Source organism: Nocardioides albidus (assembly GCF_006335005.1).
GTDB classification, from domain to species: Bacteria; Actinomycetota; Actinomycetes; order Propionibacteriales; family Nocardioidaceae; genus Nocardioides; species Nocardioides albidus.
Genome location: NZ_VDMP01000022.1, coordinates 171,773 through 226,450, shown reverse-complemented (window position 1 = coordinate 226,450; position 54,678 = coordinate 171,773). Strand labels below are relative to the sequence as shown.

The window sequence follows — 54,678 nt, the reverse complement described above, 5'->3', positions numbered from 1 at the left end:
TCTATGCATGACACACTGTTGAGTTCTCAAACATCACACGCTTCGAGGTTCCCCGTTGCCGGATCTTCCTCGTGCTGATGCAGTCCGCGACTCTAGATCCTGACCCCGGTCTGTACCAAACCCACAAGGCTTGCTTTTCTGACCGGCGTCCGAACCAGAGGTTCGAGACTGGGTGGTCGCGGGGCCGGAAGCCCTCCGGCTGACCGCCGTCTTGCTTCCCGCCGCACCCGGCGACAGAGAGAACATTACGCATCCCCCGCGAGAAGCACAAATCGAAACGGCGTGACCCGGGCCACAGCCTCTCGACGGGCCCGTCTCAGCGCACCCGCACGCCCGCGAACCGCTTCTTTCCGCGCCGCAGGACCAGCCACGACGAGGCGATGAGGTCGCCCGCGGAGGGCACCTGGTCGGGGTCGTCGACGCGGACGTTGTTGAGGTACGCGCCGCCCTCGGCGACGGTCCGCCGCGCCTCCCCCTTGGACTTCGCGAGCCCGGAGAGGGTCAGCAGGTCGACGATGCTCGGGATCCCGGACGCACCGTCGACGTCGACCGTGCCGGCCTCGCCGAGCGCCGCCTCGAGCGTGGCGCCCGAGAGGGAGGTGACGTCGCCGCCGCCGAAGAGGGCGGCGGCCGCCGCCTTCGCGTTGGCGGTCTCCGCCTCGCCGTGGACGAGGGTCGTGACCTCGTCGGCCAGGACCTTCTGCGCCTCGCGCAGGAACGGCTTCTCCGCATGGCGGGCCTCGAGCTCCTCGATCTGCTCGCGCGGCAGGAAGGTGAAGACCCGGAGCAGCTCTCCGACCTTCTCGTCCTCGACATTGAGCCAGAACTGGTGGAAGGCGTACGGCGGCATCATCTCGGGGTCGAGCCAGAGCGCGCCGCCCTCGGTCTTGCCGTACTTCGTGCCGTCCGCCTTGGTGATCAGGGGCGTGGCGAACGCGTGCGCGGTCGCCCCCTCGGCCCGGCGGATCAGCTCGACACCGCCGGTGAGGTTGCCCCACTGGTCGGAGCCCCCGAACTGGAGGGTGACGCCGCGCTCACGGAAGAGCGTCAGGAAGTCCATCGACTGCAGCAGCACGTACGAGAACTCGGTGTAGCTGATGCCGGACTCGAGGCGCCGGCGTACGGTCTCGCGGGCCAGCATGCGGTTGACCGGGAAGTGCTTGCCGATGTCGCGCAGGAAGTCGATGACCGACAGGCCGGCGGTCCAGTCGTGGTTGTTGACCATGGTCGCGGCGTTCTCGCCCTCGAAGGAGAGGAACGGCTCGATCTGGCCGCGCACACGGGCCGTCCACTCCTGGACGGTGTCGAGGGAGTTGAGGGTGCGCTCCCCCGAGTCGCGGGGGTCGCCGATCATTCCGGTGGCGCCGCCGACGAGGGCGAACGGCGTGTGGCCGGCGCGCTGCAGACGCATGGCCGTGACGATCTGGACCAGGTTGCCCATGTGGAGGCTCGGCGCCGTCGGATCGAAGCCCACGTAGAACCGGACGCTCCCGTCGCTCAGCGCTGTGCGCAGCGCGTCGCGATCGGTGGACTCGGCCAGCAGGCCGCGCCACTCGAGGTCGTCCAGAAGCGTGGTGTCGACGGACACGTCGGTGCTCTCCTTCGGGGTTGCTGAGCGGGACCGGTTCCCGCTCCAAGGGTGCCCCATCCCCACCTCGGCGGCCCACTGGGCTCGGCTCGGTGGACACGGGTACGTTGCGAGGACGATGACCAGCCAACGGGTAGCGGGGCGCTACACCCTCCAACACGAGATCGGGCACGGCGCGCACGGCGCCGTGTGGGCCGCTCACGACGAGATCCTCGGCCGGACGGTCGCGCTCAAGCGCCTCGGGGCCACGGCGGGGCGAGGGGACGACGCCATCCGCGCGGAGCGGGAGGCACGCCTCGCGGCCCAGCTCGGCCATGCCCACGTGGTGGCGGTCTACGACCTGGTGACCGAGGCGAGCGGGGCCTGGCTGGTGATGGAGCGGGTCGAGGGACCCGCCCTGTCGGACGTCGTACGCGACGCTCCGCTGACGCCGGACGAGGCCGCACGCCTGCTGGCGCCGGTGGCCGACGCGCTCGCCCAGGCCCACGCCCTCGGCATCGTGCACCGGGACGTGAAGCCCTCCAACATCCTGGCCGGCCCGGAGGGCGCGAAGCTCACCGACTTCGGCATCGCGCGCGGCTCCGACGACGCGACGCTCACCCGGACGGGTCTGGTCACCGGCTCCCCCGCCTACCTGGCACCCGAGATCGCCACCGGTGGACAGGCGACGCCGGCCAGCGACGTGTGGTCGCTGGGAGCCACCCTGGTGCACCTGCTGACGGGGCGGCCGCCGTACCACCGCGACGACCTCGACAACGGCCCGCTGGCCGTGGTCTACCGGATCGCGCACGAGGACCCGCCGGTCGTGCCCGACGCGGGCTGGCTGGCGCCGCTGCTCGCGCGCACGATGGCCAAGGACCCGAAGGCCCGCCCGACGATGGCGGAGGTGCGCGGCCACCTCGCCAGGACCGTGGTCGCCGCGGAGCAGACGATGGCGATGCCCGCCGTGCGCGCCTCGCGACGCACGACCCGCGTCATCGCAGCGATCGCGGCTGCGGTGGTGCTGCTCGTGCTCGTCACTGCCCTGGTCCTGCGCCCCGACGGCGACGAGGGGACGTCCGGGGCGGGGAAGGACTCCGGCTCCCCCGGCACGACGACGACCGCTCCCACGACGCCCGCCGCCGCTCCGACGGCGGAGGAGATGGAGACCTTCGCGCGCAACTACGTCGCGACCGCCAGCGCCGACCCCTCGCGGGGCTTCGCCATGCTGACGCCCGGATACCAGGCGGCGAGTCCCGAGTACGCCGACTTCTGGGGGCGGGTGCGCAGGCCGCAGATCCTCACCGTGACGGCGGATCCGGCGGCGATGACGGTGACCTACCGCTACAAGTACGTGCTCGCCGGGGCCGGTCGTCGCAGCGAGCTGGTCACGCTCGATCTGGTCGACCAGGGCGGGAGCCTGCTGATCGACAACGCCACATCTCGGTAGCCTGCGAGCCGTGAGCGGGTACGGCGTGCTGTCACCGGACGACGCGGCCCGGCTGCTGCTGCCGGTCGCCGAGTCGCTCGCCGCCTCGCACGCCTCCGGCAGCCGCCACGGAGCCGTCTCGCCGGCCGCCGTCGAGGTCGCCCACGCCGGGCGAGCGATCCTGCTCGACCGCACCCGCGTCTCCCCGGATCCCGTGTTCACCGCTCCCGGAGCGGCCGACGACGCGTGGTCGCTTGCGGGCGTCCTCCTCCACGCCGTCACGGGCGAGCCGCCGGCCCCCCACAGCGGCCCCGTCGTCCCCCGCTCGGCCGGATGGCTGGCGCCCATCATCGAGCTCGGCCTGCGTCCCGATCCGCGCGACCGGCCCTCGGTCGCCGAGATCGCGGACTACCTGCGCGCCCGGGTCGCGCCCGCGCCCGAGCGCCGGCGCCCGTCGACGAGCCTCCTCGTGCTCGCGGGCGCCGCGGTCATCACGGTCCTCGGCGTCGTCGGCGCGGGTCTGCTGTTCGCGGGCGGGGACGGCGAGCGGCCGCGGTCGAGCCCCCGGACCTCCGAGGCGGCGAGCACCGAGCCGGCCGAGGAGCCTCCGACGGCCGTGCCCTCGGACGGACCGGCCCCGCCGACCGCGGCGCAACTGGAGAGGTTCGCCCGCGACTACGTCGCGACCGCGAGCGGCGACCCGGCGGTCGGGTTCACCTGGCTGACCCCGGCCTACCAGCAGCGGAGCCCGCGCTATCGCGAGGTGTGGGCGTCGATCCGCGAGCCCCGCATCCTGTCCGTGACACCGCACCCGGCCACGATGAGGGTGGACTACACCTACCGCTACCGGCTCGCCGGAGTCGGCACGCGGACCGAGGACATCACGCTCTTCCTCGTGCAGAGCGGCCGGCGGTTGCTGATCGCCGACGCCACCGCGCGGTAGTCCCCTCTACGACGCCCGGGCCCCGACGGCCGCCTCGACCCGGTCGCGGGGGCCCGCGACGAAGACGTACTCGACGTTGCGCAGGCGGCCGACCTGACCGACCCGCTCGCCGGACGGGCTGTGGATGCCGATCTGCGCGCCGACGTACCGCTTCCGGTCGAAGGCGAGGATCTCGACGCGCTGGTGGCCGGCGTCGTGCAGCCATCGGGACATCTCGTCGGGGGTCACCCAGGACTCGTCGTTGTAGGAGACGAGGACGACCTCGGCGCGCAGTCGCCCGAGCAGGTCGGCGAGGGCGGTCGGCATGGTGCGCCGGTTGTTGAACACGCTGCGGCGCTCCCGGACGTCGACGCGCTTGCACGCGATGCCGTAGTGCTCGGGGGCGTCCCAGCGGACCAGCGTCTCCCAGATGTGGTAGTTCGCGAAGTAGCGGTGCTGGTTGTAGGGCGGGTCGACGTAGGCGAGATCGACGGGCGCGAGGTCGTCGACGACGGTCATGGCGTCGCCGTGGACCGTGCGTCCGGCGCCGGACAGCAGCGCGGGGCGGCGCAGGTCGAGGTCGGCGTTGGAGCGCGGCGCCCACTGCTTGAGGTAGGCCATCTGCACGCCCGTGGTCGAGTCGACGCGGTCGGCGGCCAGCAACAGGCTGGTCAGCAACAGCGGCCGCAGCGGGCTCCCGACGGGGTGGTCGCGCTCGATGGCGTCGCGGACGGCGTCGATGCGCCTGCCGTTGCGGGGTTGGAAGAAGCGCGCCTGCCGGCAGAAGGTGTCGGTGACATAGCCGTCCACGCCCGGCAGCGCGGCGAGCCGGGCGATCTCGGCGTCGAGCGCCGCGAGGTCAACGGCATCGGCGTCGGTCGCGACGAAGCAGTCGCTGAGCACCGCGGAGTACGACGCGAGGTCGGCCGCCGTCACGTGCAGACCCCGGCGCTTGAGCTCCTGGGCGACGCGCGTCGTACCGGTGAACAGGTCGAGCGCCGTCCTTGCGCCGGCGGCGACGGCGAGCTCCCCCAGCACGGGCACGAGCGTGCGCTTCGAGCCGAGGTACTTGATCACGACGGCAGAGTAGTGCGGCACTGCGCCGGACGGGCGCCGCACGACGCGGTGACGGCTGTGCAAGCGACTGGGCGAGTGCCTGAGCGAGTGACATGCTCGGTCCATGGCCGAGACACCCACCCCGCTGGAGCCGCTGGACGAGACCTGGGAGCGGGCGCTGTGCGTCGTCGCGCATCCCGACGACATGGAGTTCGGCGCCGCCGCGGCCGTCGCGCGGTGGACCGGCCAGGGCAAGAGCGTCGTCTACTGCATGGTCACCAGCGGCGAGGCCGGCATCGACGGCCTCGACCCCGACTCCTGCCGTGGGGTGCGCGAGGCCGAGCAGGTCCGCTCCGCCGAGATCGTCGGGGTCGAGGTCGTCGACTTCCTGCGCCAGCCCGACGGCATCTTGGAGTACGGCGTCGCGCTGCGTGAGGTGATCGCCGCCGAGGTGCGCCGGCACCGGCCGGACATCGTGATCACCGGCAACTTCCGCGACACCTGGGGCGGCCGGAACCTCAACCAGGCAGACCACATCGCGGTGGGCCGCGCGGTGCTGGACGCCGTACGGGACGCCGGCAACCGGTGGGTCTTCGCCGACCAGCTCGGCGGGTCCGAGGGGCTCGAGCCCTGGGGCGGGGTCCGCGAGGTGTGGGCGTTCGGCTCCCCGCAGTCGGGCCACGCCGTCGACACCACCGCCACGTTCGACATCGGCGTCGAGTCGCTCAAGGCGCACGCGGCCTACATCGACGGTCTGGGCTGGGAGAACTGGGATCCTCGGGAGTTCCTCGAGGGGATGTCCCGAGCCGCCGGATCGCGGCTCGGCGTGGCGTTCGCGGCGCCGTTCGAGGTGTTCCCGATGGGCTGGGGCGAGTGAGGCGCCACTAGGGTTGGAGGCCTCGGGGCGGTAGCTCAGTCGGTCAGAGCAGAGGACTCATAATCCTTGGGTCGTGGGTTCGAGCCCCACCCGCCCTACGCAGCGCCGCCCAGTGGCGGTGGGTCGAGCAGCGAAGCCAGGTGAGCCGCGGGCGCCGATCCGAAATCGACCCGCTCGGCTCGCGTCATCGTGGCCACGCACCGACGCCACGACTCGACCCGCGCCACGCGCCCGAGCTGCAGCGCTGCCGGCAGCGCTGCGCGAAGCGCGGCGGGAGTGGCGAGATCGGACCACACCTCGAGGGCGGCGTCGGCGACCCGCCACAGCGTGGGGTGGTCGGCGGGCAGGTCGAGGCACTCCTGCGCCATGGCGAGCGGGACGTAGAGGCCGGCGAGAGGATCGCCGACGACGGCGTCGCCGAAGTCGAAGAACCGCAGGCCGCCGTCGGGGGCGAGGACGACGTTCTCGGCGTGCAGGTCGTTGTGCAGCAGCGTCAGCGGTAGGTCGAGGTCCTCGACCTGGTCGGACCACCGCTCCACCGTCGGGAGCAGCGCCTCCAGCAGGATCGCGACCTCGGACGCGAGGCGGCGGGGGTCGTCGGCGGCGAGGGCGGCGAGGCGGCCGACCGCGTCGGCGACGTACGTCGTCGCGTCGGCGGGAGCCAGGACGGTGAGGTGGAGGTCGTCGACCGCGCCGACCAGGCGCCGCTGCAGGTCGGCGGCGTCGGCGGCGATCCGGGCCCAGGTCGCCGGATCGTCGGCTCCCCCGCGCGCGTGGACGGTCGGGCCGAGGTCCGCGGTGAGCAGCAGATCGCGGTCGGGATCGGCCGCGAGGACCGGCACGACGTGGTCCGGGGCGACCTGCGCGAGCCGCGTGATCAGCCGGGCCTCGTGCGCCTGGCCCGGACAGTTCTGCTTCGCGTACGACGATCGACCGCCCGCCGTGGCCCGCCACACCGCCGACCACGGCCGCAGCGCGACCAACTCGAGCCGATCGGGGATCCCCACCGCGGCGGTCACGAACGAGCACAGCTCGGCGCGGAAGTCCTCCGTCGCCCACAGCGCGCTCGTCCAGGTGCTCGTGCTCACCCCTGCAGCGTCGCCCCGCGAGGGCCGGCGGCGCCACCCGTTTCCGCGATCGGTGCCGTCATCGCACGATCATCGGCGGATCGTGACGCCTCCTCCGGGCGGTCCCATCCGGACCATCTCGCCGTCGAGCCCGCCGAGCCCGGCTCCTGGCCCCCGCTGGTCGGAGTCGCCGGTGGGCAATGCGGCGTCGAGGTCGGCGAGCACGACCCGGTCCCCCACGTGGAGGCCGTCGGCGATCTCGACCTCGGTGGCACCGACCACGCCGGTGGTCACCGGGGTCCGCCGGGCCGTGCCGCTGTCGTCGACGACGGTGACCGTGCCGTCGCTGACCGCCGACGCCGGCACCACCACGACGTCGTCGGCCGAGCCGACCTCGATCACGACGGTGGCGGGCAGGCCGTCGGCGAGTGCGAGGTCGCGGCCGTCGAGCACGATCTCGACGGCGTACGTCGGGTCGCCGCTCGAGCCGTCCTCGGAGGAGTCGTCGGTCGCGGTGTGCTCGATGCGCCCGACGGTGCCGGGGAGGGCGTCGGTCGCGCCCGCGGGGGTGACCTCGGCCGGCGCACCGGTCGTCAACCGCGCGGCCTCGGTCGCGCTGACCTCGACGGTCGCCGTCGTCAGGCCAGGAGCGACGAGGGTGGCGACGGTGTCGCCGGCCGAGACCCGGTCGTCGGCGCCGACCGTGAGGGAGACGACGGTGCCGTCGGCGGGAGCCCGGACGACCGCGCCACGCAGGTCCGCGCGGGCCGACGCGAGCGAGGCGTCGGCCCGGTCGATGGCAGCCTGGTCCTCGGCGAGCGTGGCCGCGGTGACGGTGCGGGTGGAGCCGGTCGGGGCGGACGGGACGCTGCTCGGAGGGGTGGGCGTGGTCGGTGTCGTCGCCGACGCGGCGTCCAGCGCCGCGGCCAGGGTGGTGCCGAGGGTCTCGAGAGCGGTCTGCAGCGTCGTCTGGGCACGGGAGGCGGCGGACTGGGCGCTCTGCACGGCGGCCAGGGCGCTGGCGCAGGCCTCGCTGAGCACGGCGCTGGCGGCGACGTCGCTCGTGGTGGCCTCGGTGGCGGCCTCGGTGGTCGCCTCGGTGGTGGCGTCGTCGCTCGGCTCGGGCTCGGTGGCCACCGGTTCGGCGCAGGCCCGCTGCTGCTCGGCCAGGCGGTCGGCCGCGGCCGCCAGGGCGGTGCTCGCGGCGGACTGGGCGGCGGTGACCGCGTCCTGCTGGGCGCTCAACTGGGCCTGCACCGCGGAGCTCGCACCCTTGCTGCCGGAGCTCTCGTCCGCGGCTCCCCCGCTGCTCTTCCCCGGCGCACTGGTCGCGTCGTCGACGGCGGTCGCCTGGACGTCCCGGTCGGCGGCCAGCCGGGCCCGCGCGTCGGCGAGGTCGGACTTCGCCCGGTCGACGGCTGCCCGCAGCGAGGAGCGGTCGAGGACCGCGACGACCTGTCCCTGCTCGACCTCGTCGCCCTGGTCCACCCGCACCCGGGCGACCGTTCCGCCGGTGCCGAAGGCGAGCTCGGAGCTGCCGGTGGGCGCGATCGTGCCGGAGAGGGTGAGCTCGGCGGCGACGTCGCCGAGGGCGGCGGCAACGGTGCGGTAGTGGACGTCGTCGTCGGCGGTGGCGCCGTACGCCGCCACTCCGGTCCCGGCGAGGGCCAGGGCCGCGAGGGGACGGAGGAGGGCGAGGGGCATGGGGGCTCCTGATTCGTGGTCCGGGTGGTCATTCGCTGCGGAGGGCGTCGATCGGGGTGAGGCGGGCCGCGCGGCCCGCCGGGTAGACCCCGAACCCGACGCCGAGGGCGAGGGAGGTGACGAGGGCGGCGACCGTGGCCAGCGCGGAGACCGCGACCGCCTGGTCGATGAGGTGCGGCAGGACCTGGGCGCCGACGATGCCGACGGCGACGCCGACCAGTCCGCCGGTCAGGCCGAGCAGTGCGGCCTCGACGAGGAACTGGCGGCGGATCACGTTCGGCGCGGCGCCGAGCGCCTTGCGCAGGCCGATCTCGCGGACCCGCTCGGTGACCGAGACCAGCATGATGTTCATGACGCCGATGCCACCCACGAGCAACGAGATCGCGGCGACGCCGCCGAGCAGAACGGTGAACGTCCGGTTGGTCTCGTTGGCCGTCTCCACCAGTGAGTCCTGGGTCGAGATCGAGAAGTCGGCGTCGGCGGTCGTGACGCCGTGCCGGGTGGCGAGCAGGGCCTGCACCTCCTGGTACGCCGCCGAGAGCCGCTCCGCGCTGGCTGCCTCGACGTAGATCGTGGAGACCGTGTCGCCGGTGCTGCCCGTCAGCCGGCTCGCCGTGCCGGCGGGGACCACCGCCAGGTCGTCCTCGGTGCTGCCCGACGACGAGGCGCCGGAGGCGGTGAGGACGCCGACGACGGTGACCCGGGTCCCGTTGACGCTCATCTGCTGACCGACCGGGCTCTGCGGGCCGAACAGCTCGAAGGCCGTGTCGGCGCCGATCACCGCGACGGTCGCGCCCTGCACCGCCTCTGCGGAGGTGAAGAACCGGCCTGCCGAGAGCTCGCGGCTGCGGACGTCGAGCCAGTCGGTCGTCGTACCGACGAGGGAGGTGGTCCAGTTCGTGTCCCCGTTGACGAGCGACACCGAGCTGGTGATGGCCGGTGCGACCCCGGCGGCGTCGGGCACGGCGTCGCGGTCGGCGATGGCCGTCGCGTCGGCGCGGGTCAGCGTGGACGCGGAGCCGAACCCGCCGCGGACGCCGGAGCTGTCGGTGCTGCTCCCCGGGGACACGATGAGGAGGTTGGAGCCGAGGGCGTCGATCCGGTCCCTGACCTCCTGCTGGGCGCCCTGACCGAGGCCGACGGTGAGGATGACCGAGGAGATGCCGATGACGATGCCGAGGACCGTCAGCGACGAGCGCAGGCGGTGCGCCTCGATCGCGGCCAGGCCGGACCGGACGGTCTCCCACCAGCTCATGTCCTCGCTCCCGTGGTCGTCGTCCGGTCGATGGTGATCAGGCCGTCGTCGATGACCAGGTTGCGCCCGGCCCGCGTCGCGACGTCGGGCTCGTGGGTGATCAGCACGATCGTGCGGCCGCTGGCGTGCAGCTCGTCGAACAGCTCGAGCATGTCTCCGGTCGAACGGGAGTCGAGGTTGCCCGTCGGCTCGTCGGCGAGGAGCAGGGCCGGCTCGGTGACCAGCGCACGAGCCACCGCGACTCGCTGCTGCTGGCCGCCGGAGAGCTCGCCGGGCCGGTGGTCGACCCGATCGCCGAGGCCCACCTTGTCGAGCGCCGCGATCGCGCGTTCCCTGCGCTCGGGGCGCGGCAGGCCGGCGTACGCCAGCGGGAGCTCGACGTTGCGCCAGGCGGTCATCGACGGCAGTAGGTGGAACTGCTGGAAGACGAAGCCGATCCGGCGGTTGCGGATCGCGGCCAGAGCGGCCTCGTCGAGACTGGAGGTGTCCTCGCCCTCCAGCACGTAGCGGCCCTCGGTCGGGAGATCGAGGCAGCCGAGGAGGTTCATCAGCGTCGACTTGCCGGATCCGGACGGACCGATCACGGCGACGTACTCCCCCTCGTCGATGCGGATGTCGATCCCGCGCAGCGCCTCGAACTCGAGGCTGCCCGAGCGGTAGGTCTTGCGCACGCCGGTCAGCTCGATGAGGGTGCTCACCGCGGCGCTCCGCCCGGGAAGCCGCCCTGCGGCGGGGTGAAGCCCTCGGGGAAGCCGCCGCCCTGCTCGAACCGGCCACCCGGATCCTGCAGCTGCCGGTCGCCGCCGGACCCGCCGGGCGGGGAGAAGCCGGGGATCTCGACGACGTCGCCCTCGGCGAGCCCGGTGAGGACCTCGGTCACCATGCCGGACGTCTCGCCGGTGGTGACGATGACCCGCTCGGTGGCGCCGGTCGCGGCGTCGGTGACCTTGTCGACGTACGTCGTGTCGCCGTCGGCGTGCAGCGCCCGGCTGTCGACGGTGAGCACGTCGGTGCGCTGGCTGACGACGATCGCCACCTCCGCCGACGTGCCGGCATACAGGTCGTCGCGCCGCCCGGTGACCGCGATGGTGACGGGGAAGACCGCGGCGCCCGACGAGTCGGCCTCGGCGACCAGGCCGACCTCGGAGACGGTTGCGTCGACGGTCTCGGCGATCCCGCTCACGGTCAGCCTCGCCTTGAGACCCTCGGTCACCTGGGCGACGTCGGCGCTGGCAACGGTCGCGTCGACGACGTACGTGCCGGTCGACACGACGGTGATCGTGCCGTCCGTGCCGTCTGCGGAGGTCGAGGGGCTGCTGGAGCCGACGGTGTCGCCGACCTCGATGCCGACGGCGGTCACCGTGCCGGCCGTGGTCGAGCGGAGCACGGCGTCCTCCACGGCGTCCCGAGCCTGCGTGAGGCTCGACTCGGCGGCGAGGACCGCAGCCTCGTCGGCGCTGGTCTGCTCGTCGGAGGCGCCGTCCGCGAGGTGCTCGGAGCGGGCCGCCTTCGCGGCGTCGAGGGCACTGTCCGCGGCGTCGAGCTCGGCTCGGAGGACGTCGTCGTCGATCGCGGCGAGCCGCTGCCCCTTCTTGACCCGGTCGCCGGGCTCGACGTACACGTCCAGGACGGTGCCGCTGACGTCGAAGGCCAGGTCGGCGGTGGTGGCGGCCGCGACCGTGCCGCTGGCGGTGACGGTCCGCTCGAGGGTCCGGGTCGTCACCGTGGCTGTCATCGTCGCCGCGGCGGCGGGCTCGCCGTCGCGGAGGAGCAGCCAGCCGCCGGTCGCGCCGGCCACCACGACGAGGACGACCAGGGAGACGACGAGGCGCCGGGAGCGTCTGATGCGGACGCGGCGCAGGAGCTTGCGTTTCACGGGACCGACCCTGTTCGGTCGGTCTGTGGGATCCCTCGGCCGAGGCTATGGGTGGGCTGTGAGGGTGACGCTGATCCGGGTGTCGCCCGGGACGCTGCGCAGCGCGACCGATCCGCCGTGCGCACTGATGATCGCCTGCACCAGCGCGAGGCCGAGCCCGACCCCGTCGGAGCGGTGCCGGGACGCGTCGCCGCGGGTGAACCGCTCGAAGGCGGTGTCGACGAGATCCGGCGGGAAGCCGGGACCGTCGTCGTGGACGTCGAAGCCGTCGGGCCGCACCGCCACGGTGACGGTGGTGCCGGCGGGCGTGTGCTTGCGGGCGTTGGTCAGCAGGTTGGTCACGACCTGGTGCAGCCGCTGCTCGTCGCCCGTGGTCTCGACAGGCTCGCCGTCGTCGGGGAGCACGAGCCGCCAACGGTGCTCCGGGGCGACGACGCGGGCGTCGTCGACCGCCTCCAGCAGCAGCCTGGTCAGGTCGACGGGCTCGGCGGCGAGCGGGCGGCCGGCGTCGATGCGGGCGAGGAGGAGCAGGTCCTCGACGAGGGCGGTCATCCGTCCGGCCTCCTCCTCGACCTTCGCCAGCGCGACGGCCGAGGTGTCGGGGTCGCCGCGGCGCCGGGCGAGCTCGGTGTAGCCGGCGATCGTCGTCAGTGGGGTGCGGAGCTCGTGGGAGGCGTCCGCGACGAACTGGCGGACCTGCTGCTCGCTGCGGTGCCGGGCCGAGAGCGACGACTCGACGTGCTCGAGGAGCTGGTTGAGGGCCAGGCCGACCTGGCCGGCCTCGGTCCGCGGGTCGGTCAGATGGTCGGGGACGCGCTCGGTCACGCCGATGTCACCCTCGTCGAGAGGAAGCTCGGCGACCGCATGGGCGGTGGCTGCGACCTCGGTGAGGGGGCGGAGCTGGCGGCGTACGACGGCGGTGCCGGCGAACGCCGCGACGACGATGCCGAGCAGGGTCAGCACGATCTCCAGCCGGATGAGGGACATCGTCGCCTCGTCGACATCGTCGGTCGGCAGCCCGGCGACCATCGTCAGGCCGTCGCGCGGCTCGCGCCCGCGGGCGACGCGGTAGTCGCCCAGACCGGGCAGCTCCAGGGTGATCGGCTCGTCGCCGGCCTCGGCCAGGGCGGCGAGCACGTCGGCGTCCAGCCGGGTCTGCTGGAAGCCCGTGCTCGTCGAGGTGACGACGTCTCCCTGGCCCACCTCACCCGCGAAGACCGCCCGGACCCTGCCGTCGGCACCGAACGCGTCGCCGGGCGGTCCGCCGCCACCGGGGCCACCCCGGGTCAGCGCGACGACGTCGGAGTCGAGACGGTGGGTCAGCCAGGCACGCATGCCGAGGGTGGTGACCGTCCCGACCAGCAGCGAGACCACCGCGACCAGCGCGACCGCCGTGACCACCAACCGCGACGTGAGCGAGCGCGGAACGGGGAGCCCCATCAGCCGGCCGGCTTCAGCACGTAGCCCGCGCCCCGCATCGTGTGGATCATCGGCGCCCGGCCGGCGTCGATCTTCTTGCGCAGGTAGGAGATGTAGAGCTCGACGACGTTGGCCTGGCCGCCGAAGTCGTAGTTCCAGACCCGGTCGAGGATCTGCGCCTTGCTCAGGACCCGACGCGGGTTGCGCATCAGGAAGCGCAGCAGCTCGAACTCGGTCGCCGTCAGTGGGATCTCCTCGCCGGCACGGGTGACCTCGTGGCTGTCCTCGTCGAGGACCAGGTCACCGACGACGAGGGTGGAGCGGCTCTGCTCGACGGCCGTCCCGGCCCGGCGCACCAGCGCCCGGAGCCGAGCCACCAGCTCCTCGAGCGAGAACGGCTTGGTGACGTAGTCGTCGCCCCCGGCGGTGAGCCCGGCGACCCGGTCCTCCACGGCGTCGCGGGCGGTCAGGAAGAGGACCGGAACCGTCGGGTCGTCGGCCCGGATCCGCCGCAGCACCTCCATGCCGTCGTGGTCGGGCAGCATCATGTCGAGCACCACCACGTCGGGACCGTGGCTGCGCACCGCCGCGACCGCGTCCGTCCCGGTGTGCGCCGTCGCGACCGACCAGCCCTCGTAGCGCAGCGCCATCGCGACCAGCTCGGCGATGTTGACCTCGTCGTCGACGACGACGGCGCGCAGCGGCGTGCCGTCCGGGCGGGTCGCGGTCTCGGTCATGGCACCAGACTGTGCCAGCAGTCTGTGCGGATCCTGTGGATCCGTTGTGCGGATCCTGCGTCTCCTCACGGGTGGGTCACAGGCTCAGCACAGGGGCCGGGATCACGGTGGGCTCATGAACGAGAACGACTCCGACCCCACTCCCACCGCCGAATCGACACCGCTCGAGCAGCCCGCGCCGCCCGCGCCACCCGCGCCGCCTGCCGCACCGCAGGTCGCCGCAGCGCCGGGTCCGCCGTACGCCGCGGCACCGCCCGCGAAGGCCCGCTGGCGCGACCGGGTGTTCGGCTTCCGCGCGATGGTCGCCGTGGCGGTGGCCGGTGTGGTGCTCGGCGCCGGGGCCGGCGCGGTGGCGGCCGTGGTGGCCGACCACGACGAGCGGCCCGGACTCCGGCGCGAGCTGATGCGCGGGCCCGGCTGGGACGGCCGGGACGGTCGGGACGGCCCACCGCCCGGGTTCCCGCAGCAGGTCCCGCCCGGGACGGCGCCCCAACAGGAGGAGAGCACATCTCCCGAGGACGGCTCGTCCCCCAGCACCTCCGGCAGCTGACGGGACCGGCGGCGACGACCGCCGGACTCGACGACCGCCGGACACGACGACCGCCGGACACGACGAAGCCCCGCCGGGCTGACCTGGCGGGGCTTCGTGACTGGCTCCCCCGATTGGACTCGAACCAATAACCCTGCGATTAACAGTCGCATGCTCTGCCAGTTGAGCTACGGGGGAATGCTGGCGTCCACCGGCGGGGTGGAGCGGAGAAACCCTAGCAAGGACGGGGCCCGCGCCCGAAATCGAGGTGCCGGTCCGGTCACTCCCCGACGTCGGCGCGGGCAGTGGCCAGGGCCTCCTGCACCACCGCGTCCACGCGCGGGTTGGCCGGGTCGAGCCCGTCGTCGTACTCGACGAACCAGGCGAGCTCGCCGTGGGTGCCCGGAGCGCGGCGGGCCAGCACGCGCACCGAGCGGCGTCCGGAGACGGCGACGTGCCGCTGGACGGCGATGCTGGCCGTGACGCGCTCACGGATCAGCTGGAGCAGGCGCGCGGCGTCGTCGAGGAGCAGGACGTGGACCGGGCTGGGCTCACCGAAGCGGGCGACCTCGACCACCCGAAGCACGGACTCCTCCTGGTCCCAGTCGGCGCCCGCGACCTGCTCCCACGGGATCCGGCGGGGCACGTAGAGCGCATCGCGGGTGCCGCCCACGACGGCCGGGCCGTCGCCGGGATGCCGGAGCTCTGCCCAGGCCAACAACCGCTCCCCCGGTCCGACCGGGAGCGACGGACGACGTGCGGGGATCGGCGGCCACCTCACGACGGGCTCCTCATGGGGCGCCGACGATCTTCTCGCGCAAGGCCCGGCGGTGCTGCTCGAGAGCGGCGAGCTCACCGAACATCTTGTTGTAGTCGGCCGGGTTGTCGAGCGGGTTGGTGCGCTGCAGGCGCGAGCGGACCTCCTCGATCCGGCGCAGCGCGGTCAGCTCCTGGAGCCGGTGGACGTGGGTGGCGACGTACGCGGCGTCGATCTCGCGGTGGGCGGGGATCGGCTCGACGGCGAGCGCGCTGATCAGGGACGAGACCGCCGGGTCGGTCGCTGCGTCGCGCAGGCGCGTCACCCAGGCCGGGTCGTTCTGCCCGGCGACCGTGCCCCCGGCGGCGGCGACGAGGTCCCACACGGCGCGGTAGGTGGGATGGGTGAAGTCGTTGCTGCCGATGTCGGCGGTGGTCCGCCCGATCGCCAGCGGCGCCTGCAGGACCAGCTTGAGGGTCTCGCGCTCGATGCCGAAGCGCGGATCGCGGAGATCGGGTACGGCGGAGCGCGGGGGCGGCGCCGCAACCGGCTCCTGCTGCGCGCGCCCGCGCTCGGGCCGGGAGGGAGGCTCGGGCCCGCGGGCGACGGCGCGGCGTACCTCGGTGCGGGCCTGCTCGATGTCGACGCCGACCATGCCGGAGAGCTCACGGACGAAGGCGTCGACCTTCGAGCGGTCACGCACGCTGGCGACGAGCCGGGCGCCGGCGCGCAAGGCATCGACGCGGCTGTCGGCGCGGTCGAGGTCGTAGCGGCCGACGACGTTCTCGAGGACGAACCGGTAGAGCGGGCGGCGGCTGGCGATGAGCTCGCGGACGGCCGCGTCGCCCTCCTTGATCCGCAGCTCGCACGGATCCATGCCCTCGGGGGCGACCGCGACATAGGTCTGGGAGACGAAGCGCTGGTCGCCCTCGAAGGTGCGCAGCGCCGCCTTCTGCCCGGCCTCGTCGCCGTCGAAGGTGAAGACGACCTCGCTGCGCAGCTCGGTGTGGTCGTCGAGGAAGCGCCGCAGCACCCGCACGTGCTCGTCGCCGAAGGCGGTGCCGCAGGTGGCGACCGCGGTCGGGACGCCCGCGAGATGACAGGCCATGACGTCGGTGTAGCCCTCGACGATGACGGCCTGGGAGCTGAGCGCGATCGGCTTGCGCGCCAGGTCGATGCCGTAGAGCACCTGGCTCTTCTTGTAGATCGGGGTCTCGGGAGTGTTGAGGTACTTCGCCTCGTTGTGGTCGTCGTCGAACAGCCGCCGGGCGCCGAAGCCGATCGTGTCGCCGTTGGTCTCCCGGATCGGCCACAGCAGACGACCCCGGAAGGAGTCGTAGTGCGAGCGGCCCATCCGCACCAGTCCCGCGACGACCAGCTCCTCCGCGGTGAACCTCCGACCGCTCAGGTGCCGCCAGAGCGCCTCGCCGCCGCGCGGCGCGAACCCGAGGCCGAAGGTCAGCGCGGCCTGCTGGTCGAACCCGCGCTCGGCGAGGAACTGCCGCGCGGCCAGGGCCTCGGGCGTGCCGAGCTGCTCGGCGTAGAACTCCTGCGCGGCCGCGTGCGCCTCGATCAGGCGACGGCGCTGCGGGCCCTTGGGCCGGTCGTCCTCGCCGCTCTCGTCGCGGCGCAGCTGGACGCCGTACTTGTCGGCCATCCGCTCGACGGCCTCGCCGAAGCTGAGGCCGTCGATCTTCATCAAGAAGGTGAAGACGTCGCCGCCCTCCTGGCAGCCGAAGCAATTGCCGGTGAGGATGTTGTCCTCGAGCGTGAACGCGTGGCCGTCCTCGACCTCCGCGCAATAGACCTCCTCGACGCGGTCGGTCTCCTCCACGCTCTCGACGACCCAGCCGCGACGAGCGAGGGCCTTGCTCGCCGCCGCGAACCGCCGACGGTGCGAGTCGATGAGGAAGAAGGCCTCCTCGAGGTCCTCGTTCGCAAGCTGGATGCGGTACGACGCCGACGGCTCCGTGCCGAGACCGATCCGGACCTGCGACGTGATGCCGTAGGTCGCGATCCCGAGCCGCGTGCACACGGTCCGGACGAACTCGAGGTCTTCTCGGTCGGCGGAGTTGATGATCACGGTCCCGTCAGCTGCGACGCACCCGCCCGCGGCGAAGTAGCCCGCAAGCCAGCCATAGAGGAACGGCACCGACTCGTCGAGCGGCGGACGCTCCTTGACGGACTTCGGCAGGTGGTGGACCAGGAGATTCCCGTCGGCACGCTCGGACGTGTGACCGTTGGGGAACCACTCGAGCATTCCCTCGTCCTTGGGCTCACAGATCAGCGCCATCGCGCCCGTTCCGTCGAGGGTGCCGTCGCCGTAGGTGAATCCGTGGGCGATGCCGAACGGCGACGGGGTGTTGCGCCGAATCCGTGAGCGCGGGAACTTCGACACCAGTCGATCACCGGCCTCGAGGTCGGCGGTGAGCACTTCGCGCGCGTTCGTCTGCGCCTTGCCGGACCGGACGAACCAGCGGTGACCGTCGGTGGCGTAGAGCTCTTTGCGCTGCCGATCGCGGGTCACGGTGATCCGTTGGAGCCGCTGCACGCCGTACGACCTGAAGGGGGCCTCGATCCAGTCACCTCGCAGACCCAGGATGCGGTGGACGCCACCCGCGAGGTCACGAATCTCGCGCGGACCCTCCCAGGTGAGCACCCGGGTCTCGCCTGCCAGACAGTGGAAGAAGCCGCGGCTGGGCGTGACGTGGAAGGACGGGGACTTCTCGTCGTGGAAGGGGCACAGTCCCTTCATCGAGCCGCCGCCCGCGTTGCGGAGCGTCACGTACGACGACACGACCTCGTCGATCTTCGCCCGCTCACGGACCGTGGCGATGTCCTCGTCACGAATCCGGCCGGCCATGGCGCGATCCTACTGACGCACACCCCGTGCGATGCGGGCAGTGGACCCGCGCTGTGGATGGACCACGGAGCGTGACCTTCGTCCCTTGCGTCTCGTTGGACGGGCGGGAGGACCGCGCGAAGGGGTCATCGGATGAGCAGTCGGGGAGGGACCGGGCATGGAGCAGGCGCGCCGCAGCACCAGCTGGCCGGTGACCCTCATCGTGGCGCTGTTCGCGACCTCGGCGCTCGTCATGGTGCTCAAGGACGGCGGGGACACGACGGGCCCGGACCGACAGCCGGCCTCGTCGGTCGAGCTGGACCTGAAGAGTCTGCCGGTGAGCTCGACGCGGACCACGATCGAGGCGGCCCCGCGCGACACCCGACCTACGAAGGTGCCGAAGGGCACGGTGGTGCACCCCAAGCGCGTGACGGCGCTGTACGACGAGCCCGACGGCACCCCGTTCGGGAAGGTGCGGCCCAAGGAGTTCGGCGACACCTGGCTGCCGGTCATCACGCGCAACCACGACTGGGTGCAGGTGCTGCTGCCCTCCAAGCCGAACGGCTCCACCGGTTGGATCCGGGGCTCGGAGCTGGCCGAGGCCCACAGCCGCTTCCTCGTCAGGGTGCACCTCGACGATCGCACCCTCGAGCTCTTCGAGGACGGGGCCAGGGTCGGGACCTGGCCCGTGGCGATCGGCGCGAGCGGCACCCCGACACCGGTCGGCCGGACCTTCGTGCTCGGTCAGATCATCGACGACCAGCAGCCGTTCTCGCCGGTGATCATGCCGCTGGGCAGCCACAGCGAGACGCTCGACTCGTACGGCGGCGGCCCCGGCACCGTGGCGCTCCACGGCTGGACGGACCCCTCCGTCTTCGGCAAGGCCGTGAGCCACGGCTGCGTCCGGGTGCCGGACGCCGCCCTCGACCTGCTGCGCACCGTCCCCATCGGGACCCCGGTCATGGTCGATGAGGCCTGACCACCACGAACTGCACCCTCTCGGGGACAAGTGACGACGACGAAGGGAACACCATGAAGAACAAGCGGCACCTGGCCCCGGTGGCCGGCGCGCTCCTCCTGATGGCAGGAGCGGCGACATCGGCGGCCCTGCTCACGGGCGGCTCGGCGACCGCAGCGGGCGTCCCGTCGTCCGCCTTCGGCATCGAGCTCTCGATCGCCGGCAACGGCGTGATCCCGCGGACGCCGGCGGTCAGCTCCACCGACGGCTCGCTCAAGTCCGACTCGCTCATCGGGCTGCCCGCCAACCCCGTCGCCAGCGGCGGCATCGTCAACGCTGCCGCCCAGAACGGCGCGGCCACCGCGAGCGTCACGGACCTCACGGTGGGCGAGGGCCTGCTCGCGCAGCTGCCCGCCGAGCTGCGCAAGCCGCTCACCGACGGCTGCACGCAGGTGACCGCCGCCCTCGCCGGCCCGGCCGACCAGCTCAACACCGCCCTGAGCGGCGCCCTGTCCGGCGTGCAGGGCGCGCTCGACACGATCGGGAGCAGCACCGCCAAGACGCCGCTCAACCTCAGCGCACTCGGCGCCCTCGACGTCACCAAGCTCACCGACCCGACCCAGATCAAGGCGCTGTGCGACGTCCTCGCCGGCAACCTCAAGGTCGTCGGCGCGGGCACGGTCGAGGCGAAGTGCACCGGCACCACCGGCACCACCACGATCGCGAACCTCAAGGCCCTGGGTCTGCCGGTCAACGTCGATACCAAGCAGGCCAACCAGAAGGTCAAGGTCTTCGACGTGGCGGGCGTCCCGCCGGTCGTCGAGCTGGTCGTGAACCGCCAGACCGCCAACGCCGACGGCACCTTCACGGTCGACGCGCTCTACGTCAACATCCTCGACCAGATCAAGCTGACCGTCGCCTCGGCCACCTGCGGCAACGTCACCAGCGACCGGGCGCGGGTCCCCGGCGACGCCCCCGCACCGAAGCCGGTCAAGCAGCACGTCCCCGTCACCGGCTGACCTCTCCTCGAACCACGTTCGGCCCGTCGCCTCTCGAGGCGGCGGGCCGGCGTCGTTCCGCGCTCGTGGTGGGCGGGACAGGGCGGCGCGGAGGCGGGGCGGATTCAGCCGGAGGCGGGGCGGAGGCGGCGCGGATTCACCCGGAGGCGGCGCGGATTCACCACGGGATGTAGCCGAACCGTCGCTCCTGTAGCGGAGTTCCACTACAGGAGCGACGGTTGACCTACATCCCGTGGTGAAGCCGCCCCCCGCGAGCGACACCAGAACCCGCCACGAGGCGGAGAGCCACTGCCGGGGTCCGCACTCGGCTCGAGCTCAGCCCAGCAGGCGGTCGTGCCAGGCCACCGCACTCGCGTCGGTCAGCGAGGCGACCTGGTCGATGACGACGCGGGTCCGGGCGGCGTCGTCGCGTGCCGCGCACCAGTCCGCGGCGTACATCTCGTCGAGCGCGTCGGGCCCACGGTCCAGCAGCATCTCGACCAGCTCGGCGAGCAGCTCGCGCTGGCGGATCTGCAGGGCGACGCGGTCGGCGGCCTCCATGACGTAGTGCGCCGCGATGCCCTTGAGGACCGTGATCTCCGCCCAGGTGTCCGCCGGGATGACCAGGTCGCCGGCGTAGCGGACGAAGGGCCCCTCGGTCGCGGCGAAGGTGGCCTGCTGCACCGCACCGCAGAAGCGGCCGATCAGGTCGCTGGTCAGGTTCTTCAGCGCGGCCAGGCCGACCCGCCCGCCGTCGTACGTCGTCCGCGGCCAGCTCCCGACGGAGCGCAGCCGGTCGAGCACGTCGTCGAGCTCGGCATCGGTGGCGTCGGGGCGGTACCACACGCGCACCGTGTCCCAGACCGCCGCGGTGTCGAGCCGGGTCAGGTCGACCTTGCCGGCGACGGTGCCGTCCTCGACGTCGTGCACGGAGTAGGCGACGTCGTCGGCGAGGTCCATGACCTGCGCCTCGAGGCACCGCCGGGCGCCGGGCGCGCCGGAACGCAGCCAGGTGAAGGCGGGGAGGTCCTCGTCGTACACCCCGAACTTGCCGTCGTGGGCGGGCGCCTCGGCGCGCGCCCACGGATACTTCGTGCACGCGTCGAGCGTGGCCCGGGTCAGGTTGAGCCCGGCGCCGGGCGTCTTGGCCTCGAGCCGGGTCAGCAGGCGCAGGGTCTGGGCGTTGCCCTCGAATCCGCCGCACCCCGACGCCATCTCGGCCAGGGCCCGCTCACCGTTGTGCCCGAACGGCGGATGGCCGAGATCGTGCGCCAGCGCGGCGGTCTCGGTGATGTCCGGGTGCGTTCCGAGCGCGCGCGAGAGGTCCCGCGCGATCTGCGCGACCTCGAGACTGTGCGTGAGCCGGTTGCGCACGAAGTCGTCGCTCTGCGGGCCCACCACCTGGGTCTTGGCCGCGAGCCGCCGGAAGGACGCGGCGTGCACCACCCGGGCCCGATCCCGCTCGAAGGCCAGCCGCTCCGGCGCCTCCACCCGCTTCGGCGGCTCCGGCACGATCCGCTCACGCGCGTGCGCGTCGTACCGCTGCTCGACCGGGTCCACGCAGCGACCCTAGATGACCGCGCTCGGCGGGCGGTCAGAAGACCGAGACGTGCACGTGGTCGAAGTGGTTGGCGGTGGCGGAGCCGCGGTTCGGCATGCCCCGCCAGCCCTCGCCGGAGCGCTCGACCGACCAGATCTTCTGCGCGTAGATGACGTAGGAGACGCCGAGGGCCGAGTAGTTGGCGCGCACGAACTCGGCGATCTTCCAGCCCACCGCGCCCGAGATCATGATGTCGACGGCCTTGCCGCGCGGGTGGTCGCCGCCACCGCCGCGCAGGGTGCCGTAGACGCTGACCTCGGGGAAGTTGGCGCAGACGGCCTCGTGGACCTTCTTGATGCTCTCGCTCACGCTGGACGGCACCGAGGTGCCGTTCGTGCAGGCACCGCCCAGGGTCGGGGGCTTCTCGTCGGTGAAGTGGCCCGCCGTCACCCAGCGGGACTTGCCGTCGAGCACGATCTCGACGCGATCGGCGAACGTGCGCCCGGTGACGAGGACCTTCTCGCCCTCCTCCAGCTCGCCGACCTGCTTGGCGCGCTTGTCGGGACGGGTCCAGAGGTTGAGCGTCGCGTCGGTCCACTGCCGCTGCTGCGCGCCCGCGATCGCCTGGGCGGTCGCCTCGTCGGAGAGGACGGCGTCGAGCTTGGAGCCGATGGCGTCGGCGGAGCGGTCCGTGCTGCGCGAGAGCAGCGGAAGTCGGGTGCCGGCCTGCTCGGCGGCGCCGACGGAGCCGGCGGCGGCCTTCGAGCGGTCGACCGCGATGAGGTCGGACTCGGGAGCCGAGGAGTTGAGGACGCCTCCCGTGACGACCGCCGTGGTCGCGAGGGCGGCGAGGGAGCCGGCCAGGACGGCGGCCCGGGGCGTACGTCGCGCGGTTTCCCGCTTGTGGCTGGTGGCCACGCGCTGATTCCTTTGCTGTCGCTTACAGATGGATCCCGAGAGCCCTGACCTGCGCCAGAGCATCGTGCGAGTAGAGCACAGCGATCAAGTGTTCAACCAATTGGTGAGACCGCTCAGTGGGGTGAGCCCGCTCACCCGGCGCTCCTCCACCGCTCAACCGCCGGTGGTCTCGTCGACGTCCTCCAGGACGCCGACACCGCAGCCCGAGAGCCCGTCGGTGTCGTCCAGCCAGCCCTCGGGGAGCACCACCCGCGAGCGCGGGGCCCCCTGCCGGCCGCGCGGGGCGCCCAGCTCGGAGGCGGGGAACGGCTCGGCGGGGTCGAGCTCGGCGAGCAGCCGGTCGAGGGCGGCCAGCGAGTCGACGAGTCCGAGGGAGCGACGCAGCTCGCCGCCGGCGCGGAAGCCCTTGAGATACCAAGTGACGTGCTTGCGGAACTCCTTGCACCCCCGCTCCTCCCCCATGTGCTCGGAGAGCAGCTCCGCGTGACGGCGCATCATCGCGGCCACCTCGCCGAGGGTGGGGAGGGTGGTGGTTTCGAGGCTCGTCGCTGGCGCTCCCCGCACCCCAGCCACCGGGCTCGGAGCGAAGGCGGCGGCCAGGTCGCGGAAGAGCCAGGGCCGGCCCAGGCAGCCGCGACCGACGACGACGCCGTCCACACCGGTCTCCTCGACCATGCGGAGCGCGTCGGCGGCCTCCCAGATGTCCCCGTTGCCGAGCACCGGGATCTCGGTCACCGTCTGCTTGAGCTCGGCGATGGCGTTCCAGTCGGCCTCGCCGGAGTAGGCCTGCGCGACGGTGCGCCCGTGCAGCGCGATCGCCGCGCAGCCGGCGTCCTGCGCGATGCGGCCCGCGTCGAGGTAGGTCAGGTGGTCGTCATCGAGGCCCTTGCGGGTCTTGATCGTCACCGGGACGTCGTACGGCGCCGCGGCGGCCACCGCCTCCTCCAGGATGCGCCCCAGCAGGTTGCGCTTCCACGGCAGTGCTCCGCCGCCGCCCTTGCGGGTGACCTTGGGGACCGGGCAGCCGAAGTTGAGGTCGACGTGCGCGACGCCGTACTCCTCGCACAGGATCCGGGTCGCCTCGCCGACGTAGCGCGGGTCGGTGCCGTAGAGCTGGACCGAGCGGACCTTCTCCGCCTCGTCGAACACCAGCATCCGCTTCGTGGTCTCGTCGCCCTCGACCAGGCCGCGACTGGTGATCATCTCGCAGACGTAGAGTCCCGCGCCGTGCTCGGCACACAGCCGGCGATAGGCGGCGTTGGTGATGCCGGCCATCGGCGCCAGGACCACCGGCGTCGGCACCTCCAGCGAGCCGAGGGTCAGTCCGGTCACGACGCCCCGTCGGTCGCGCCGGACGGCGTGGCCGTCGCGGACTCCGACGTCCCCTGCTGCGCCGACTTCCCCTTCTTGCCCTGCTTGCCTGGCTTGCCGGGCTTCTTGACCGGGCTCAGCTCACCGCTCCACGTGATCGCGTCGAGGCCGCCGTACGGCGGGAAGGACACCTGCTCCAGCGTCCGGGTCGGGGCGATGAAGTAGACCTGGCACAGCTCGGCCGTCGCGTCGGCGGCGAACGGCGCCGGCAGGGGGTCGCCGGAGCACAACGGCAGCTGGTCGGACTTGTAGTAGTTGGGGGCCTCGAGCGTCGTCCCGTCGTCGGCCCACAGCACGTTGTCGAGCCGCATCCCGCCGAGGTCGACGTCCCCGACGTTGGTGACCTTCACCCGCACGAAGTACGGCGTGCGGGCCGCGGTCGCGGCGTCGACGTTCCAGCCCGGGAAGGACTCCTGGAACGACGTGCGCTCGACCCGCTCGACGGTCACGGCGAGCACGCCGACCTCGTCCTGGCGCCGCTGGAAGGCGACGACGGCCTCCTCGCCGAGGCCGAGCTCGCTGCCTGGCTCGGTGAGGGTGACGTCGTCGGGCACCGGCAGGTAGTCCGTGGCGGCGCTGGAGCTCGCCTCGGTCGGCTCGGCCCTCTTCACCGGCTTGTCGTCCGATCCGCAGCCCGAGAGGCCGGTGACTGCCACGAGGGCGGCCACCGGCACGGCGACGGACCGGAACGTCAGCATCCGACGAGCCGCTCGGCGAAGTAGGCGGTGAGCTTGTCGAGCGCCACCCGCTCCTGGGACATGGTGTCGCGGTCGCGGACGGTGACGGCCTGGTCGTCGAGGGTGTCGAAGTCGACGGTGACGCAGTACGGCGTGCCGATCTCGTCCTGGCGGCGGTAGCGCTTGCCGATCGCGCCGGCGTCGTCGAAGTCGACGTTCCACAGCCCGCGCAGCTCGGTGGCGACGGCCTTCGCGCGGGGCGTGAGGTCCTCGTTGCGGCTCAGCGGCAGGACGGCGACCTTGACCGGCGACAGGCGCGGGTCGAGGCGCAGCACGGTCCGCTTGTCGACGCCGCCCTTGGTGTTGGGGGCCTCGTCCTCGGCGTACGCGTCGACCAGGAAGGTCATCAGGCTGCGCGAGAGGCCGGCTGCCGGCTCGATGACGTAGGGGACGTAGCGGGTGTTGGCGGCCTGGTCGAAGTACGACAGGTCCTTGCCCGACGCCGCGGCGTGGGTCGACAGGTCGAAGTCGGTGCGGTTGGCGATGCCCTCGAGCTCACCCCACTCGGAGCCGGCGAAGTTGAAGCGGTACTCGATGTCGACGGTCCGCTTGGAGTAGTGGGAGAGCTTCTCCTGGGCGTGCTCGTAGTGGCGCAGGTTGTCGGGGTCGATGCCGAGGTCGGTGTACCAGGCGGTGCGGGTGTCGATCCAGTACTGGTGCCACTCCTCGTCCTCCCCCGGCTTGACGAAGAACTCCATCTCCATCTGCTCGAACTCGCGGGTGCGGAAGATGAAGTTGCCCGGCGTGATCTCGTTGCGGAAGCTCTTGCCGATCTGGGCGATGCCGAACGGGGGCTTCATCCGCTGCGAGGTCACGACGTTGGCGAAGTTGAGGAAGATGCCCTGCGCGGTCTCGGGGCGCAGGTAGTGCAGGCCCGACTCGTCCTCGATGACGCCGAGGTAGGTCTTGAGCAGGCCCGAGAACTGGCGCGGCTCGGTCCAGGCGCCGCGGCTGCCGCAGTTGGGGCAGGCGATGTCGGACATCGGCACGTCGTCGGGGTCGGCGATCCCCTTCTTCTCGGCGTACGCCTCCTGCAGGTGGTCGGCGCGGAACCGCTTGTGGCACGACTGGCACTCGGTCAGCGGGTCGGTGAACGTCGCCACGTGGCCGGACGCCTCCCACGTCTGCCGCGGCAGGATCACACTGGAGTCGAGGCCGACGACGTCGTCGCGGCTCTGCACCATCGAGCGCCACCACTGGCGCTTGATGTTCTCCTTCAGCTCCACCCCGAGCGGACCGTAGTCCCAGGCCGAGCGGGTGCCGCCGTAGATCTCGCCACAGGGGTAGACGAACCCTCGACGCTTCGCCAGTCCGACGACCTGGTCGACGGTGCTGTGCTTGCTCTTGGGGGAAGGCGGCTTGGCCACGGGGGAATCCTTCTGGGGACGAGCGCGGCTGGCTGCCGGCATGGGTGTCAGGGAGCTCGCGGGAGCAAGGGCCTAGGTTACGCGAGGCTCCACCACGTTGAGCACTCCGCCGGGCTCGACCACCTCGTAGGCGCCGGGCTCGTCGACCGCCCGGCTCAGCACGGGCACGCCGTGCAGCTTGAGGTCGTACGTCGACAGGGCGCGCCGGTAGGCGCCGACGTTGGCCCAGCGCGTGGTGAGCGTCCACAGGTCGGGATCGTCGACGTTGCGCCCGACCCACCCGTCGACGTACCCGGCCTGGGCCGCGAGAAGCCCGTGCACGAGCTCGAGATCGGCCCGCAGGGAGGCGGGGTCCTGGCCTGCGCGGAACCGGTTCACGACGAGCACGGCCGCACTCTACGCACGCCGACCCGCCCTTGACGGGTGGCGGCTGTCACGACGACTATGACGATCGTCATAACCGCCCGACAGGAGCTCCGATGACGACCGAGACGACCGAGACGACCGAGACGACCGCGACCAGCTGGCGGAAGTCCGCCTGCATCCTGTGCGAGTGCAACTGCGGGATCGAGGTGCAGGTCGAGGACCGGCAGCTGGTCCGGATCCGCGGTGACAAGGCGCACCCGAGCTCTGCGGGCTACACCTGCGAGAAGGCACTGCGCCTGGACCGCTACCAGAACGGCACCCCCCGGCTGACCAGCCCGCTCCGCCGCCGCCCCGACGGCACCTACGAGGAGATCGACTGGGACACCGCGATCAGCGAGATCGCGGCGAGACTGGCGGGGATCCGCGACGAGCACGGCGGCGACCGGATCTTCTTCTACGGCGGCGGAGGCCAGGGCAACCACCTCGGCGCCAGCTACGGGCAGGCCCTCCAGGCCGCGCTCGGCGTGCGCTACCGCTCCAACGCGCTGGCCCAGGAGAAGACCGGCGAGATGTTCGTCGACGGGCGGCTCTACGGCGGTCACACCAAGGGCGACTTCGAGCATGCCGAGGTCGTCGTGTTCGTCGGCAAGAACCCGTGGCAGTCGCACTCGTTCCCCCGCGCTCGGCCGGTGCTCAAGGAGATGGCGGCCGACCCCGCGCGGACCATGGTCGTCATCGACCCGCGCCGCAGCGAGACGGCGGCCATGGCCGACATCCACCTGCAGGTCCGGCCCGGCACCGACGCGTGGTGCCTGGCCGCCCTCGGCGCCGTGCTGGTGCAGGAGGACCTCGTCGACCACGCGTTCCTGCGCGACCACACCACGGGCGCGGAGCCCGTCCTGGCGGCGTACGCCGAGATCGACGTGACCGACTTCGCCGCCCGCTGCGGCGTCGAGGAGGAGCTGATCCGCACCACCGCCCGGCGGATCGCGGCCGCGGAGAGCGCCTGCACCTACGAGGACCTCGGCATCCAGCAGGCGCCGCACAGCACGCTGTCGTCGTACCTCAACAAGATGCTGTGGATCCTGACCGGCAACTTCGCCAAGCAGGGCGCGATGTTCCTGCACTCGGTCTTCGTGGCGCTCGCCGGCGGCGGCAGTGGCGGGGGCGGCGGCGGGAGCAGGACCACGCCGGTCACCGGTGCGCGGATCATCTCCGGCCTGGTGCCGTGCAACTCGATCGCGGAGGAGATCGACACCCACCACCCCGACCGGTTCCGGGCGATGTGGATCGACAGCGTCAACCCGGTGCACTCGCTGGCCGACTCGGCAGCCTTCCGGCGGGCGATGCGCACGCTCGAGCTGAGCGTCGTCGTCGACATCGCGATGACCGAGACCGCGCGCGAGGCCGACTACGTGCTGCCGGCGGCGAGCCAGTTCGAGAAGTGGGAGTGCACCTTCTTCAACGTCGACTTCCCCGAGAACGTCTTCCACCTGCGCGCTCCGCTGATGGAGCCGCTGGCCGGCACCCTGCCGGAGCCGGAGATCTACGCGCGGGTGATCCGAGCGCTCGGCGTCGTGGACGACGCCTCGCTCGAGCCGCTCCGGGCCGCGGCGGCGACCGGCCTGGCGTCGTACGCCGAGGCGTTCTTCGCCGCCGTGTCCGCGGACCCGCGACTGATGGGCCTGGCCGGCTTCGTCCTGCACGAGACGCTCGGGCCGTCGCTGGGCGCCGCGCGCGGGACCGCCGCCCTGTGGGGCGTGTCCCAGCTGTGCGCGATGAACCAGCCCGACGCCGTGGCGCGCGCCGGGTTCGCCGGCAGCGGGTTCGAGCCCGGCAACCGGCTCTTCGAGCGGATCCTCGAGGGCGAGGGCGTGGTGTTCACCCGCGACGACTACGACAACGCCTGGGACTACGTACGCCGGCCCGACCGGCGCTTCACCCTGGAGATCCCCGAGCTCCTCGACCGGCTGCGGTCCCTTGCCGGCGAGCCGAGCTCGTGGACGACCGAGGAGTTCCCGTTCGTGCTGTCCGCGGGCGAGCGGCGGGCGTTCACCGCGAACACGATCATCCGCGACCCGTCGTGGCGCCGGCGCGACGCGAACGGTGCGCTGCGGATCAGCCCGACCGACGCCTCGTCGTTGAGCCTGCGGACCGGCGACGGGGTGCGCGTCGTGACCGAGGCGGGCGCCGCGGTGGCGACGATCGAGGTCACCGACACCCTCCAGCCCGGGCACGTGTCGCTGCCCAACGGGCTCGGCGTGCAGCACCCGGACGGGACGCCCGGCGTCGCCCCCAACGAGCTGACGTCGCTGCACCATCGCGACTGGCTGGCGGGCACGCCGTGGCACAAGTACGTGCCGGCCCGGCTGGAACCGCTGTGAGCTCGGCCCCCCGGCCACGCTCACCGCGGGACGCCATGCTCGACAGCGCGATCGTGCTGTTCCGGGAGCGGGGCGTGGCGGCGACGTCCCTGCGGGACGTGGTGGCCCACAGCGGCGCACCTCGCGGCTCGATCTACCACCACTTCCCCGGCGGCAAGCAGGAGCTGGCCAGCGAGGCGACCCGGCGGGCGGGCGACTCCATCGCGAGGCTGTTCACCCGACTGGTCGCATCGGCCGACCCTGCCGCCGCGGTCGACCGGCTCGTCGACCACTGGTCCGGCGTGCTGCTCGACAGCGACTTCGCGTCCACCTGCCCGGTCGCGGCGGCCGCCCTGGCCCCCGACGACACCGACGGCGCCCGGGTGGCCGCCGGCGTCGCCTTCGAGCAGTGGGAAGACCTGCTCGCCGGCGCCCTGCGCGAGCGCGGCGCGACCCCCGGCGAGGCGGCCGACCGGGCCGCGCTCGTGGTCTCCGCGATCGAGGGGGCGCTGCTGGTGAGCCGCGCGCGTCGTACCGATGCCCCGCTGCGGGCCGTGGGACGGGAGCTGGTCCGGCAGCTGGCCTGACCTCGGAGCCGAGCCCGCCGATTTGACCCCACCCGACGGCCGATTGAGAATGATTCTCATGCGCTCGTCTATCGGTCTCCGCACCCTCGCCGTCCTCGCGCTCGCCGCGCCCCTCGCCACCGGCTGCTCGGCCTTCAGCGGCGACAGCGGAGCCGGCGACGACGACAAGGTCACCGTCGCGGCGGCCTTCTATCCGCTGGCCTGGGCCGCCGAGCAGGTCGCCGAAGGGACCGGCACCGATGTCACGCTGCTCACGCAACCCGGCACCGAGCCGCACGACCTCGAGCTCACCGTCAAGGAGACCGCACTGCTCGCCGACGCCGACCTGGTGCTCTACGAGTCGGGCTTCCAGCCGGCCGTGGACGACGCCGTCGAGCAGAACGCCAGCGGGGCCACCCTCGACGCCGCCGAGTCCGTCGACCCGATCCCGTTCGAGGAGTCGGCCGCCGAGCACGAGGANGGAGGACGGGCACGCCGAGGAGGACGGGCACGCCGAGGAGGGCGAGGAGCACGACCACGACCACGGCGACCTCGACCCGCACTTCTGGCAGGACCCGCTGCGGGTGGCCGACCTCGCCGACGCCGTCGCTGACGAGCTCGCCGAGGTCGACTCGGCCCACGCCAAGGCCTACCGCGCGAACGCCGAGAAGCTGCGCACGGAGCTGACGACCCTCGACGAGGAGTACACCGCTGGCCTCGCCCAGTGCGAGCGTGACACGATCGTGGTGTCACACGACGCGTTCGGCTACCTGGAGAAGTACGGTCTCCACATCGCCCCGATGGTGGGGCTCTCCCCCGACGCCGAGCCCACCGGCGCGGTGCTGGGGCAGCTGAAGGAACTGATCAGGACGGAAGGCATCACGACCGTGTTCAGCGAGCCGCTCAAGCCGGCCCTCGGCGAGAACTTCGCCCACGACCTCGGCCTGACCAACGGCGTGCTCGACCCCATCGAGGGCCTCACCGACGCGACCGCCGGCGAGGACTACCTCTCCCTCATGCGCGCCAACCTGCAGGCGATCTCCACCGCCAACGGCTGCCGATGACCGAAAGCGCCGCGGTCGAGGTCCGCAACGCCAGCGTCGCCCTGGGCGGGCGTCCGGTGCTCCGCGGCATCGACCTGACCGTCGCACCCGGCGACTTCGTCGCCCTCATGGGCGCCAACGGGTCCGGCAAGTCCACCCTCGTGCGCGCCATGGTCGGGTTGCGGCCGGTGATCGGCGGCGAGGTGCGGCTGTTCGGCACACCGCTCGACGAGTACGACGCGTGGAGCCGGATCGGGTACGTGCCCCAGCGGGCCACCGCCGGCTCGGGCGTCCCGGCGTCCGTGTGGGAGGTCGTCGCCGCCGGCCGGCTGACCCGACGCCGGCTGCTGCGGCCACTGTCGCGGGCGGACCGCGCGGCCATCGAGGACGCTCTGGAGGTGGTCGGGCTCGTCGACCGCCGCCGCGACGCCGTCACCAACCTGTCCGGCGGCCAGCAGCAGCGGGTGCTCATCGCCCGCGCGCTGGCCGGCGAGCCCGAGCTCTTCTTCCTCGACGAGCCCACCGCCGGCGTCGACCTGCCCAACCAGCAGGTGCTCGCCGACACCCTCGCCCGGCTCAAGGAGCGCGGCGCGACCATCGTCCTCGTCGCCCACGAGCTCGGCCCGCTGGCACCGCTCGTCGACCGGGCCGTCGTCCTCCGCGACGGACGGGTCGCCTACGACGGATCGGCACTCCAGGACCACGAGGTGCACCAGCCCTGGTTCGCGGAGCCGCACACGCACCACCACCATCACGAGCGCCCGCCGTCGGTGTCGGCACCGGTCGGCCGCGACGACCAGCTACCCGGAGGACGCCGATGACCCCCCTCGAGCTGTTCGGCGAGCAGTTCATGCAGCGGGCGCTCATCGCCGCCCTGTTGACGGGCCTGGCCGCACCCGCGATCGGCACCTTCCTCGTCCAGCGCCGACTCGCGCTGATGGGCGACGGGATCGGGCACGTCGCCGTCACCGGTGTCGCGCTGGGTCTGGCGACCGGCGCCTCTCCACTGTGGACCGCGGTCCTGGTCGCCGCCCTCGGCGCGGTGCTGATCGAGGTGATCCGCGAGCGCGGCCAGACCAACGGCGACGTGGCCCTCGCCCTGCTCTTCTACGGCGGCCTCGCCGGTGGTCTGTTCATCAGCGGCCTCGCCGGGCAGAGCGCCGCCGCCCTCAACCGGTACCTGTTCGGCTCTCTGACCACACTCTCCCGATCCGACATCGTGGTGACGACCGTCCTCGCCGTCGCGGTCGTCGGGCTCTGCGTGGGCCTGGCCCCCCAGTTGTTCGCCGTCGCCCAGGACCAGGAGTTCGCCCGGGTCGCCGGCCTGCGGGTGCGCGCCTACAACCTGCTCGTCGCCGTGCTCGCCGCTGTGTCGGTGACCGTCGCCATGCGCACCGTCGGCCTGCTCCTGGTCTCCGCCCTGATGGTGGTTCCCGTCGCCACCGCCCAACAGCTCACCCGGTCCTTCCGCACGACCATCGTCGCCGCCATGGCGCTGGGCGCACTGGCCTCGGTCGGCGGCCTGGTGACCGCCACCTTCGCGTCGTACGAGGTGACCGTCGCGCCCGGTCCGACGATCGTGCTCCTCGCCCTGGCCTGCTACGCCGTCGCGTGGCCGATCGGCATCTGGAGCCGACACCGCGCCCGGCTCCGGGAGCCCTTCCCCTCAGGTCAGGCCGCACCCCAGCACGGCGCCTGCGACGAGCACCCCCACGCCCACGGTCCCGGCTGCGGCCACCTCGCCGTCCCCCACGACGACCATGTCGACTACGTGCACGACGGCCACCGCCATGCCGTGCACGGCGGGCACTACGACGAGCACTAGCCGGTCGGGTTGGGCTCCGCGCCGCCGTACCTGCGATCGCGGCGGGCGTACTCGTCGATCGCCTGCCACAGGTGGCGGCGGTCGACGTCGGGCCAGAGCACGTCGGAGAACACGAACTCGGCGTACGCGGCCTGGTAGAGCATGAAGTTCGAGAGCCGCTGCTCGCCGGACGTGCGCCAGATCAGGTCGGCGTCGGGGAGCTCGGGGACGTAGAGATAGCGGCCGAGGGTGCGGTCGTCGACCCGGTCGGGATTGACCCGGCCTGCCGCGACGTCGCGGGCGAGGGCCTTGGCGGCGTCGCCGAGCTCGGACCGGCCGCCGTAGTTGACGCACATCGTGAGCGTCAGGACGTCATTGCTCCTGGTCATCTCCTCGGCCACCTGCAGCTCGGTGATGACCGACTTCCACAGCCGCGGCGCCCGCCCGGCCCAGCGGACCCGGACGCCCAGCTCGTGCATCTCGTCGCGGCGGCGGCGGATGACGTCGCGATTGAAGCCCATGAGGAACTTGACCTCCTCGGGGCTGCGCGACCAGTTCTCGGTGGAGAAGGCGTAGGCCGAGATCGCCTTCACGCCGATCTCGATCGCGCCCTCCACGACGTCGAACAGGCTCGACTCCCCCTGCTCGTGGCCCTTGGTGCGCGGCAGCCCCCGCTCCTTGGCCCAGCGACCGTTGCCGTCCATCACGATCGCGACGTGGTGCGGCACCAGCTCGGCCGGGACGGCCGGCGGGCGGGCGCCCGAGGGGTGCGGCGTGGGCGGGCGGACCGGGCCGCGGGCGGCGGCAGCTGCGGCGGCCGCGCGGGTACGTCGGGTCGAGCGGGTCACGGAGGGCAGTCTGTCAGGCCAGGCGCCGGGGATTCATGCAGCCGCCTCAGCGCTCGACGTACGCCAGCGACCGCAGGCCCCGCTCCAGCTGCCACTGCACGAAGGCGGCGACCAGACCGCTCGCCTCGCGGACGTGGCGGGGGTCGGCGGACTCGACGACCGGCCAGTCGCCGGCAAGCAGCCCGCCGAGGAGGGTGAGGGTCTCGGCGGCGGGGGTGGCGGAGCCGGGGATCCGGCAGGTCGAGCAGAGCACGCCGCCCATCGACGGGTTGAACCAGCGGTGGTGGCCCAGCTCCCCGGTCGCGGTGACCGGCGGGCGGCCGCAGTGGGCGCAGTCGACGAAGGTGGGGGCGTAGCCGGCGATGGCCAGCGCACGCAGCAGGTAGGAGTCGAGGACGTGGCGCGGGGCGCGCGACCCGGCCGCCATCGCCACCAGGCCGCCGAGGAGAAGGGTGAACTGCTGGCGCGCGGGCTCACGCTCCTCCACGACCAGCCGCTCCGCGGTCTCCAGCATGGCGGTGCCGGCGGTGTAGCGGTCGTAGTCGGCCCCCAGCGGCGCGGCATAGGCGCCGCGGGTCTCGGCCTGGGTGATCGTGTCCAGGTTGCGGCCCTCGGCGAGCTGGAGGTCGACGTGCGTGAACGGCTCGAGGCGGGCGCCCCACCGCGACGTCGTACGCCGCACGCCCTTGGCGACCGCCCGGACCACGCCGTGCTCGCGGGTCAGCAGCGTGACGATGCGGTCCGCCTCACCCAGCTTGCGGGTGCGCAGGACGATCGCCTCGTCGCGGTAGAGCGGCACTCCCCCATTGTGACCGATCAGGAGGAGCGGGTACGCCGGCCGCGCCGGGTCGGTCGCGTGCACTCCCGGGCGAACCGCGTGACCACGAGGTCGAGCCGCTCGGGACGCCGCCGCCACTCCAGCGGCACCTCCGCCCGCTCGAGCACCGCGCCGGGGATCTCCTCGACGAGCATCTCGGCGTCGCCGACCGGGTGGAACGGGTCGGCGGTGCGGGCCACGACCAGGGTCGGGGCGGTGATCGCGGCACGCTCGGCCGAGGACGGCGCGAACCGGCCGAACAGCACGCCGCGCACGATGGCGGCGACCGGGCCCGGCCGCACGTCGAGGGTGTCGAGGACCAGCCGCACCCACTCCGGCGCCAGCCGTCGCGGGAGCGGCCGGGTGGCCAGCCGCACCGCGCTCAGGGCGAGCGGAGCGAACCGGGCCGTGGTGAGCACCGGGGCCAGCAGCGAGAGCTGGGCGCCGAGCGCGTTCTCCAGGACCGGCCCGTCGAGGAGCAGCCCGGCGACGCGGTCCGGCGCGATCACCGCCACCTCGAGGGCGACGTCGGCGCCGATCGAACAGCCGCCGACGACGGCCCGCGGCGCGCCCACGTGGTCGAGCAGAGCCACGACCTGCTCGGCGAAGGCCGTCACCGAGTAGGACAGCGGGTCGGCCGGCCGGTCGGAGCCGCCGTGCCCGAGCGGGTCGAGGAGGAGCACGTGCAGCCCGTTCGAGGCCAGCATCCGGGCGGTGCGGTCATGCACCCGCCGCGGCACGAGCAGCGGCGGGACGAGCACGACCCAGGCGTCGCCGGCGCCGTACTCGGTGAACTCCAGCCGGTCGCGGCCGCGCCGGCCCTCGATGAAGACCTGCCCGATCTGCTCGGAGGCCAGCGCGGCGCGACCCATGTCCCGTCAGCCGATCGGTGCGACCGGAGTGGCGGGGATCGTCGTCGCCCGAGCGCGGTTGGCGGCGCACACGACGGCGCGCAGCGACGCGGTGACGATGTTGTGGTGGATGCCGATGCCCCACACGATCTCGCCGGCGATCTCGCACTCGACGTACGCCGCCGCCACCGCGTCGCCGCCGGAGGACAGCGCGTGCTCGGCGTAGTCGAGCACGCGGATGTCCGCGCCGGCCTGGCGCATGCCGTCGACGAACGCCGCCACCGGCCCGTTGCCCATGCCGGTGAAGGCCTGCTCCTCACCGCGCACGACGAGGCGGACCTCCTGGCGGTCGTCGCCGTCCTCGCTCGTGGTCGAGGAGAACGAGACCAGGCTGTAGGGCTCCTCGCGGTCGAGGTACTCCTTGCGGAAGATCGCCCAGATGGCCTCCGGGGTGACCTCGCCGCCCTGGGTGTCGGTGTGCTGCTGGATGGCGCGGCTGAACTCGATCTGCGCGCGGCGCGGCAGGTCGAGGCTGTGCTCCGCCTTGAGCACGTAGGCGACGCCGCCCTTGCCGGACTGGCTGTTGACCCGGATGACCGCTTCGTAGGTGCGTCCGACGTCCTTGGGATCGATGGGCAGGTACGGCGCCTCCCACGGGATCTCCCCGACCGGCTTGCCCTGCTCGGCCGCGATCCGGTCGAGGTCCTCCAGCCCCTTCTTGATGGCGTCCTGGTGGGAGCCGGAGAAGGCGGTGTAGACGAGGTCGCCGGCGTACGGGTGGCGCGGGTGGACAGGCAGCTGGGTGCAGTACTCGACCGTGCGGCGGATCTCGTCGATGTCCGAGAGGTTCACCTGCGGGTCGATGCCCTGGCTGAACAGGTTCATCGCCAAGGTGACCAGGTCGACGTTGCCGGTGCGCTCGCCGTGCCCGAACAGGCACCCCTCGACCCGGTCGGCGCCGGCCATCAGCGCGAGCTCGGTGGCGGCGACCGCCGTACCCCGGTCGTTGTGGGGATGCAGGCTGATCACGCTGTGCGCACGGCGCGACAGGTTGCGGGAGAAGTACTCGATCTGGTCGGCGTAGGTGTTGGGGGTCGACATCTCGACGGTCGCCGGCAGGTTGAGGATGATCTCCCGCCCCTCCTCGGGCTGCCAGACGTCGGAGACCCGCTCGCAGACCTCGATCGCGAAGTCCGTCGGCGTCTGGGTGAAGATCTCGGGGCTGTACTGGTAGCCGAAGTCGGTGCCGGACAGCAGCTGCTCGGCGTACTTCATCACCCACTCGGTGCCGCGGGTCGCGATCGCGATGCACTCGGCCTCGGTGACGTTGAAGACGACCCGCTGGAACAGCGGCGCGGTGGCGTTGTAGAGGTGCACGGTCGCCTTGTCGGCGCCGACCAGGGACTCCACCGTGCGCGAGATCAGGTCCTCGCGGGCCTGGGTCAGCACCGAGATGCGTACGTCGTCGGGGATCCGGTCCTCGGTGACGAGCTGGCGCACGAAGTCGAAGTCGGTCTGGCTCGCCGAGGGGAACCCGACCTCGATCTCCTTGTAGCCCATCCGGACCAGGAGCTCGAACATCTTCATCTTGCGCGAGGGGCTCATCGGGTCGATGAGCGCCTGGTTGCCGTCACGCAGGTCGGTGGACAGCCACCGGGGCGCGCGGGTGATCTTCCGGTCCGGCCAGGTGCGGTCCGGCACCGTGACGGGCTCGAAGGCGGTGTAGCGGTGCACCGGCATCCCGCTCGACTGCTGGCTGGGGATGGTGACGCTCGGGCGTGCGTTGTTCATGACTTCCTCGGCTGGGTCGTGGTTCTGAGATGAGCGCCGGGCGCGCGACTCACTCCGCAGCGAGGGGTCCGGCTGGTCAGACCTCGCTGCGGCCGCTAAGAAGGAGCGCTCGCGTCATGATGGCAACCACCCTAGCAGTCACCGGACTCGCTCGGGGAGGCACGGGTACCACGCGGGGACCTCGACGGAAGGAACCCCCCATGGAGCCGAAGCAGGCAGCTACACCGGAGATCCCGGGCGCCCCCGCGGTCGCACCTCCGAGCCCGACCGAGCCGATCGAGCCGGTCGACCCGCTCCCGGCCAAGCCCGACCAGACGACCCCGGACACCCGCACGGCGACCGGGGCACCGACCGGGGCCGACCCGCGCGCCGCCGGCCAGCAGGGCCCCTGGCTGACGACGTCGACGGGCACCCGGCTGCGCGACACGGACCACTCGCTGAAGGCCGGCGAGCGCGGGCCGACCCTGCTCCAGGACCACCACCTGCGGGAGAAGATCACCCACTTCGACCACGAGCGGATCCCGGAGCGGGTCGTGCATGCGCGCGGAGCCGGCGCCCACGGCTACTTCGAGGGCTACGGGACCGCGCAGTCCGTGACGTTCGCGGGGCTGTTCGACGAGGGCCGGCGAACCCCGGTCTTCGTGCGCTTCTCCACGGTCCTCGGCTCCCGGGGCTCGGCGGACACCGTCCGCGACACCCGCGGCTTCGCGACGAAGTTCTCCACCGACGAGGGCGTCTGGGACCTGGTCGGCAACAACATCCCCGTGTTCTTCATCCAGGACGGGATCAAGTTCCCCGACGTGGTCCACGCGGCCAAGCCGCACCCGGACCGGGAGATCCCGCAGGCGCAGAGTGCCCACGACACGTTCTGGGACTTCGTGTCGCTGCACACCGAGGCGCAGCACCACACGCTGTGGAACATGTCCGACCGCGGGATCCCCCGCTCCTATCGGATGATGGAGGGCTTCGGCGTCCACACCTTCCGGCTCACCAACGCGGCCGGCGAGACCTCGCTGGTGAAGTTCCACTGGAAGCCGAGGCTCGGCGTCCACTCGCTCACGTGGGAGGAGGCCCAGCTGATCGGCGGCCTCGATCCCGACTTCCACCGACGCGACCTCGCCGACGCGATCGAGTCGGGCGCCCACCCCGAGTGGGAGCTCGGGATCCAGGTGTTCGAAGACACCGACGACCAGATGTTCCAGGGCATCGACCTGCTCGACCCGACGAAGCTCGTGCCGGAGGAGCTGGCGCCGGTTCAGCCGATCGGCCGCATGGTGCTGGACCGCAATCCGACCAACTTCTTCGCCGAGACCGAGCAGGTCGCCTTCCACGTCGGCCACCTCGTGCCGGGCATCGACGTCACCGACGACCCGCTGGTCCAGGCGCGCCTCTTCTCGTACGTCGACACCCAGCTCACCCGGTTGGGCGGCCCGAACTTCAACCAGATCCCGATCAACCGGACCCACGCACCGGTCAACGACATGCTCCGCGACGGATTCCACCAGCACGCCGTGCACGCCGGTGTGGCGCCGTACCGGCCGAACTCGCTCGACGGCGGCTGTCCCTTCACCGCCGGAGCCGACCTCTCCGACGAGCAGACCCGGGCCTTCGTCGACGCCGCCCGCAACGTCGCCGGCCCCAAGGTCCGAGCCCAGCCGGCATCGTTCGACGACCACTTCAGCCAGGCCCGGCTGTTCTGGGAGAGCATGAGCCCGGTCGAGCAGGAGCACATCATCCGCGCGTACAGCTTCGAGCTGGGCAAGTGCTACGAGCAGGCGATCCGCGAGCGGCAGCTGCAGGCCCTGGCCAACATCGACCCACGCCTGTGCTCGGAGGTGGCGACCGCGCTGGGTCTCCCGGCACCCGAGCCGGGCGTCGAGCCGGCAGCGGTGACGCCCAGTCCCGCCCTTTCCCAGCTCGCCGGCGGACCCTGGCCTCCCGACGGCCGCGTCGTCGGGATCGTCGTCGATCCCGACGGGAGCCTGGCGGACGTGGGCGAGGTCCGATCCGCCGTCCTCTCCGCCGGGATGGTGCCGCTCGTCATCGCCCCGCACGGCGGGAAGGTCGCGGACCTCGACGTCCAGCGCACCTTCGCGACCGCACGCTCCGTCGAGCTCGACGCCCTCCTGGTCGCCGGATCGCCGGCGGCCGCACCGGACGCCCTGCCGACGCGCGACGCCAAGGCGGGAGCGGCGCGGAGCGCGACCCTGGACCCGCGGGTCGTCCTGCTGCTGGAGGAGGCCTACCGGCACGCCAAGGTGATCGGTGCGTGGGGCGAGGGGGTCCGGACCCTGACAGTGGCCGGAGTGCCGGACCACGCGCCCGGCATCGTCACGGGGAGCGCGGGCATCGGAGTGCTCGACGAGGTCCTGGCGCTGGCCGGGATGCACCGCTCCTGGCAGCGGTTCGCCCCGGCGTAGCCTGAGAGGGTGGCCCGGCTCCTGATCGTCCACCATTCCCCCAGCCGCTCGATGCAGGCGCTCCTCGAGCAGGTCGTCGCCGGCGCGCACGACGAGGACGTGCAGGCGGACGCGGGGGTCGAGGTCGTCGTACGGCCCGCGCTGGAGGCGACCGCCGAGGACGTGCTGGCCGCGGACGGCTACGTCCTCGGCACGACAGCCAACTTCGGCTACATGAGCGGGGCCCTCAAGCACTTCTTCGACTCGACCTTCCTCGCCGTCGGCGGCGCCCTCGATCCGGGCGGGGCGCCTGCCGACGGGGCCGACGGGGCCGGGGACACCGCGGGGCGGCCCTACGGGCTGTGGCTGCACGGGCGCTACGACCTGACCGGCGCCGAGAGGTCGGTGCAGTCGATCGTCGGCGCGCTCGGCTGGCGCCAGGGCTACGACGTGCTCGGTGTGCTCGGCGACATCGACGACGCCGCACTGCAGGCCGCCTACGCCCTGGGCGCTACGATCGCGGCACTTCTGAACGACTGATCCGACGGCCGGGAGCCGGCGTCACGAGAGGGGCTGGATCGCGTGCACCGAGCTGTCGTCCTGCTCGCCCTCGCGCTCCTGGCACCGGTGCTCGCGTCCTGCGCCAGCGAGCGTCAGGGCCGCAACACCGACGACGCCCTCGTCGACGCGCTCGAGGTCCCGGACAGCGGCGTGTGCCGGGTGCTGACCCCCGAGGACGTGGCCCTGACCTCCAACGCGACGCGGACGGTGCCGTGCTCGAAGGAGCACACCGCGGAGACCTTCGCGACGGGCGAACTGCCCGCCGAGTTCGACAAGGTCGCCTACGACGACAGCGCGCTCGCCCGATTCGCCTACCGCACCTGCTCGAAGGCCTTCGCGGACTTCGTCGGTGCGGACGAGAGTCTGGTGCTGCGCACCACCTTGAGCTGGGCCTGGTTCCGGCCCTCGGAGAAGGCGTGGAAGAAGGGGGCGCGCTGGTATCGCTGCGACGTGCTCGGCGGGAGCTCCGCGAGCACGACGTACCGACCTCTGCCGGAGACCGCGAAAGGCATGCTGTCGGGACGCGCTCCCGACGTGTGGCTCAGCTGCGCGCGCGGCCCGTCGGTGGCCGAGGGCGAGAAGGTGCCGTGCTCCCAGAAGCACGACTGGCGCGCGGTGACGACCGTCAAGCTCGGCCAGCCCGAGGACGCCTACCCGGGCGACCGGGTGATGGAGAGCCGGACCCGCTCGTTCTGCTCGAGCTCCGTCGAGGCGTGGCTGAACTACCCGGCCGAGTTCGAGTACGGCTTCACGTTCTTCCACAAGCCCGAGTGGGACGCCGGGATCCGGCGCTCGGTCTGCTGGGCCCGGACGAGTGAGTGACCAGTGAGTGACGTGATGACACCTCGGACCCCGCGCCGTCGGCGCGCGAGCGCCCTGGCCGCGGCGCTGCTCGCCCTGACCGGCCTCTCCGGCTGCAGTGGCGGCGACGACGACAAGGCAGCGCCCCGCAAGGAGCCGACGACCCAGACCACGGCTCCCGCTCCCGACCCGGGCCCACCGGTCGGCGCGTGCTACTCACTGCCGTACGACGCCGCCGTCGCCCCGACCTCCAAGGTCGAGGCCGTCGACTGCGCGCAGCCGCACACCAGCGTCACGTTCGCGATCGGCACCATCGACGCCGTCGTCGACGGCCACCTCCTGGCCGTCGACTCCGAGCGCGTCCAGTCCCAGGTCTCCTCGGCCTGCCCGGCCCAGCTGCTGACCCACGTCGGCGGCACGCTCACCCAGCTGCGACTCAGCATGATCCGCTCGATCTGGTTCACCCCCACCGTCGAGCAGTCCGACGCCGGCGCCGGCTGGTTCCGCTGCGACGCCGTGCTCCTCGACGGAGCCTCCCAGCTCGCCGAGCTCGACGGCGATCTCAAGGGCGTGCTCGGCGCCAAGACGATCCCGGACCAGTACGCCATGTGCGGCACCGCCGCACCCGGCACCGCCGACTTCGAGCGGGTGCGCTGCTCGGCCAAGCACTCCTGGCGCGCGATCGACGTCATCGACTTCCAAGAAGCCGACTACCCCGGTCTCAAGCAGGTCAAGGCCGCCGGCCGCGGACGCTGCGAGGACGCCGCCGCCGACGTCGCCAAGGACCCGCTCACCTTCAAGTGGGGCTACGAATGGCCCACGAAGAGGCAGTGGGCGATGGGCCAGAAGTTCGGCCGCTGCTGGACGGCCGAGTAGCGACCGCCAAGGGCACTAGGGAAGCGGCTCGTCGCCCAGCCCGACACGCCGCGCCATCAAGGCGGCCTCGGTCCGACCGCTGACCCCCAACTTGGCGAACACTGCCGACAGATGGTTGTTGACCGTCTTGACCGCCAGGCCGAGCCGATCGGCGATCGCCCGGCTCGGCATGCCCGACGCGAGCAGGGCCAGCACCTCGCGCTCGCGTCCGGACAGCCCCGGGAACGGCTCAGCGGCTGCCGGTCCCCGGCGGGCAACAGCCTCGAGAACCTGAGGAGCGATCGCGCTACCGAACACCGCCTCACCCGCCGCCACCGACTCGATCGCCCGCACCACCTGTCGCTGGTCGGCGCCCTTCAGGAGATAGCCGCGGGCGCCCGCCTGCATCGCCTCCCGCACGGTGTCGTCGTCCTCGTGCATCGTCAGCATGAGGATCGCAACGTCCGGCGCAACCCGGGCGATCTCCCGGGCGGCGCCCACGCCGTCGAGGCCGGGCATCGCGACGTCGAGGACGAGTACGTCGGGCCGCTGGGTCACCGCAGCCCGAACCGCCTCGCGCCCGTCGGAGGCCAGCCCGATGACGTCGATGCCCTCGACACTCGTCAACAGCGCCTTCAGGCCCTCGCGGACGACGACGTGGTCGTCGGCCAGCACCACGCTGATCATGGTTTCCCTCCCCAGGGGAGGCATGCCCGAACCTCTCCGCCGACCCGTCCCGGGCCGGCGACGAACGAGCCACCGACCTCCGTTGCGCGCTCACGCATCGATCGAAGCCCCACACCCGGGCTCCAGGCCTGCGACGATCCACCGTCGTCCGACACCGCCACCACGACATGGTCCCCGTCGACCCCGATCTCGACGTCCACCCGCTCAGCGGACGAATGCCGGGCGACATTGGTCACCGCCTCGACGGCGATCCGGAAGAGTGCACTTTCGACTGGGGCCGGCAGCACCGGCAGTTCGTCCGATTCGATCACGACCTGCAGTCTCGAGCCGTCGGAGCGCTGGGCCAGGCCGGTGGTGTGTCGCTCGATGGCACCGACCAGTCCCAGCTCCTCGACGCTGACTGGCCGAAGCCGCTCGATCAGCGTGCGGACCTCCACGATCGCCTGGCTCGCTGACCGGCGGATCTCGTCGATGAGGTCGGGCACTTCGACCGAACCCGTGGCGGCGAGGTTCGAGACGGCATCGGCGTGGAAGGCGATCCCCGTCAGCAACGGCCCCAACCCGTCGTGGAGGTCGTTGCGCAGCCGGTGGCGCTCCGCGCTCCGGGCGCGCTGGATGTCGTCGGCCGCCTGCTGGACGACCTCGGTCAACGCCCCGGCGTGGAGCGCGAGGGCGAGCGGACCGGCGATGAGGGCGAGCACTGCGCGGTCGGCGGGATCGAGGCGCCCCTGGCCCCGTCGTACGCCGACCAGCAGCTCGCCCACCTCGGCTCCTGCGTGGCGCAGCACGAACGATTCCGTGATCGACATCGGTTGCCCACTCGTCGCAGTCGGCTGCCCGGGCGACCTCAACTCGGCATAGGGCAGCCGCAGGGTGACCCGCAGAGGCTCGAGCAGGTCCCCCGGCGTGGCGACCCGGGTCGCGAGCTCCGCGGTGAACGCGGACGCCGCCCGCACCGGATCGGCACGCTCGCCGTACATCCGCACCTCGACCGTGCGCTGCAACCACATCCGAGCCGGGTGGAACAGAACCGCGACCACGACCGCCGCCGGCACCGACGGCGGGACCACGCCGCTCAGCACCACGTCGCCCACGGCCACACTCACGAGATACGCAGCCAGGACACCGGAGGTGAGCAGCAGCCAGGCGATCGACCGCGACCAGACCAGGCGGATGTCGAGGACCTCGTGCCGCAGCACCGCGAAGGTCATCGCCACCGGCACCAGCCCGATCAGTCCGAGCACAAGGATGACTGCGGTCGCTCCGGGCTCCACCAAGAGGACGTCGAGCACGATCAGCAGGGCCGCCACCGCGAGTGCCCACAGCAGCCACAGCAGTTGCCGCCGCACCGTCTCGTCTCCGCGCCGATAGCGCCCGCGGATCAAGACGAACAGCAGCACGTAGACCACCACCTCGAGCAGGCTGGCTGCGATCGCGACCAGCAGCAACTCATCCACCGGACCGATCGAGGTCCAGGCCGGCGCGGGCGTCGACGCATAGGCCGGCACGTTGTCGAGCGGCGTGTCGCCGGAGAACCGGACGAACTCGACCGCGAAGGTGACCGCGATGAAGCCGGGCACCCACCGCCAACTCCTGCCGGGAACCCGCCCGTCGGGGAAGATCAGGACGGCGAGCGGCAGGCCGAGGAACTGACACGCGGTCCATGTCATGTACGCCGTGCTGATGGTGCGCAGCACTGGCAGCGGCCAGCCGTGATCGATGCCGGCGACCAGCAGCGGCACAGACGAGGCGGTCGCCACCGCGGCCAGTCCCGCCACGATCAGCGGCCGGCCGAGGAGCACGTCGGGACGATGCCAGGCAAGGATCAGGCCGCAGACGCCCGCGGGCACACCGATCATCAGGTTGGTCAGCTGGAACGACTGGACCGCGGTGGGTCCCTCGACTCCGGCGATGACGTCGCCGAGCAGCGCGCCGACCAAGCCTGCCACCAAGGCGATCCCGGCTGCGATGACGCCGAGTCGTGGGGCGCGATCGGTCGGCATGGAGCCATCATCGCGCGGCGGCCGCCCGGTCCGCTGGGCAATCGACCCGGTTCGCTCGGGCAGCCGCCCGGACCATCGGGCAGAACGACGCTCCCGACCACGACCGGCCGCGGGTCACGCTCGGCCTCGATCTTCCTCACCTTCTGAAAGGGAACACCCATGAACCGCTCCAGCTCCCTCGTCCTCACCGGCGGCGCCCTCTGTGCCGCCCTCGGCGTGTTGACCTTCATCGACGTGCCCGACCGGCTCTGGATGCTCGCAGCTGCTGGCTTCTGCGCGCTGATCGCGGCCGGCCTGGGGCTCACGGGCGGGCCGTACCGGCCGGCCGCGATCGCCTTCGCGATCTTCGGAGTCGCTCACATCGTGTGCTCGTTCGACCTCGACCTGCCGCCGATCGTGTTGTCGCCCGGCCTGGTGGTCGTGCTGGTGGGGCTGGCCATCACCGGCGTCAAGGTCCTCAACGAGGGGATGGTGCAGGGCGGATCCCGCTATGTCCCTCTGATCGTCTCCGCGACATGCATCACCATGCCCATGGGCCACATGCTGTTCGGTGACACGGGCCACCAGGCATCGATCATCCTGCTCGGCATCGCTTTCGCTGCCCTCGCTCTGCCGCTGGCACAGGTGCGGCAGTCACGGCCGCTCGACGCCATCCACGCGGGCCGAGCCTGAATCAGCCGATCTGCCACGTTGCGAGCGTCACCCGATGGGTGCGCCGCCAGGGCGTCCGGTTGTCGGCGGGATTCGCATCAACCAGCTTGATCCGCCCCCGCCGTCAACCCGAAGCGGCACGAAAGCCGTCGACGTGACGGTGCCCATCGCCGGACTGCCTGGTCGGTGCCCCTGTCGGAACGCCAGCCACGGCGGGGCCGCAGCATCCACACATCCCACGCCACCACCAGCCCGCGCCTGATCGCGTCAGAAGCCGAGCTTGCGCAGCTGCCTGGGGTCGCGCTGCCAGTCCTTGGCGATCTTGACGTGGAGGTCGAGGTAGACCGGGGTGCCGAGGAGGGCCTCGATCTGCTTGCGGGCGGCGGTGCCGACCTCACGGAGGCGGGCGCCCTTCTTGCCGATGACGATGCCCTTCTGGGAGTCGCGCTCGACGTACAGGTTGGCGTGGATGTCGAGGAGCGGCTTGTCGTCGGGACGCCCCTCCCGCAGGCCCATCTCCTCGACGACGACGGCGATGGAGTGCGGGAGCTCGTCGCGGACGCCGTCGAGCGCGGCCTCGCGGATCAGCTCGGCGGCGAGGATCTCCTCCGGCGCGTCGGTGAGGTCGCCGTCGGGGTAGAGCGGCGGGCCCTCGGGCATCAGGGCGACGAGGAGGTCGCCGAGCAGCCCGATCTGGTCGCCGCCCACCGAGGAGACGGGCACGATCTCGGCCCACTCGGTGCCGGTCGTGCGGCCGAGCTCGGCGATGTCGAGGAGGTGCTCGCCGATCCGCTCCGGTGTGGCGAGGTCGGTCTTGGTGGCGATCGCGATCTTGGTCGTACGCCGCACCTTGGCCAGCTCGTTGACGAGGAAGGTGTCGCCGGGGCCGATCTTCTCGTCGGCCGGGAAGCACACGGCGACCACGTCGACCTCCGCCCAGGTCGTCTTGACCAGGTCGTTGAGGCGCTCCCCGAGCAGCGTGCGGGGGCGGTGGAGGCCCGGGGTGTCGACGAGCACGAGCTGGCCGTCGGGGCGGTGGACGATGCCGCGCACGACGGTGCGGGTGGTCTGCGGCTTGTCGGAGGTGATGACGATCTTCTGGCCGACCAGGGCGTTGGTCAGGGTGGACTTGCCGACGTTGGGGCGTCCGACGAAGCAGGCGAACCCGCTGCGGTAGCCCTCGGGGAGGTCGAGCGAGCCGAACACCGGCGCGGCCGGTGGCGGCAGAGCGCCGAAGTCGTCGTCGAACTCGTCCTCGTCGTCGAAGTCCTCGTCGTCCTCGAGCTCGTCCTTGAAGTCCTTCTCGTCGTTCACTGCTCAACCCCTGCCTGCGCGGCGTCGTAGTCGGCCCAGATCTCCTCGTCGGACTTCCCGGCTGCCTTGCCGGCACGCCAGATCGGCCCGGGGTCGACGGCGCGCGGCTGACGCTTCGCGACCGAGCGCCAGTAGCCCATGACGTCGTAGTGGGTGCTCGGGAGCTTGCGCTCCCGCATCAGGTGCTTGCGGATCGCCCGCATCTGCGCGGACTCGCCGGCCATCCAGAAGTAGCCGTCGCCCTCGGGCCAGTCGATCCCCTCGACGACCTCGGCCAGGCGGCTCTCGCCGTCGAGCGGGAGCCAGGCGACCTCGGCGGAGCCGGGGAAGTAGCCCTCGATCCGCGAGTCGGCCGGCACCTCGGCGTGGATGCGCACCGGAAGCCGGTCGCCGTGCTCGACGGCGATCCGCGCCATCGCGGGCAGCGCCGTCAGGTCGCCCACCAGCAGCAGCCACCGGGCGTCGCCCGGCGGGAGGAAGGAGCCCTTCGCCTCGGTGATCACGACCCGCTGGCCGACGGGGTCGCCGGAGGCCCACTCCGTCACCAACCCGACCTCGTGCACGACGACGTCGAGGACCATCTCGCCGGCGTCGAAGGAGCGCACCGTGTAGTAGCGGCTCTGGAACTGCCCGGGCACCACGAGGCCGACCCACTCGTCGGAGATCCCGGTCGAGGAGAAGCCGGGGACGTCGAGGGTCAGCCGCACGAGGTGCGGTGTCAGCTGCTCACGGCTGCGGACCGTGGCGTCGTACTGCTGGGCCCGGGTGCTCACCGGTCAAGGCTAGTGGTCGTCGACTCAGACCCCGAAGTCGTGACGCAGCGGGTAGCCGCTGACGCCGTCGTCGGTGCGGGTGGCCAGCACGTGGTGGAGCTGGATCTCGTTGCGCTCGAAGGCGATCCGGGAGCCGGCCATGTAGAGGCCCCACACGCGAGCGGTCCCCTCGTCGGTCTCGGCGACGCAGGCGTCCCAGTTGTCGACGAGGTTGCGGCACCAGCCCTCGAGGGTCCGCGCGTAGTGGACGCGGAAGTTCTCGTGGTGCTGCACCTCGAGGCCGGCGTCCTCGATCGCCCCGACGATCGTGCCCGAGCCGGCGAGCTCGCCGTCCGGGAAGACGTAGCGGTCGATGAAGGCGCCGGTCCGCCGGTCGGCGTTGTCGTGGCGGGTGATGCAGTGGTTGAGCACCCGGCCCTGGGGCTTGAGCCGGTCACGGATGAAGGCGAAGTACGCCGGATAGTTCGCGATCCCGATGTGCTCGGTCAGGCCGATCGAGCTGACCGCGTCGAAGTCGCGCTCCTCCACGTCGCGGTAGTCGCAATGGCGCACCTCGGCGAGGTCGTCGAGGCCCTGCACCTTGATCTCCTCCTGGGCCCAGGTCGCCTGCTCGCGAGACAGCGTGACGCCGAGGACCTGGACGCCGTAGTGGCGCGCGGCGTGGCGCACCATCCCTCCCCAGCCGCAGCCGACGTCGAGCAGGCGCTGGCCGGGCTGCAGGTCGAGCTTGCGGCAGATCAGGTCGTACTTGTGCTCCTGCGCCTCCTCGAGGGTGGCCCCATCGCTCGGGAACACCGCGCAGGTGTAGGTCATCGACGGGCCGAGGACGTGCTCGTAGAAGGCGTTCGAGACGTCGTAGTGGTGGCGGATGGCGTCGGCGTCGCGCTCGTGGGAGTGGCGGCCCCACTTGCCCAGGGCCCGCAGTCCCTCGAGCCGGTGGCGCCAGGCCGGGAGGTGCTCCTGCGGCGGGGGCGCCGGCGGGATCAGGTGGCCGAGCCCGAGCGAGCGCAGCACGCCGACCAGCTCCAGTGGACCGGGGAGGCCGAAGTCGGTGCGGTCCTTGAGCAGGGAGAACGCCGGGTAGGGGTCGCCGGGGTGGACGCCGTGCAGCACCAGGTCGCCGGCGACGTAGGCGCGGGCGAGGCCCAGGTCGCCCGGAGCGGTCAGGATGTAGGAGAGTCCCCGCTCGCTGACGATCTCCATGCCGAACGGCAGGTCGAGGTCGCCGGCCGCGGAGCCGTCGTACGCCTTGAGCCACATCGGCAGGCCTCCCGGGAACAGGGAGGCGATGGTGGGTGCGATGCCCTTGCCGGTGGGGGCGCTCTTCTCGGCCGTCATCGGCTCTTCACCGCCTTGTCGTAGAGGGTCGTCAGTCGGTCGTCGGGATCGTGGACGCGCTTGACCGCCTCGAGTCGAGCCGTGTTGTAGAGCGCGTCGAAGGTGTCCTTGTCGTAGAACGCCTCGGAGTAGAGGGACTTGTGGCCGCCGAAGGCGTGGACCTTCGCCTCGATCGCGCGGTTGCGCGGGCTGTCGACGGCGTCGGGGCCGACGTGGACGGTGCCCCAGAAGCCCACGTTGACGTAGACCTTGCCGGCCTCGAGCGGGTAGAGGGGCCAGGGACGGGTGGTCGCGAGCGGGCAGATCCACACCGGGCGCATCCCGACCTCCTCGTCGAACCAGGCGAGGAACTCCCCCAGCCGCTCGACGGGCACCTCGATGTCCTGCACCACCCGCTCGCGCAGCGGCCGCCCGGCGCGGCGGTCGAGGCGGTCGGCGATGCCGAAGCGCCGGTCGAGGTGGAGCATCCGCATGTAGACGTCGGAGCGGCGGTAGCGGCGCGGCCACAGCCGGCGGATGCGGGGGTTCTGGGCGCCGAAGGCGCCGGAGCACCAGAACCAGTCGGTGTCCCAGCGCCACAGGTAGTCGTGGAAAGTGAGCCGGTCGCGCTCGCAGGTCTGCAGCGAGCGGTAGTAGATCTGCTCCCCGGCGTAGTCGGAGGTCGGGCCGGGCTCGTCGGTCCACCGCGCCAGGGTGAGCACGTGCTCGCCCGGTCCGAACGAGACGCCGTCGAGGCCGTGGACGGGCCGACCCTCGTAGGACCGGGTCGCGGCGATCTCCGCGATGGTCTTGGCCAGGAGGTCGGCGTCGTCGATGCGCACGTGGCGCAGGGCGACGTACGGCGGCACCTCGGCGAGCCTGATCCGCAGGCGGGTGGCGTAGCCGAGCGAGCCGTAGGAGTTGGGGAAGGCGTCGAACAGGTCGTCGCCGGGCCGGGTCGTGACGACCTCGCCGCTGCCGGTGAACACGTCCATCTCGAGCACCGACTCGTGCGGCAGGCCGAGTCGGAAGCTGGTCGACTCGATCCCGAGCCCGCTCACGGCACCGCCCAGCGTGATGGTGCGCAGCTGCGGGACGACGTGGGGCACCAGCCCGTGAGGGAGGGTGGCGTCGACGAGGTGCTCGTAGGTGCACATGCCCTGGACCTCGGCCACCGGCCCTCCGGGAGCGTCGGGGAGCACCTCGATCACGCCGTCGAGCCCGCCGACGTCGAGGCCCGGCACGTCAGTTGCCGCGCGGGCGCGAAACAGGTTGGTGGTGCGCTTCGCGAGCCGCACGGGCTGCCCGGCGGGGATGGCCGCGAAGGACTCGGCGAGCCGCCGGACGGCCTGCGCGTGCTGCTCCCAGGAGCGGTGTGCCATGGTTTCGAAAATACTCCTGTCCGGGGACATTGGGGCTCGTGGGGTGGTTGACCTCACTCAACCAGTCGACCGGACGTCGGAGCCAGCCATTTCCGAGCGCGACGAACAGCCCCGCAGCTCGGGGGACGTGCGGGGTGCTGTTGTGGCCAGGACCGCTGGATCAGGGCGTGACGGTGGCGGCGACGGTGCCGCGGGGGTCGCCGAGGTGCACGACGACTCCCGTGCTGCCGGCGAAGTCCGCCAGGACGGCGGCGTCGGGCTCGGTGAGGTCCTGGGCGTCACCCAGGAGGACGCAGGCGTCGACGCCGGTGGAGCCGGACGCGACGGCCATCGCGACCACGGCCTGGACGGCGGTGAGGTGCAGCGAGGGCAGGTCGACGGTCGCGGCGGCGTACGTGCGGCCGTCGGTGTCGCGGACCGCGGCGCCCTCCGCGGCCCCGATGCGGGCCCGGGTGGCGCGGGCGAGGGTGACGAGCTTCTGGTCCTCGGTGGACAGGTCGGCCATGGGGTCATCCTCTCAGGGGTGCAGGATGGGGCCATGCCTGCCTACTGGATCAGCAGCTACCGCGCCGTCACCGACGCCGACAAGATGGCGGCCTACGCCGCGCTGGCGGCGCCGGCCCTGAGCGCCGCCGGCGGCCGGTTCCTCGCGCGCGGCCTGCCTGAGCGGGTCTACGAGGCCGGGCTCGAGGAGCGGGCCGTGCTCATCGAGTTCGACAGCGTCGAGGCCGCGCGGGCGGCGTACGAGAGTCCTGCCTACCGCGACGCCTTGGCCGCCCTCGGCGACGGCGCCGAGCGCGACATCCGGATCGTGCCCGGGGTCTGACGGCTCAGCCAGGTCAGCTCTCGCCGGGGACCTCGGCGGGCACGCGGGAGATCAGCACGGTGCCGATCTTGTTGCGGCGCCCCGCCGCGTGCTCGGCCTCGAAGCGCAGGCCGTGGGCCTCGACGACCGAGCCCGGGATCGGGACGCGCCCGAGGTGCTTGGCGAGCAGACCGCCGACCGAGTCGACGTCCTCCTCCTCGATCGGGAACCCGAAGATCTCGTCGAGGTCGTCGACCGGGTAGCGGGAGGACACCCGGACCTGGGCGTGGGGGTCGTCGCCGCCGTCGCCGAGGATCTCGACCTCGACCTCGGCCTCGTCGTACTCGTCGGTGATCTCGCCGACGATCTCCTCGAGCAGGTCCTCGATGGTGATCAGGCCGGCGGTGCCGCCGTACTCGTCGACGACGATCGCGACGTGGAGGCGGCGCAGCTGCATCTCGCGGAGCAGGTCGTCGACGGGCTTCGACTCCGGCACCCACACGGCCGGGCGCATGACCTCCTCGACCTTCTGCGTCAGCTCGACGTCGGGCGCCTCGAAGTCGCGGCGGACGACGTCCTTGAGGTAGGCCATGCCCCGCACGTCGTCGAGGTTCTCGCCGATGACCGGCACCCGCGAGAAGCCCGAGCGCAGGAACAGGGACATGGTCTGGCGCAGGTTCTTGAAGCTCTCGATGTAGACGACGTCGCCGCGCGGCACCATCACCTCGCGCACCGTGGTGTCGCCGAACTCGAAGACCGAGTGGATCATCTTGCGCTCGCCGGCCTCGATCAGCTCGGTGGCCTCGGCGATGTCGACGAGCTCGCGCAGCTCGGTCTCGGTCTGGAACGGGCCCTCGCGGAAGCCACGGCCGGGGGTGATCGCGTTGCCGACCAGGATCAGCAGACGCGGAACCGGTCCGAGCACGGTGGTCAGCGCCGAGATCGGCCCGGCGCACCACAGCGCCACGGACTCGGCGTGCTGCCTGCCGACGGTGCGGGGGGCCACCCCGATCACGACGAACGACACGACGAGCATCACCCCGAGAGCGAGCCCCGCACGGGCCCACCACGAGGCGTCGAGGCGGTCGTCGACGTGGAGGGTGACGACCACGATCGCGGCGATCTCGCAGAACAGCTGGAGCAGGAGCGCGGTGTTGAGGTGTCGCGGCGCGTCCTCCAGGACCAGGACGAGACGCTGGGCGCCCGCACGGCCCTCGCTCACCAACTCGTGCGCGCGGGCGCGCGAGAACGACGAGATGGCCGCGTCCGCCGCCGCGAACAGGCCCGCGAGCACCACCAGGACGGCCGCTGCACCCAGCGGCCACAGACTGCTGGCGATCACCCTCGCTGGCCCCGCATCAGGAGGCGGCCACGTGGGCGCGCCACTGGGCCAGGAGCTGGTCCTGGAGCCCGAACATGACCTTGTGCTCCTCCGGCTCGGCGTGGTCGTAGCCGAGCAGATGGAGGATGCCGTGGGTCGTGAGCAGCTCGAGCTCGGCGAGCGTGCCGTGGCCGGCCGCCTCGCCCTGACGCTGCGCGACCGCGGGGCAGACGACGAGATCGCCGAGGACGCCCTCCTCGGGCTCCTCGTTGACCAGGCCGGGCCGCAGCTCGTCCATCGGGAAGGCGAGGACGTCGGTGGGGCCCTCCTTCTCCATCCACTTCTCGTTCAGCTCCGCGATGGTGTCCTCGTCGACCGCCTTGATGCAGAGCTCGGCGAGCGGGTGGACGCGCATCTGGTCCATCACGAAACGCGCCAGCTGGGAGAAGTGCTTGACGTCGAGCCCGCTGCCGGACTCGTCGAGGATCTCGATGCTCACTTGTCGCCCGACCTCCTGGCCCTGCCGGCCGCCTGTGCTTCCTTCGTGGCTTCCCTCTTGGCGTCGAACTCGTCGTACGCCGCGACGATCCGGCCCACCAGCTGGTGGCGGACGACGTCGTGGCTGGTCAGCCGCACGAACGCGAGGTCCTCGACGCCGTCGAGGATGGACTCCACGATCCGCAGCCCCGAGGTGGTGCCGGAGGGCAGGTCGACCTGGGTGACGTCGCCGGTCACCACGATCTTCGAGCCGAAGCCGAGACGGGTCAGGAACATCTTCATCTGCTCGGGCGTGGTGTTCTGCGCCTCGTCGAGGATGATGAAGGAGTCGTTCAGCGAGCGGCCCCGCATGTAGGCCAGGGGCGCGACCTCGATCGTGCCCGCGGCCAGCAGCTTGGGGATCGACTCGGGGTCGAGCATGTCGTGCAGCGCGTCGTAGAGCGGGCGCAGGTAGGGGTCGATCTTCTCGCTGAGCGTGCCGGGCAGGTAGCCGAGCCGCTCACCGGCCTCGACCGCCGGACGGGTCAGGATGATCCGGTTGACCTGCTTGGCCTGGAGGGCCTGGACCGCCTTCGCCATGGCGAGATAGGTCTTGCCGGTGCCGGCCGGGCCGATGCCGAAGGTGATCGTGTGCTTGTCGATGGTCTCGACGTAGCGCTTCTGGTTCAGCGTCTTGGGCCGGATCGAGCGGCCGCGGTTGCTCAGGATGTTGAGCGAGAGGATGTCGGCCGGGCGCTCGGACGTGGCGGTCTGCACGCGCAGCATCGCCTCGACCCGCTCGACGACCTCGGGGGTGATGCCCTGACCGGTGCGCAGGATCGCGACCAGCTCGTCGATGAGCTTCTCGGCCAGCTCGACCTCGTGGACGTCTCCGGCCAGCGTCACGCGGTTGCCCCGGACGTGGACCGTGACGCCGAACCGCTTCTCGATGATCCCGAGGTGCTCGTCACCGGGACCGAACAGGGTCACCATGTCGATGCTGTTGGGCACCACGACCGTGTGGCGGGTCGGAGCAGGCTGCGCGTTCGGCGCGGCGGAGGTGACGGGTGTGGGTGAGTCGGTCATGGATGCCCGAGGACGGGCGGCCTTTCAGGTACGACGATTCGGCCCCACCATCGTACGTGGCGGGGCCTCGTCGCGCCCACTCGATTGCCGGTCGGGTTGCTCGGTCGAGCGCGCCCGTCAGCCGGGCGGCCAGGTGAGGTCGCGTCCGGCGATGACGTGGCAGTGGGTGTGGAAGACCGTCTGCTGGGCGCCCGCGCCGGTGTTGAAGACCAGCCGGTAGTCGTCGTACCCCTCCGCGCCGGCGACGGCACGGGCGGTCGTCGCGATCTCCGCGAAGGTCGAGGCGTCCGCCGCGGCCGTGGCGGCGGCGTTCGGCTCGTGGTCACGGGGAACCACGAGGACGTGCAGGGGGGCCTGCGGGTTGATGTCGCGGAACGCGACCGTGCGCTCGCCGGTGTGGACGATCTCGGCCGGGATGTCGCCGGCGACGATCTTGCAGAACAGGCAGTCAGGATCCGTCACGGCACCGACCCTAGCCGGGCACGCACCGACACGCGCGGCCGTGCGGTGCTCCCCCACTGTCCGCGGCATCGGGGAGGATCGGGACATGACCTTCCCCCGCACCCTCGCGACCGTCGGCGCGGTCCTCGCCCTGGGCGTCCTCGCCGGCTGCAGTGACGACGAGCCGTCCGGTACGCCGGACCCCACCCCGAGCTCGACCACGTCGGCGCCGACCTCGGCGCCGACCTCGGACGCCACGTCGGAGAGTCCCGTGGGCGACCTCAACGTCACCCCCTTCTTCGTCGGCGACGCCCCGCGGGGTCAGGCCCTGTTCCGGGAGGTCCACACCGGCGTGACGGCCGACGACGCGGTCGCCCTGCTGCTGTCCGGGCCGGCCGACCCCGACTACCGCACCCTGCTGCCCTCCGGCAGCCTGGAGCCCGGGGCCGGCTTCGACGGCGTCGGCGCCGACGGCACCCACGGCATCGAGCTGACCGACGCGTCCTGGACCGAGCGTCCCAGCGAGATGAGCGCCGCCGAGGCCCGGCTCGCGGTGCAGCAGCTCGTCTGGACGGTGAACTCGCTCCACGGCGGAGCGCTGGACCTGTCCCACCACACCGGGGCGGAGGTCCGGTTCTACCTCGACGGCGAGGAGGTCAGCTACCTCGGTGTGCCGAGCGGCGTGGAGGCCGAGCCCGAGCTGGACGTGCTGGCCATGGTCAACGTCACCGACCCGGCCGAGGGCGCGACGGTGGCCGACACCTTCACGGCGACGGGCATGGCCAGCTCCTTCGAGGCCACCGTGCCCTGGGAGGTCCAGGACGGCACCGGAAAGGTCGTGCTCGAGGGCTTCGCGACCGCCGAGGGCTGGATCGAGCGGCTCTACCCGTGGTCCGCCGAGGTCGACGTGAGCGAGCTGCCGGCAGGCGACTACACCTTCGTCGCCCGCACCGACGACCCCTCGGACGGTGAGGGCGGCGGCCCCACCCAGGACACCAAGCGGATCACGGTGCAGTGAGGCTCTCCCGGCTCCGGCTCAACCGGACCCTCCTGCTGCGCCAGCACCTCCTCGAGCGGGTCGCGATGGAGCCGGCCGCGATGGTGGGTCATCTGGTCGGACTGCAGGCGCAGGAGCCGCTGCCGCCGTACCTCTCCCTGGCCGCGCGGCTCACCGAGGTCGACCCGCATGCGGTCAGCGCGGCGATCGAGGACCGCTCGCTGGTGCGGGTGCTGAGCCTGCGCGACACCGTCCACCTGCACCTGCCGGCCGACGCGGTCACCCTGCCGGTGTGGGCGGCGCCGGTGCGGGAGCGGGAGATCAGGGCCAGCCAGACCATCGGGCCGGCCCGCGAGGTCGACCGGACCGCGTTCTCGGCAGCCGTGCACGAGATCCTCGCCGACGGCCCGCTGCCCCAGCGTCAGCTCGGCGC

At 72.2% G+C, this 54,678-nt stretch carries 52 protein-coding genes, 2 tRNA genes and 1 pseudogene; 21 read left to right on the top strand and 34 right to left on the bottom strand.

Translation table 11 applies throughout. From position 1 onward, the window contains the following. Window positions 1-316: 316 nt before the first annotated feature. Complete coding sequence (gene tyrS / locus FHP29_RS09775) at window positions 317-1,588, bottom strand: tyrosine--tRNA ligase (protein ID WP_139622666.1); 1,272 nt, start codon at window positions 1,586-1,588, stop codon at window positions 317-319. A gap of 118 nt (window positions 1,589-1,706) precedes the next feature. Here tyrS and FHP29_RS09770 point away from each other — a divergent pair, with 118 nt between their 5' ends. After that, window positions 1,707-3,017, top strand: coding sequence for a serine/threonine-protein kinase (locus FHP29_RS09770; protein ID WP_139622665.1), 1,311 nt, complete (start codon window positions 1,707-1,709; stop codon window positions 3,015-3,017). Between the two features lie 10 nt (window positions 3,018-3,027). After that, a complete protein-coding gene (locus FHP29_RS09765; protein WP_139622664.1) occupies window positions 3,028-3,939 on the top strand; it encodes a protein kinase family protein in 912 nt (303 codons plus the stop codon). A 6-nt stretch (window positions 3,940-3,945) separates the two neighbouring features. On the opposite strand, the gene FHP29_RS09760 is transcribed toward FHP29_RS09765, so the two are convergent. After that, complete coding sequence (locus FHP29_RS09760; RefSeq protein ID WP_139622663.1) at window positions 3,946-4,995, bottom strand: DNA adenine methylase; 1,050 nt, start codon at window positions 4,993-4,995, stop codon at window positions 3,946-3,948. A gap of 103 nt (window positions 4,996-5,098) precedes the next feature. On the opposite strand from FHP29_RS09760, the gene FHP29_RS09755 reads away from it, so the two are divergent. Together FHP29_RS09755 and FHP29_RS09750 are read left to right on the top strand one after the other, a co-directional pair. Next, window positions 5,099-5,851, top strand: a complete 753-nt coding sequence (locus FHP29_RS09755) for a PIG-L deacetylase family protein (protein WP_139622662.1) — start codon at window positions 5,099-5,101, stop codon at window positions 5,849-5,851. 24 nt (window positions 5,852-5,875) lie between these two features. Further along, window positions 5,876-5,949, top strand: a tRNA-Ile gene (locus tag FHP29_RS09750). Here the strand turns inward: FHP29_RS09750 and FHP29_RS09745 are convergent. From FHP29_RS09745 to FHP29_RS09715, 7 genes are all read right to left on the bottom strand, one after another. After that, entirely contained in the window at window positions 5,947-6,939 is a 993-nt protein-coding gene (locus tag FHP29_RS09745) for an aminoglycoside phosphotransferase family protein (protein ID WP_139622661.1), read from the bottom strand. The two genes, FHP29_RS09750 and FHP29_RS09745, sit on opposite strands and share 3 nt — an antisense overlap. A gap of 69 nt (window positions 6,940-7,008) precedes the next feature. Then, complete coding sequence (locus FHP29_RS09740; protein WP_139622660.1) at window positions 7,009-8,622, bottom strand: efflux RND transporter periplasmic adaptor subunit; 1,614 nt, start codon at window positions 8,620-8,622, stop codon at window positions 7,009-7,011. 28 nt (window positions 8,623-8,650) lie between these two features. Next, window positions 8,651-9,877 (bottom strand): ABC transporter permease, encoded by a 1,227-nt coding sequence (locus FHP29_RS09735; RefSeq protein ID WP_139622659.1) that lies wholly within the window; start codon window positions 9,875-9,877, stop codon window positions 8,651-8,653. Next, entirely contained in the window at window positions 9,874-10,575 is a 702-nt protein-coding gene (locus tag FHP29_RS09730) for an ABC transporter ATP-binding protein (protein ID WP_139622658.1), read from the bottom strand. The genes FHP29_RS09735 and FHP29_RS09730 overlap by 4 nt, the downstream gene beginning before the upstream one ends. Continuing rightward, window positions 10,572-11,753 (bottom strand): efflux RND transporter periplasmic adaptor subunit, encoded by a 1,182-nt coding sequence (locus FHP29_RS09725; protein ID WP_139622657.1) that lies wholly within the window; start codon window positions 11,751-11,753, stop codon window positions 10,572-10,574. Before FHP29_RS09725 ends, FHP29_RS09730 begins: the two co-directional genes overlap by 4 nt. 45 nt (window positions 11,754-11,798) lie before the next feature. Continuing rightward, on the bottom strand, window positions 11,799-13,193 hold the full coding sequence (locus FHP29_RS09720; protein ID WP_139622656.1) for a sensor histidine kinase: 1,395 nt from the start codon (window positions 13,191-13,193) through the stop codon (window positions 11,799-11,801). Continuing rightward, on the bottom strand, window positions 13,193-13,909 hold the full coding sequence (locus FHP29_RS09715; protein ID WP_139622655.1) for a response regulator transcription factor: 717 nt from the start codon (window positions 13,907-13,909) through the stop codon (window positions 13,193-13,195). The genes FHP29_RS09720 and FHP29_RS09715 overlap by 1 nt, the downstream gene beginning before the upstream one ends. A gap of 115 nt (window positions 13,910-14,024) precedes the next feature. Between FHP29_RS09715 and FHP29_RS09710 the strand changes: the two genes are divergently transcribed. Further along, a complete protein-coding gene (locus FHP29_RS09710; protein WP_139622654.1) occupies window positions 14,025-14,459 on the top strand; it encodes a hypothetical protein in 435 nt (144 codons plus the stop codon). A 101-nt stretch (window positions 14,460-14,560) separates the two neighbouring features. On the opposite strand, the gene FHP29_RS09705 is transcribed toward FHP29_RS09710, so the two are convergent. The 4 genes and pseudogenes from FHP29_RS09705 to FHP29_RS23240 form a co-directional block, all read right to left on the bottom strand. Further along, a tRNA-Asn gene (locus FHP29_RS09705) sits at window positions 14,561-14,636 on the bottom strand. Window positions 14,637-14,718: 82 nt separating this feature from the next. Further along, window positions 14,719-15,219: a hypothetical protein gene (locus tag FHP29_RS09700; protein ID WP_139622653.1), complete on the bottom strand. Its 501-nt coding sequence runs from the start codon at window positions 15,217-15,219 to the stop codon at window positions 14,719-14,721. Window positions 15,220-15,229: 10 nt separating this feature from the next. After that, complete coding sequence (dnaG, locus tag FHP29_RS09695) at window positions 15,230-17,455, bottom strand: DNA primase (RefSeq protein WP_240044425.1); 2,226 nt, start codon at window positions 17,453-17,455, stop codon at window positions 15,230-15,232. A 417-nt stretch (window positions 17,456-17,872) separates the two neighbouring features. Beyond that, window positions 17,873-18,058 (bottom strand): annotated as a pseudogene (locus FHP29_RS23240) (CHC2 zinc finger domain-containing protein); the annotation flags it as partial. 157 nt (window positions 18,059-18,215) lie between these two features. On the opposite strand from FHP29_RS23240, the gene FHP29_RS09690 reads away from it, so the two are divergent. After that, window positions 18,216-19,016 (top strand): L,D-transpeptidase, encoded by an 801-nt coding sequence (locus FHP29_RS09690; protein WP_139622651.1) that lies wholly within the window; start codon window positions 18,216-18,218, stop codon window positions 19,014-19,016. A gap of 53 nt (window positions 19,017-19,069) precedes the next feature. Further along, on the top strand, window positions 19,070-20,014 hold the full coding sequence (locus tag FHP29_RS09685; protein WP_139622650.1) for a hypothetical protein: 945 nt from the start codon (window positions 19,070-19,072) through the stop codon (window positions 20,012-20,014). 315 nt (window positions 20,015-20,329) lie between these two features. Here the strand turns inward: FHP29_RS09685 and FHP29_RS09680 are convergent, their stop codons facing one another. From FHP29_RS09680 to FHP29_RS09655, 6 genes are all read right to left on the bottom strand, one after another. Then, window positions 20,330-21,553, bottom strand: a complete 1,224-nt coding sequence (locus tag FHP29_RS09680; protein ID WP_139622649.1) for a deoxyguanosinetriphosphate triphosphohydrolase — start codon at window positions 21,551-21,553, stop codon at window positions 20,330-20,332. A gap of 34 nt (window positions 21,554-21,587) precedes the next feature. Next, window positions 21,588-22,451: a VldE C-terminal domain-containing protein gene (locus FHP29_RS09675; RefSeq protein ID WP_139622648.1), complete on the bottom strand. Its 864-nt coding sequence runs from the start codon at window positions 22,449-22,451 to the stop codon at window positions 21,588-21,590. Window positions 22,452-22,604: 153 nt separating this feature from the next. Continuing rightward, entirely contained in the window at window positions 22,605-23,783 is a 1,179-nt protein-coding gene (dusB, locus tag FHP29_RS09670; protein WP_139622647.1) for a tRNA dihydrouridine synthase DusB, read from the bottom strand. Further along, window positions 23,780-24,520: a hypothetical protein gene (locus FHP29_RS09665; protein WP_139622646.1), complete on the bottom strand. Its 741-nt coding sequence runs from the start codon at window positions 24,518-24,520 to the stop codon at window positions 23,780-23,782. The genes dusB and FHP29_RS09665 overlap by 4 nt, the downstream gene beginning before the upstream one ends. Continuing rightward, window positions 24,514-25,926 carry a glycine--tRNA ligase gene (locus tag FHP29_RS09660; protein WP_240044422.1) on the bottom strand — a complete coding sequence of 471 codons (1,413 nt, stop codon included), beginning with the start codon at window positions 25,924-25,926 and terminating at the stop codon, window positions 24,514-24,516. Before FHP29_RS09660 ends, FHP29_RS09665 begins: the two co-directional genes overlap by 7 nt. A 72-nt stretch (window positions 25,927-25,998) precedes the next feature. Further along, on the bottom strand, window positions 25,999-26,313 hold the full coding sequence (locus FHP29_RS09655) for an antibiotic biosynthesis monooxygenase family protein (RefSeq protein WP_139622644.1): 315 nt from the start codon (window positions 26,311-26,313) through the stop codon (window positions 25,999-26,001). Window positions 26,314-26,405: 92 nt separating this feature from the next. Between FHP29_RS09655 and FHP29_RS09650 the strand changes: the two genes are divergently transcribed. The 6 genes from FHP29_RS09650 to FHP29_RS09630 all read left to right on the top strand — a co-directional run bounded on the left by FHP29_RS09650 (window position 26,406) and on the right by FHP29_RS09630 (window position 32,089). Next, window positions 26,406-28,676: a molybdopterin-dependent oxidoreductase gene (locus FHP29_RS09650; RefSeq protein ID WP_139622643.1), complete on the top strand. Its 2,271-nt coding sequence runs from the start codon at window positions 26,406-26,408 to the stop codon at window positions 28,674-28,676. Between the two features lie 35 nt (window positions 28,677-28,711). Further along, complete coding sequence (locus tag FHP29_RS09645) at window positions 28,712-29,242, top strand: TetR/AcrR family transcriptional regulator (protein ID WP_139622642.1); 531 nt, start codon at window positions 28,712-28,714, stop codon at window positions 29,240-29,242. Further along, window positions 29,193-29,834 (top strand): metal ABC transporter solute-binding protein, Zn/Mn family, encoded by a 642-nt coding sequence (locus FHP29_RS23195; RefSeq protein ID WP_338036846.1) that lies wholly within the window; start codon window positions 29,193-29,195, stop codon window positions 29,832-29,834. The genes FHP29_RS09645 and FHP29_RS23195 overlap by 50 nt, the downstream gene beginning before the upstream one ends. After that, on the top strand, window positions 29,806-30,285 hold the full coding sequence (locus tag FHP29_RS23190; RefSeq protein WP_420813405.1) for a metal ABC transporter substrate-binding protein: 480 nt from the start codon (window positions 29,806-29,808) through the stop codon (window positions 30,283-30,285). Before FHP29_RS23195 ends, FHP29_RS23190 begins: the two co-directional genes overlap by 29 nt. Continuing rightward, window positions 30,282-31,085, top strand: coding sequence for a metal ABC transporter ATP-binding protein (locus FHP29_RS09635; protein ID WP_139622641.1), 804 nt, complete (start codon window positions 30,282-30,284; stop codon window positions 31,083-31,085). The genes FHP29_RS23190 and FHP29_RS09635 overlap by 4 nt, the downstream gene beginning before the upstream one ends. Further along, window positions 31,082-32,089, top strand: a complete 1,008-nt coding sequence (locus tag FHP29_RS09630) for a metal ABC transporter permease (protein WP_139622640.1) — start codon at window positions 31,082-31,084, stop codon at window positions 32,087-32,089. The genes FHP29_RS09635 and FHP29_RS09630 overlap by 4 nt, the downstream gene beginning before the upstream one ends. Here FHP29_RS09630 and FHP29_RS09625 read toward each other — a convergent pair. From FHP29_RS09625 to leuA, 4 genes are read right to left on the bottom strand one after another with little or no spacing between them, the layout of a single operon-like run. After that, the gene (locus FHP29_RS09625; protein ID WP_139622639.1) at window positions 32,086-32,916 is read right to left on the bottom strand and encodes an isoprenyl transferase; all 831 of its coding nucleotides are present in this window, start codon (window positions 32,914-32,916) and stop codon (window positions 32,086-32,088) included. The genes FHP29_RS09630 and FHP29_RS09625 overlap by 4 nt on opposite strands. Before the next feature lie 46 nt (window positions 32,917-32,962). After that, window positions 32,963-33,715, bottom strand: a complete 753-nt coding sequence (recO, locus tag FHP29_RS09620) for a DNA repair protein RecO (RefSeq protein ID WP_139622638.1) — start codon at window positions 33,713-33,715, stop codon at window positions 32,963-32,965. Window positions 33,716-33,732: 17 nt separating this feature from the next. Continuing rightward, complete coding sequence (locus FHP29_RS09615) at window positions 33,733-34,605, bottom strand: alpha/beta fold hydrolase (RefSeq protein WP_139622637.1); 873 nt, start codon at window positions 34,603-34,605, stop codon at window positions 33,733-33,735. Window positions 34,606-34,611: 6 nt separating this feature from the next. Continuing rightward, window positions 34,612-36,375, bottom strand: coding sequence for a 2-isopropylmalate synthase (gene leuA / locus FHP29_RS09610; protein WP_139622636.1), 1,764 nt, complete (start codon window positions 36,373-36,375; stop codon window positions 34,612-34,614). Between the two features lie 200 nt (window positions 36,376-36,575). On the opposite strand from leuA, the gene FHP29_RS09605 reads away from it, so the two are divergent. From FHP29_RS09605 to FHP29_RS09590, 4 genes are read left to right on the top strand one after another with little or no spacing between them, the layout of a single operon-like run. Then, a complete protein-coding gene (locus FHP29_RS09605) occupies window positions 36,576-38,795 on the top strand; it encodes a catalase (protein ID WP_139622635.1) in 2,220 nt (739 codons plus the stop codon). A gap of 9 nt (window positions 38,796-38,804) precedes the next feature. Then, complete coding sequence (locus FHP29_RS09600) at window positions 38,805-39,314, top strand: flavodoxin family protein (protein ID WP_139622634.1); 510 nt, start codon at window positions 38,805-38,807, stop codon at window positions 39,312-39,314. Between the two features lie 42 nt (window positions 39,315-39,356). Next, window positions 39,357-40,157, top strand: coding sequence for a septum formation family protein (locus FHP29_RS09595; protein WP_139622633.1), 801 nt, complete (start codon window positions 39,357-39,359; stop codon window positions 40,155-40,157). A 15-nt stretch (window positions 40,158-40,172) separates the two neighbouring features. Further along, window positions 40,173-41,012: a septum formation family protein gene (locus FHP29_RS09590; protein ID WP_139622632.1), complete on the top strand. Its 840-nt coding sequence runs from the start codon at window positions 40,173-40,175 to the stop codon at window positions 41,010-41,012. Window positions 41,013-41,027: 15 nt separating this feature from the next. Here FHP29_RS09590 and FHP29_RS09585 read toward each other — a convergent pair whose 3' ends face one another. Next, on the bottom strand, window positions 41,028-41,678 hold the full coding sequence (locus tag FHP29_RS09585) for a response regulator (RefSeq protein ID WP_139622631.1): 651 nt from the start codon (window positions 41,676-41,678) through the stop codon (window positions 41,028-41,030). Then, a complete protein-coding gene (locus tag FHP29_RS09580) occupies window positions 41,675-43,681 on the bottom strand; it encodes a sensor histidine kinase (RefSeq protein ID WP_139622630.1) in 2,007 nt (668 codons plus the stop codon). Before FHP29_RS09580 ends, FHP29_RS09585 begins: the two co-directional genes overlap by 4 nt. Window positions 43,682-43,900: 219 nt before the next feature. Between FHP29_RS09580 and FHP29_RS09575 the strand changes: the two genes are divergently transcribed. Next, window positions 43,901-44,353 carry a hypothetical protein gene (locus FHP29_RS09575; RefSeq protein WP_139622629.1) on the top strand — a complete coding sequence of 151 codons (453 nt, stop codon included), beginning with the start codon at window positions 43,901-43,903 and terminating at the stop codon, window positions 44,351-44,353. A 246-nt stretch (window positions 44,354-44,599) separates the two neighbouring features. Here FHP29_RS09575 and era read toward each other — a convergent pair whose 3' ends face one another. The 5 genes from era to FHP29_RS09550 all read right to left on the bottom strand — a co-directional run bounded on the left by era (window position 44,600) and on the right by FHP29_RS09550 (window position 49,623). Further along, complete coding sequence (era, locus tag FHP29_RS09570; RefSeq protein ID WP_420813404.1) at window positions 44,600-45,646, bottom strand: GTPase Era; 1,047 nt, start codon at window positions 45,644-45,646, stop codon at window positions 44,600-44,602. Further along, window positions 45,643-46,419 carry a siderophore-interacting protein gene (locus FHP29_RS09565; protein WP_139622628.1) on the bottom strand — a complete coding sequence of 259 codons (777 nt, stop codon included), beginning with the start codon at window positions 46,417-46,419 and terminating at the stop codon, window positions 45,643-45,645. Before FHP29_RS09565 ends, era begins: the two co-directional genes overlap by 4 nt. A gap of 24 nt (window positions 46,420-46,443) precedes the next feature. Beyond that, complete coding sequence (locus tag FHP29_RS09560; RefSeq protein ID WP_139622627.1) at window positions 46,444-47,757, bottom strand: SAM-dependent methyltransferase; 1,314 nt, start codon at window positions 47,755-47,757, stop codon at window positions 46,444-46,446. Next, window positions 47,754-49,118: an FAD-binding oxidoreductase gene (locus tag FHP29_RS09555; protein WP_139622626.1), complete on the bottom strand. Its 1,365-nt coding sequence runs from the start codon at window positions 49,116-49,118 to the stop codon at window positions 47,754-47,756. Before FHP29_RS09555 ends, FHP29_RS09560 begins: the two co-directional genes overlap by 4 nt. Before the next feature lie 160 nt (window positions 49,119-49,278). Next, window positions 49,279-49,623 carry a cytidine deaminase gene (locus FHP29_RS09550; protein WP_139622625.1) on the bottom strand — a complete coding sequence of 115 codons (345 nt, stop codon included), beginning with the start codon at window positions 49,621-49,623 and terminating at the stop codon, window positions 49,279-49,281. Between the two features lie 33 nt (window positions 49,624-49,656). Here FHP29_RS09550 and FHP29_RS09545 point away from each other — a divergent pair, with 33 nt between their 5' ends. Then, window positions 49,657-49,944: a DUF1330 domain-containing protein gene (locus FHP29_RS09545; RefSeq protein ID WP_139622624.1), complete on the top strand. Its 288-nt coding sequence runs from the start codon at window positions 49,657-49,659 to the stop codon at window positions 49,942-49,944. Window positions 49,945-49,957: 13 nt separating this feature from the next. Here FHP29_RS09545 and FHP29_RS09540 read toward each other — a convergent pair whose 3' ends face one another. The 4 genes from FHP29_RS09540 to FHP29_RS09525 form a co-directional block, all read right to left on the bottom strand. Continuing rightward, a complete protein-coding gene (locus FHP29_RS09540; protein ID WP_205014000.1) occupies window positions 49,958-51,262 on the bottom strand; it encodes a hemolysin family protein in 1,305 nt (434 codons plus the stop codon). Between the two features lie 19 nt (window positions 51,263-51,281). Next, window positions 51,282-51,743 carry an rRNA maturation RNase YbeY gene (gene ybeY / locus FHP29_RS09535; protein ID WP_139622622.1) on the bottom strand — a complete coding sequence of 154 codons (462 nt, stop codon included), beginning with the start codon at window positions 51,741-51,743 and terminating at the stop codon, window positions 51,282-51,284. Then, complete coding sequence (locus FHP29_RS09530) at window positions 51,740-52,807, bottom strand: PhoH family protein (RefSeq protein ID WP_139622621.1); 1,068 nt, start codon at window positions 52,805-52,807, stop codon at window positions 51,740-51,742. The genes ybeY and FHP29_RS09530 overlap by 4 nt, the downstream gene beginning before the upstream one ends. 117 nt (window positions 52,808-52,924) lie before the next feature. Continuing rightward, window positions 52,925-53,269, bottom strand: a complete 345-nt coding sequence (locus FHP29_RS09525; protein ID WP_139622620.1) for an HIT domain-containing protein — start codon at window positions 53,267-53,269, stop codon at window positions 52,925-52,927. Window positions 53,270-53,354: 85 nt separating this feature from the next. On the opposite strand from FHP29_RS09525, the gene FHP29_RS09520 reads away from it, so the two are divergent. Together FHP29_RS09520 and FHP29_RS09515 are read left to right on the top strand one after the other, a co-directional pair. Next, complete coding sequence (locus tag FHP29_RS09520) at window positions 53,355-54,266, top strand: Gmad2 immunoglobulin-like domain-containing protein (RefSeq protein ID WP_158296530.1); 912 nt, start codon at window positions 53,355-53,357, stop codon at window positions 54,264-54,266. Beyond that, on the top strand, window positions 54,263-54,678 hold a 416-nt coding region (locus FHP29_RS09515; protein WP_192903996.1), incomplete at its 3' end, for a DNA glycosylase AlkZ-like family protein. The genes FHP29_RS09520 and FHP29_RS09515, both read left to right, overlap by 4 nt.

Bases quoted from the DNA above. Each gene is read 5' to 3' on its own strand.
- FHP29_RS09635 (WP_139622641.1), top strand. From the start codon at position 30,282: ATGACCGAAAGCGCCGCGGTCGAGGTCCGCAACGCCAGCGTCGCCCTG.
- FHP29_RS09630 (WP_139622640.1), top strand. From the start codon at position 31,082: ATGACCCCCCTCGAGCTGTTCGGCGAGCAGTTCATGCAGCGGGCGCTC.
- FHP29_RS09690 (WP_139622651.1), top strand. From the start codon at position 18,216: ATGGAGCAGGCGCGCCGCAGCACCAGCTGGCCGGTGACCCTCATCGTG.
- FHP29_RS09740 (WP_139622660.1), bottom strand. From the start codon at position 8,622: ATGCCCCTCGCCCTCCTCCGTCCCCTCGCGGCCCTGGCCCTCGCCGGG.
- FHP29_RS09720 (WP_139622656.1), bottom strand. From the start codon at position 13,193: ATGGGGCTCCCCGTTCCGCGCTCGCTCACGTCGCGGTTGGTGGTCACG.
- FHP29_RS09735 (WP_139622659.1), bottom strand. From the start codon at position 9,877: ATGAGCTGGTGGGAGACCGTCCGGTCCGGCCTGGCCGCGATCGAGGCG.
- FHP29_RS09650 (WP_139622643.1), top strand. From the start codon at position 26,406: ATGACGACCGAGACGACCGAGACGACCGAGACGACCGCGACCAGCTGG.
- FHP29_RS09520 (WP_158296530.1), top strand. From the start codon at position 53,355: ATGACCTTCCCCCGCACCCTCGCGACCGTCGGCGCGGTCCTCGCCCTG.
- FHP29_RS09550 (WP_139622625.1), bottom strand. From the start codon at position 49,623: ATGGCCGACCTGTCCACCGAGGACCAGAAGCTCGTCACCCTCGCCCGC.
- FHP29_RS09585 (WP_139622631.1), bottom strand. From the start codon at position 41,678: ATGATCAGCGTGGTGCTGGCCGACGACCACGTCGTCGTCCGCGAGGGC.
- FHP29_RS09580 (WP_139622630.1), bottom strand. From the start codon at position 43,681: ATGCCGACCGATCGCGCCCCACGACTCGGCGTCATCGCAGCCGGGATC.
- FHP29_RS09685 (WP_139622650.1), top strand. From the start codon at position 19,070: ATGAAGAACAAGCGGCACCTGGCCCCGGTGGCCGGCGCGCTCCTCCTG.
- FHP29_RS09770 (WP_139622665.1), top strand. From the start codon at position 1,707: ATGACCAGCCAACGGGTAGCGGGGCGCTACACCCTCCAACACGAGATC.
- FHP29_RS09560 (WP_139622627.1), bottom strand. From the start codon at position 47,757: ATGACGGCCGAGAAGAGCGCCCCCACCGGCAAGGGCATCGCACCCACC.
- FHP29_RS09545 (WP_139622624.1), top strand. From the start codon at position 49,657: ATGCCTGCCTACTGGATCAGCAGCTACCGCGCCGTCACCGACGCCGAC.
- FHP29_RS09605 (WP_139622635.1), top strand. From the start codon at position 36,576: ATGGAGCCGAAGCAGGCAGCTACACCGGAGATCCCGGGCGCCCCCGCG.
- FHP29_RS09665 (WP_139622646.1), bottom strand. From the start codon at position 24,520: ATGCTGACGTTCCGGTCCGTCGCCGTGCCGGTGGCCGCCCTCGTGGCA.
- FHP29_RS09715 (WP_139622655.1), bottom strand. From the start codon at position 13,909: ATGACCGAGACCGCGACCCGCCCGGACGGCACGCCGCTGCGCGCCGTC.
- FHP29_RS09615 (WP_139622637.1), bottom strand. From the start codon at position 34,605: ATGGGTCGCGCCGCGCTGGCCTCCGAGCAGATCGGGCAGGTCTTCATC.
- dnaG (WP_240044425.1), bottom strand. From the start codon at position 17,455: ATGCTCGAGTGGTTCCCCAACGGTCACACGTCCGAGCGTGCCGACGGG.
- FHP29_RS09710 (WP_139622654.1), top strand. From the start codon at position 14,025: ATGAACGAGAACGACTCCGACCCCACTCCCACCGCCGAATCGACACCG.
- FHP29_RS09530 (WP_139622621.1), bottom strand. From the start codon at position 52,807: ATGACCGACTCACCCACACCCGTCACCTCCGCCGCGCCGAACGCGCAG.
- FHP29_RS09590 (WP_139622632.1), top strand. From the start codon at position 40,173: ATGACACCTCGGACCCCGCGCCGTCGGCGCGCGAGCGCCCTGGCCGCG.
- leuA (WP_139622636.1), bottom strand. From the start codon at position 36,375: ATGAACAACGCACGCCCGAGCGTCACCATCCCCAGCCAGCAGTCGAGC.
- FHP29_RS09645 (WP_139622642.1), top strand. From the start codon at position 28,712: ATGCTCGACAGCGCGATCGTGCTGTTCCGGGAGCGGGGCGTGGCGGCG.
- FHP29_RS09755 (WP_139622662.1), top strand. From the start codon at position 5,099: ATGGCCGAGACACCCACCCCGCTGGAGCCGCTGGACGAGACCTGGGAG.
- FHP29_RS09555 (WP_139622626.1), bottom strand. From the start codon at position 49,118: ATGGCACACCGCTCCTGGGAGCAGCACGCGCAGGCCGTCCGGCGGCTC.